At 53.7% G+C, this 57,656-nt stretch carries 35 protein-coding genes and 8 pseudogenes (1 of these 43 cut by a window edge); 32 read left to right on the top strand and 11 right to left on the bottom strand.

Annotation, left to right across the window (positions count from 1 at the left end):
* The 6 genes and pseudogenes from C7534_RS03070 to C7534_RS03040 all read left to right on the top strand — a co-directional run.
* The coding region (locus C7534_RS03070; protein WP_177412212.1) for a DUF637 domain-containing protein at nucleotides 1-4,971 on the top strand (4,971 nt) is incomplete at its 5' end.
* 11 nt (nucleotides 4,972-4,982) lie between these two features.
* Nucleotides 4,983-5,276, top strand: a complete 294-nt coding sequence (locus tag C7534_RS03065) for a hypothetical protein (protein WP_109784958.1) — start codon at nucleotides 4,983-4,985, stop codon at nucleotides 5,274-5,276.
* Nucleotides 5,277-5,342: 66 nt separating this feature from the next.
* A pseudogene (locus C7534_RS32280) lies at nucleotides 5,343-6,665 on the top strand (DUF637 domain-containing protein); the annotation flags it as partial.
* Nucleotides 6,666-7,166: 501 nt separating this feature from the next.
* Nucleotides 7,167-7,532, top strand: coding sequence for an immunity 8 family protein (locus tag C7534_RS03050; protein WP_109784957.1), 366 nt, complete (start codon nucleotides 7,167-7,169; stop codon nucleotides 7,530-7,532).
* Between the two features lie 238 nt (nucleotides 7,533-7,770).
* A pseudogene (locus C7534_RS33200) lies at nucleotides 7,771-7,929 on the top strand (hypothetical protein); the annotation flags it as partial.
* Nucleotides 7,930-8,196: 267 nt separating this feature from the next.
* Complete coding sequence (locus tag C7534_RS03040) at nucleotides 8,197-8,547, top strand: DUF805 domain-containing protein (RefSeq protein ID WP_109784955.1); 351 nt, start codon at nucleotides 8,197-8,199, stop codon at nucleotides 8,545-8,547.
* Nucleotides 8,548-8,581: 34 nt separating this feature from the next.
* Here C7534_RS03040 and C7534_RS03035 read toward each other — a convergent pair.
* A pseudogene (locus tag C7534_RS03035) lies at nucleotides 8,582-8,988 on the bottom strand (Tn3 family transposase); the annotation flags it as partial.
* Here C7534_RS03035 and C7534_RS03030 point away from each other — a divergent pair.
* Nucleotides 8,979-9,377: pseudogene (locus C7534_RS03030) on the top strand (glycerate kinase); the annotation flags it as partial. The pseudogenes C7534_RS03035 and C7534_RS03030 sit on opposite strands and share 10 nt — an antisense overlap.
* A gap of 245 nt (nucleotides 9,378-9,622) precedes the next feature.
* On the opposite strand, the gene C7534_RS03025 reads toward C7534_RS03030, so the two are convergent.
* From C7534_RS03025 to C7534_RS03005, 5 genes and pseudogenes are all read right to left on the bottom strand, one after another.
* Nucleotides 9,623-11,131 (bottom strand): Fic family protein, encoded by a 1,509-nt coding sequence (locus tag C7534_RS03025; protein ID WP_109784953.1) that lies wholly within the window; start codon nucleotides 11,129-11,131, stop codon nucleotides 9,623-9,625.
* A gap of 238 nt (nucleotides 11,132-11,369) precedes the next feature.
* A pseudogene (locus tag C7534_RS03020) lies at nucleotides 11,370-11,817 on the bottom strand (IS30 family transposase); the annotation flags it as partial.
* 348 nt (nucleotides 11,818-12,165) lie between these two features.
* Entirely contained in the window at nucleotides 12,166-14,334 is a 2,169-nt protein-coding gene (locus C7534_RS03015) for a WG repeat-containing protein (RefSeq protein WP_109784952.1), read from the bottom strand.
* Nucleotides 14,335-14,344: 10 nt separating this feature from the next.
* Nucleotides 14,345-15,256 carry a tetratricopeptide repeat protein gene (locus C7534_RS03010; protein WP_158283917.1) on the bottom strand — a complete coding sequence of 304 codons (912 nt, stop codon included), beginning with the start codon at nucleotides 15,254-15,256 and terminating at the stop codon, nucleotides 14,345-14,347.
* Between the two features lie 221 nt (nucleotides 15,257-15,477).
* Nucleotides 15,478-15,729 carry a hypothetical protein gene (locus tag C7534_RS03005; RefSeq protein ID WP_146206156.1) on the bottom strand — a complete coding sequence of 84 codons (252 nt, stop codon included), beginning with the start codon at nucleotides 15,727-15,729 and terminating at the stop codon, nucleotides 15,478-15,480.
* A 618-nt stretch (nucleotides 15,730-16,347) separates the two neighbouring features.
* On the opposite strand from C7534_RS03005, the gene C7534_RS03000 reads away from it, so the two are divergent.
* The 4 genes from C7534_RS03000 to C7534_RS02990 all read left to right on the top strand — a co-directional run bounded on the left by C7534_RS03000 (nucleotide 16,348) and on the right by C7534_RS02990 (nucleotide 19,076).
* Nucleotides 16,348-17,403 (top strand): hypothetical protein, encoded by a 1,056-nt coding sequence (locus tag C7534_RS03000; protein WP_146206155.1) that lies wholly within the window; start codon nucleotides 16,348-16,350, stop codon nucleotides 17,401-17,403.
* Nucleotides 17,404-17,505: 102 nt separating this feature from the next.
* Entirely contained in the window at nucleotides 17,506-17,757 is a 252-nt protein-coding gene (locus tag C7534_RS02995; protein ID WP_109784948.1) for an antirestriction protein ArdR, read from the top strand.
* Between the two features lie 106 nt (nucleotides 17,758-17,863).
* On the top strand, nucleotides 17,864-18,346 hold the full coding sequence (locus C7534_RS32275; RefSeq protein WP_146206154.1) for a hypothetical protein: 483 nt from the start codon (nucleotides 17,864-17,866) through the stop codon (nucleotides 18,344-18,346).
* Nucleotides 18,306-19,076, top strand: a complete 771-nt coding sequence (locus C7534_RS02990) for an ATP-binding protein (protein ID WP_146206153.1) — start codon at nucleotides 18,306-18,308, stop codon at nucleotides 19,074-19,076. The genes C7534_RS32275 and C7534_RS02990 overlap by 41 nt, the downstream gene beginning before the upstream one ends.
* Before the next feature lie 463 nt (nucleotides 19,077-19,539).
* On the opposite strand, the pseudogene C7534_RS02985 reads toward C7534_RS02990, so the two are convergent.
* Nucleotides 19,540-19,854: pseudogene (locus tag C7534_RS02985) on the bottom strand (sodium:solute symporter family transporter); the annotation flags it as partial.
* Here C7534_RS02985 and C7534_RS02980 point away from each other — a divergent pair.
* From C7534_RS02980 to C7534_RS02950, 7 genes and pseudogenes are all read left to right on the top strand, one after another.
* Nucleotides 19,830-20,141, top strand: a pseudogene (locus C7534_RS02980) (POTRA domain-containing protein); the annotation flags it as partial. The pseudogenes C7534_RS02985 and C7534_RS02980 sit on opposite strands and share 25 nt — an antisense overlap.
* A 244-nt stretch (nucleotides 20,142-20,385) precedes the next feature.
* Nucleotides 20,386-23,217, top strand: a complete 2,832-nt coding sequence (locus C7534_RS02975) for a xanthine dehydrogenase family protein molybdopterin-binding subunit (protein WP_109784944.1) — start codon at nucleotides 20,386-20,388, stop codon at nucleotides 23,215-23,217.
* Complete coding sequence (locus C7534_RS02970) at nucleotides 23,210-23,749, top strand: (2Fe-2S)-binding protein (protein ID WP_109784943.1); 540 nt, start codon at nucleotides 23,210-23,212, stop codon at nucleotides 23,747-23,749. Before C7534_RS02975 ends, C7534_RS02970 begins: the two co-directional genes overlap by 8 nt.
* A 2-nt stretch (nucleotides 23,750-23,751) precedes the next feature.
* Nucleotides 23,752-24,990, top strand: coding sequence for a cytochrome c (locus C7534_RS02965; RefSeq protein ID WP_109784942.1), 1,239 nt, complete (start codon nucleotides 23,752-23,754; stop codon nucleotides 24,988-24,990).
* A 2-nt stretch (nucleotides 24,991-24,992) separates the two neighbouring features.
* Nucleotides 24,993-25,964, top strand: coding sequence for an XdhC family protein (locus C7534_RS02960; RefSeq protein ID WP_109784941.1), 972 nt, complete (start codon nucleotides 24,993-24,995; stop codon nucleotides 25,962-25,964).
* Between the two features lie 434 nt (nucleotides 25,965-26,398).
* Nucleotides 26,399-26,968 carry a GNAT family N-acetyltransferase gene (locus tag C7534_RS02955; protein ID WP_109784940.1) on the top strand — a complete coding sequence of 190 codons (570 nt, stop codon included), beginning with the start codon at nucleotides 26,399-26,401 and terminating at the stop codon, nucleotides 26,966-26,968.
* Nucleotides 26,937-27,741: pseudogene (locus tag C7534_RS02950) on the top strand (tyrosine-type recombinase/integrase). Before C7534_RS02955 ends, C7534_RS02950 begins: the two are co-directional and overlap by 32 nt.
* A gap of 505 nt (nucleotides 27,742-28,246) precedes the next feature.
* On the opposite strand, the gene C7534_RS02945 reads toward C7534_RS02950, so the two are convergent.
* A complete protein-coding gene (locus C7534_RS02945; protein ID WP_109784939.1) occupies nucleotides 28,247-28,708 on the bottom strand; it encodes a hypothetical protein in 462 nt (153 codons plus the stop codon).
* Nucleotides 28,709-29,984: 1,276 nt separating this feature from the next.
* Between C7534_RS02945 and C7534_RS02940 the strand changes: the two genes are divergently transcribed.
* From C7534_RS02940 to C7534_RS02925, 4 genes are all read left to right on the top strand, one after another.
* On the top strand, nucleotides 29,985-33,485 hold the full coding sequence (locus tag C7534_RS02940; protein ID WP_158283916.1) for an autotransporter outer membrane beta-barrel domain-containing protein: 3,501 nt from the start codon (nucleotides 29,985-29,987) through the stop codon (nucleotides 33,483-33,485).
* Between the two features lie 39 nt (nucleotides 33,486-33,524).
* Nucleotides 33,525-34,103 carry an OmpA family protein gene (locus tag C7534_RS02935; protein WP_109784937.1) on the top strand — a complete coding sequence of 193 codons (579 nt, stop codon included), beginning with the start codon at nucleotides 33,525-33,527 and terminating at the stop codon, nucleotides 34,101-34,103.
* 1,178 nt (nucleotides 34,104-35,281) lie between these two features.
* Nucleotides 35,282-35,734, top strand: a complete 453-nt coding sequence (locus C7534_RS02930; protein WP_256594744.1) for a hypothetical protein — start codon at nucleotides 35,282-35,284, stop codon at nucleotides 35,732-35,734.
* A 33-nt stretch (nucleotides 35,735-35,767) separates the two neighbouring features.
* Nucleotides 35,768-35,980, top strand: a complete 213-nt coding sequence (locus tag C7534_RS02925) for a hypothetical protein (RefSeq protein WP_109784936.1) — start codon at nucleotides 35,768-35,770, stop codon at nucleotides 35,978-35,980.
* Between the two features lie 236 nt (nucleotides 35,981-36,216).
* On the opposite strand, the gene C7534_RS02920 is transcribed toward C7534_RS02925, so the two are convergent.
* Nucleotides 36,217-36,549: a hypothetical protein gene (locus C7534_RS02920; protein ID WP_109784973.1), complete on the bottom strand. Its 333-nt coding sequence runs from the start codon at nucleotides 36,547-36,549 to the stop codon at nucleotides 36,217-36,219.
* A 294-nt stretch (nucleotides 36,550-36,843) separates the two neighbouring features.
* On the opposite strand from C7534_RS02920, the gene C7534_RS02915 reads away from it, so the two are divergent.
* Both C7534_RS02915 and C7534_RS02910 read left to right on the top strand, forming a co-directional pair.
* Nucleotides 36,844-37,722: an ATP-binding protein gene (locus C7534_RS02915; protein ID WP_109784935.1), complete on the top strand. Its 879-nt coding sequence runs from the start codon at nucleotides 36,844-36,846 to the stop codon at nucleotides 37,720-37,722.
* A 486-nt stretch (nucleotides 37,723-38,208) separates the two neighbouring features.
* A complete protein-coding gene (locus C7534_RS02910) occupies nucleotides 38,209-38,532 on the top strand; it encodes a hypothetical protein (protein ID WP_109784934.1) in 324 nt (107 codons plus the stop codon).
* Nucleotides 38,533-39,787: 1,255 nt separating this feature from the next.
* Here the strand turns inward: C7534_RS02910 and C7534_RS02905 are convergent.
* Both C7534_RS02905 and C7534_RS02900 read right to left on the bottom strand, forming a co-directional pair.
* Nucleotides 39,788-41,086, bottom strand: coding sequence for a tyrosine-type recombinase/integrase (locus C7534_RS02905; RefSeq protein WP_109784933.1), 1,299 nt, complete (start codon nucleotides 41,084-41,086; stop codon nucleotides 39,788-39,790).
* Between the two features lie 118 nt (nucleotides 41,087-41,204).
* A complete protein-coding gene (locus C7534_RS02900) occupies nucleotides 41,205-41,585 on the bottom strand; it encodes a hypothetical protein (RefSeq protein ID WP_109784932.1) in 381 nt (126 codons plus the stop codon).
* A gap of 753 nt (nucleotides 41,586-42,338) precedes the next feature.
* Here C7534_RS02900 and C7534_RS02895 point away from each other — a divergent pair.
* From C7534_RS02895 to C7534_RS02850, 8 genes are all read left to right on the top strand, one after another.
* Nucleotides 42,339-44,219 (top strand): Mu transposase C-terminal domain-containing protein, encoded by a 1,881-nt coding sequence (locus tag C7534_RS02895; RefSeq protein WP_109784931.1) that lies wholly within the window; start codon nucleotides 42,339-42,341, stop codon nucleotides 44,217-44,219.
* Nucleotides 44,220-44,222: 3 nt separating this feature from the next.
* The gene (locus tag C7534_RS02890) at nucleotides 44,223-45,128 is read left to right on the top strand and encodes an ATP-binding protein (protein ID WP_109784930.1); all 906 of its coding nucleotides are present in this window, start codon (nucleotides 44,223-44,225) and stop codon (nucleotides 45,126-45,128) included.
* Complete coding sequence (locus C7534_RS02885) at nucleotides 45,125-45,793, top strand: hypothetical protein (protein WP_146206152.1); 669 nt, start codon at nucleotides 45,125-45,127, stop codon at nucleotides 45,791-45,793. Before C7534_RS02890 ends, C7534_RS02885 begins: the two co-directional genes overlap by 4 nt.
* 2,244 nt (nucleotides 45,794-48,037) lie before the next feature.
* Nucleotides 48,038-48,316 carry a hypothetical protein gene (locus tag C7534_RS02870; RefSeq protein ID WP_256594742.1) on the top strand — a complete coding sequence of 93 codons (279 nt, stop codon included), beginning with the start codon at nucleotides 48,038-48,040 and terminating at the stop codon, nucleotides 48,314-48,316.
* A gap of 408 nt (nucleotides 48,317-48,724) precedes the next feature.
* Nucleotides 48,725-52,585 carry a GTPase gene (locus C7534_RS02865; protein WP_109784926.1) on the top strand — a complete coding sequence of 1,287 codons (3,861 nt, stop codon included), beginning with the start codon at nucleotides 48,725-48,727 and terminating at the stop codon, nucleotides 52,583-52,585.
* Nucleotides 52,578-54,314: a GTPase gene (locus tag C7534_RS02860; RefSeq protein ID WP_158283915.1), complete on the top strand. Its 1,737-nt coding sequence runs from the start codon at nucleotides 52,578-52,580 to the stop codon at nucleotides 54,312-54,314. The genes C7534_RS02865 and C7534_RS02860 overlap by 8 nt, the downstream gene beginning before the upstream one ends.
* A 670-nt stretch (nucleotides 54,315-54,984) precedes the next feature.
* Nucleotides 54,985-57,246: an McrB family protein gene (locus C7534_RS02855; RefSeq protein ID WP_177412211.1), complete on the top strand. Its 2,262-nt coding sequence runs from the start codon at nucleotides 54,985-54,987 to the stop codon at nucleotides 57,244-57,246.
* Nucleotides 57,247-57,249: 3 nt separating this feature from the next.
* Nucleotides 57,250-57,656 carry the 5' portion of a nuclease domain-containing protein gene (locus C7534_RS02850; RefSeq protein WP_109784923.1) on the top strand. It continues 1,198 nt past the right edge of the window, so only the first 407 of its 1,605 coding nucleotides appear in the window; it begins with the start codon at nucleotides 57,250-57,252; the stop codon falls past the right edge of the window.

Genomic DNA, 57,656 nt, shown 5'->3' with positions numbered 1-57,656 from the left:
TTCAACAACCAGAACGGCACCCTGGAAAGCGCCAACACCGACCTGGTGCTCGCCACCGGCAATCTGCTCAACGCCAATGGCACGCTGCTGCACGTCGGTACCGGCACCTTGAGCATCGACAGTCGCCAAGCCATGGCGGCGGGCGGCAGTCTGGTCACGCGCGGGGCGCTGAGCCTCAGCGGTAACGGTTTGACCAACAGCAGCGTGATTCAGGCCGGGCGCCTGAGCCTCAACCTCACCAATTTCAGCCAAACTGCCGACGGTCAGTTGCTCGCCTCGGACAGCCTCGTCGGCACCGGGTCCAACTGGAACAACGACGGGTTGATCGCCAGTGACGGCAGTATCCACCTGGCCCTGGGCGGTGCTTACGCCGGCAACGGGCGCCTGAGTGCGGCGGGTGATCTGACCCTGAGCAGCGATCAGGTGTCGCTGAGCAGCGGTGCCAGCATCGTCGGCGGCGGTACAACCCGTCTCAATGTCGGCGGCGCGCTGACCAACTACGGTCGCCTGACCTCCAGTGGCGACCTGATCGTCAATGCCGGCAGCATCAGTAACTACGGCACCCTGGGCAGTACGCAGAACCTGAGTCTAAACACCCCGACGCTGCTCAATGAGCATGGGCTGATCTTCGCCGGCGGCGACTTGGTGTTGGGGGTCAACACCTTCACCAACCATCTGGCCGATGTCTATGGCCTGGGTAACGTGCGCATTGGCGGGTACGGCGGCACGGCGCGAGCGACCAGCGTGTACAACATCGCCGGCAGCCTGGAAAGCGTGGGGGATTTCAGCCTCAAGGCGGCGGTGTTCGAGAATCGTACCGACGGGGCCACGAACTCGGCGGGGCGCAAGCTGACCTCCGGATTTATCGCCAACATCTGCAATGACTGCCAAGGGGATGACTGGATCGTCACGCTGGCAGCGCATGAACAGTTCGAGAGCGACGACAGCGATGCCAGTGCGGCGGCCAGGTTGGCGGCGGGCAGGAACTTTGATTTCGAGGGCGGGACTTTCCTCAACAGCAAGAGCACGGTAAGTGCCGGCGGTGACATCACCATTGTGGCCGACAGCCTGCAAAACATTGGTTCGGTGGCCGGCACAATCGAGCGCGTGCGCACGTACGAAATCAGTTTGAAAGACAACGCGATGAATGACTTCCTCGCCAACGTCATGACCCCGTACAACCAGCGTAACAACCCCGACTTTCCGCTGGTGTACTACATCGACGGCACTGGCGCGATTCGCAAGGCCATCGCTTCGTCGTACTTAGGGCGCGAACCTGGGCATGACGGTGGCAGCTACGAGTTCGTCAAACTGACCGACACCGAAACCGGCCTGGTGATCAATGATCGTTATGGCTGGGGTTTCCCGCTGCCGGGCTTGAGCTACGGTTTCGAAGGAAATATCACATCTAAATACGACCCCAACAATTTGGTCGCTCTGCCCAGCCAGTTAGCCGGGCTCGCGCCGATCACCGACATCGAAATCGCCAAGGACAGCACGGGCGGTGCCAGCACCGGCACCGTGCGCAACGCGGTGATTCAAGCGGGGGGCAAGGTCAACATCACGGCGACGCAGGACCTGATCAACAGCGTGATTCATGAGGATTACGCGCTCAGTGGCAGTGCCAGCAAGGTCGAGGACACCCAGATCGGTGCAGGCCCGCGCGTGCAGGTGCGGATCAATGCCCAACTGCCACCGGACTTGGCGCAGCAGCAGGTCAACCCCACGACGCTGCCTGGTTTCAGTTTACCCACCGGGCAAAACGGCTTGTTCCGCCTGAGCGGGCAAGACAGCTCAACCGGGAGCACTGCCCCCCTGAGCTGGACTCTGGGCGGGGCCAGTTTGCTGACCGGGCAGCACCAGAACGCCGGCGCCAGTGTGGCCCGTGTCCAAGGCGTGCCCATTACCAGTGGCGGCTCCCACCCGCAGAAGTACCTGATAGAGACCAACCCGGTCCTGACCGACCTCAAACAGTTTATGAGCTCGGATTATTTGCTGGGCAAACTCGGTTATGACCCCGATGACAGCGCCCGACGCCTGGGCGACGGGCTCTATGAGCAACGACTGATTCAACAGGCCATCGTCGCCAGAACCGGCCAGCGCTTTATGGACGGCATGACGTCCGATGAGGCCCAGTTCCGCTACCTGATGGACAACGCCATCGCTAGCAAGGATGCCCTGAGCCTGTCGGTCGGTATCAGCCTTACCGCCGAACAGGTCGCTGCGTTGACCCACGACATCGTCTGGCTGGAAAGCGAAGTGATTGATGGCCAGACCGTGCTGGTGCCAGTGCTGTACCTGGCCAACGCCAATAACCGGTTGGCGCCCAACGGCGCGCTGATTCAGGGCAGCGACGTCACCCTAATCGCTGGTAACGACCTGAACAACAGCGGCACCCTCAAAGCCACCGGCAACCTGTCGGCCGCTGCTGGCAACAACCTGGTCAACAGCGGCTTGGTGAATGCCGGTGGGCGACTTGACCTGTTGGCTGGCAACGACCTGACCAACAAGGCCGGCGGCATCATCGCCGGGCGTGACGTCAGCCTCGGTGCGATTGGCGGCGACATCATCAATGAACGCACCGTCACGTCCTATCAGAACAGCGGCAACGGTTTCAGCCTGCAACGTGACTTCGTTGACAACGCCGCACGCATTGAAGCGGCGAACGACCTGACTGTCAGCGCCGGGCGCGATGTCAACAACGTCGGCGGTGTTTTGCAAAGCGGGCGCGATCTCAGCATTGGGGCCGGACGCGACGTCAACATCACCACGGCCGTGCAGATCGCCAGCAATGACCGTGGTGCCAATCTTAACGAATCCAGCATCAAGCACTACGGTGCAGAGGTGACGGCAGGACAGGACCTGAGCATACAGGCCGGGCGTGACCTGACAGTGATCGGCAGTCAACTGAATGCCGGCGGCAATGCTGCTCTCGACGCGGGCAATGACCTGACAATCGCCTCTTCTGCGGACGAGGAACACAGCTACAGCAAGACCAAGTCGGTCACGGAACAGGAAGATCACGTTCACCAGAACGGCAGCGGCGTGAAAGTCGGGGGCAACGTGACCCTTAATGCCGGTAACGACCTGACGCTGATCTCCAGCGATGTGGAGGCCGGTGACGAAGCCTATTTGTCCGCTGGTAATGAATTGGCGCTGTTGGCCGCACAGGACAGCGACTACACGCTTTACGACATGAAGAAAAAGGGCGGGTTCGGCAGCGAAAAAACCCAGCACGACGAAGTCACCGACATCAAAAACATCGGCAGCCAGATCAAGGCCGGTGGTGACCTGAGTCTGGTCAGTGGCGGCGATCAGCATTACCAGAACGCCCACCTGGAAAGCGGAAAGGACATCACCCTCGACAGCGGCGGCAGCATCACCTTTGAAGCCGTCAAAGACGTGCATCAGGAGAGCCATACCAAAAGCGATAACGATGCGTTCTGGGTGTCCTCCGAGGGCAAGGGCAACACCGACGAGACCTTGCGGCAAACTCAGATGGTGGCAGGTGGCAACATCGCGATCAAAGCGGTTGAGGGCCTGCACGTTGATCTGAACCAGATCAATCAGAACACCGTTAGCCAATCTATCGACGCTATGGTCAGGGCCGATCCTCAATTGGCCTGGCTGAAAGACGCCGAAGCTCGGGGTGATGTGGACTGGCAACTGGTCCAGGAAATCCACCAGTCGTTCAAGTATGAGAACTCCGGCCTTGGCCCGGCCTCACAGCTGATCATTGCCATCGTCATGGCTGCCATTGTCGGTCCGGCGGCGTTAGGAGCATTGGGCACTGCAGGCGCGACTGCCGGGTGGGCAGCGGCTGGTGCCGCTGTTGCTACGGGGGCCGCCACTAATGCCACGGTCAGCTTTATCAATAACGGCGGTGATCTCGGCGCGGTATTCAAGGACGTGACGTCCCGGAATGCGCTCAAGGGTTATGTCATTGCCGGTGTAACCGCAGGATTGACCGCCGAATACTTTAACGAGTTGACCGGCACCACCACCAACCCAACCACAGGCAAGATAAACGTCAATCTGGGCAGCCTTAAAGGTATCGGTCAGTTCGCTGCTAGCCAGGGCCTTCAAAACGCCAGTGCTACGGCGCTGAGCAAAATTCTCGGCCAAGGTGGTGACTTGGGCGATGCGCTGCGTACTACGTTGTTGAATACCTTGGCGGCAGCCAGCTTCAATGCTGTTGGTGATTACACCAATGGTGTGTTTGACGATGGTTCGTTGGGCAAAATTGCAATCCACGCGATGGTCGGCGGCCTGCTGACCCAGATCGCTGGTGGGGACTTCAAGGATGGCGCGCTGGCCGCTGGGGCCAATGAGGCATTGATCAACCAACTGGCGGGCTTGGTTAATAAAAATCCCGACTTGTTAGTAATGTCATCGCAGATTGTCGGGCTACTGGCGGTCGCTGCGATTGGCGGGGATGTGCAACAAGGGGCGGATGTTGCTCGAAACGCCACGGAGTACAACCACGACAACAACCACAACTACACTAAGGAGGTTAACGAGGATCTGGTGGATACACTAGGAGAGCGTGAATCTCTCCAGCAACGATCAGAGCACGGCAACGAAAGTATACCCATCGATCTTCTGCCGCCAGTGCTAGGCCCAATGCTGGGAGGTGCAAAAAATAATCCTACTGGTGGGGGAAGGTACTCAAATTTGACCGACTCACCGAGCGTTGGGACAGGCAAAAACTTCACGCAAACCCAAAAAGCGAAAATTTACCAGCAAAATATGGACAAAAACGGAGGAGTATTGCGTTCGGATCTTGATGGTCAGGAGTTAGTCTTACCGAAGAAGAGCGCGTCCGGTGTAACACCTCCTTCCAATGAAGCTCAAATTGATCACATTGTGCCACGCAGGCCCGCAGACTTGAATGCTCCAGCAGGAACCAACAGTTATAGTAATAGCCAGATTCTCTCCAGAGAGCAAAATAGACAGAAATCTAACAAATAGGGCTTTTAATTATGGTTGCCATAAATTGGAAATTTACCGATCCTCCGAACGTTGCGGTCATAGCGAACCAAAAAATATTTTCATCCGGTGATTGGATTGGATACGTTTCGCACGATAGCGATGATGGTGCTTGGCAATTTCATACTAGTCAGGTGGAACCTGTCAGCGAAGATGATGCTGTAATGGTGAGTTTACAAAGTATCGTGACACTAGATCCAACTGTTATGGATCTGGCTGACCTTCCTCTTGGATGGCATGCGTGGAGAGACTCAAAAGTTGGTGTCTGGCAGCGAAGTGCGATGTAAATAAAAGGAGTCCTGGGAGGATTTTGGAGGCGTAGGAAGTCCTCGCTCCCATGGTTACGGATTCACTTGAAGAAAAAGGGCAGCTTCGGCAGCGAAAAAACCCAGCACGATGAAGTCACCGACATCAAAAATATCGGCAGCCAGATCAAGGCTGGTGGTGACCTGAGTCTGGTTAGTGGCGGCAATCAGCATTACCAGAACGCTCACTTGGAAAGTGGCAAGGACATCACCCTCGACAGCGGTGGCAGCATCACCTTCGAAGCGGTCAAGGACCTGCACCAGGAGAACCACGAGAAAAGCGACAGTGACTTGGCGTGGCAGTCGAGCAAGGGTAAGGGCAACACCGATGAGACCTTGCGCCAAACTCAGATGGTGGCTGGCGGCAACATTACGATCAAAGCGGTCGAGGGGTTGCACATCGACCTCAAGCAGATTGACCAGCAGACCGTGAGTCAGGCTATCGACGCCATGGCGCAGGCTGATCCTAGCCTGGCGTGGCTGAAAGAGGCTGAGCAACGTGGGGACGTCAACTGGCAGATCGTGAAAGAACTGCATGACAGTTGGGACTATGAAAGCTCGGGATTGGGCGCTGCGCCGTCTCTGATTATTGCGATTGTCGCCAGCTACTTCCTTGGCCCGCTGTACGGCGCGATGGCCAGTAACTTTGCGATCGGCACGATCAATGGCGGTGGTGATTTAGGCGCAGGCTTTAAGGTCGCTACAAGCCGCGATGCGCTCAAGGGTTATGTCATCACCGCCATCACGATGAATCTTACGCAGAACTATTTCAACGAGTGGACCGGTACTACTACTGACCCTCTCACCGGCAAGATCACTACCGATCTAAGCACCTGGAAAGGTATTGGTCAGTTTGCGGCGACTCAGGGATTGCAAAACAGCACCTCGGCTGCATTGCGCAAGATCATGGGCCAAGGGGGCGACCTGGGTGATGCACTTCAAAGCACGCTGTTTAACACCTTGGCAGCAGCCAGCTTTAATGCCGTGGGGGATTACGCACCGGGTGCCGACGGTAATCTGCAAAAGATCATGATCCACGCCATGGTCGGTGGTTTGTTGGCCCAAGTCAGCGGCGGTGATTTCCGGACCGGCGCCTTGGCGGCGGGCGCCAACGAGGCCTTGGTGGCAGACCTCAATAAGCTGGTGCAAGGCAATCCGAATCTGCTGAGCATGAGCTCACAGTTGGTCGGATTGCTTGCTGCCGCCACGCAGCGCGGAGCCGATGGTGACAGCCTGGAAACCGGTGCGTGGGTGGCGCAGAACGGTACTCAGTACAATTTTTTGGGTGATCACTCGTCACCAGGTTTGACCGAATATGCGCAAGCGGCCACTACCGCCATGGAGTACATGCAAAGCCAGGGAGCTTCCGCCGAAGAGGTTGATCAGGTCGCACGAGCACTGGCGCGAGGTGAAGGATCTGAGCTCGCCCTTCCCGCGAATGAGTTTGTCAAGGCATGGGGCCTGTTCATGGCTGGAGAGCTTTCTGGCTTAGGGTTAGCAGCCGTATGAGGAAAAGCTGGTTCTTGGTTTGCAAAAGGTGCAGGAACCCTCGCTAATGATGCAAAAGGCGGAGGCGATTGGGCAAAGTTGAGTGGTCAACTCAGTGACGCCACGAAAGGGAAAGGTAATTTTGGCATTGGTCCCGGTACAAGGGAACAAGCTGATGTTATGGGAAAAGCTTGGGTTGGTGATGGGTATAAAGTAGCTAGCGACGGAAAAACGTTAGTTAGTCAAGATGGTTTGAGGCAGTATAGGCCGCCTACTTACAAACCATACCAGCAGGGAACTCAGGCCAATTTTGAGCAAAGGTTTCCAGGCCAAGAGACTAAGAAGTGGCAGTCAAATGCTCACTTGGATATCACGGACTAAAGTATGAACGCAGAATTAAAGGGGGTTCATAGCCCCGATATTTATGATCTTGAAAATTACCATCCTGAATGCTCGGATAATTTTGGCTTCCTGCTGCAAGCGATGATTGGCCCTGCGGGTGAGGATGGAGAAGAGTCATTTGATATTGAGGTTTGCACCCCGAAATGGATTGAAAAGAACCTTGGAGCAGATGAGGTTCTTATAGGTATGCATTACCTTATTGTTCGTGAGTACAATTATCAAAAAATTGTTCACTCCATTGAAACGTTCTTACTGAATTGTTCCGGTGCGAATTGGAGCGAGGTTTCAAGAAAAGTATCAAGATTAGGCTTGTGGGAGTTTGAAGGATACGACAATGGAGGCCTATGAGTAAGGCAGACCATTCCCTTTTACCCAGCCACCGGCCTCGTGCCGGTGTTGTTTTATTCGTCTATTTTTTTACTTTCTATTCTGCTACTGAACTTCTATCTATTTGCTTTTCAAAGCTACTTTTTCGCTATTTTCCAGATGTTTTTCCACTGGCAAGCCGCTAGATTCGCTTGTTGTGACAGGTCGCTACAGCTTCGTCTGGAAGCCGCGACATTCCAGCGATTTGAACCACTACAGCCTTAAGGACATCAACCAAAATTCGGTAAGCCAGGTGATTGATGCGATGGTCAAGGCTGATCCGGGCCTGGCTTGGATCAAGGAAGCTGAGCAGCGGGGGGATGTGGATTGGCGGCAGGTTAAGGAGGTTCATGACTCCTTTAAGTACAGCCAGTCGGGTACCCACTTCACCGCCCCTTTGATTGGCGCTACTGGTTTAGTTTTTGGCGCAAATTGTCGCGCGCTCAATGAGATAATTTTTTATTCTGGAGATTGTAGATTTCGAAACTTACAACTCACTTAATTGGTGTTGAGTTTCGTAAAGCATGGCGGCTATGCAGATCGAAGAGGATCACGGTCTGAATATTGCTGGAGGGGAGGCATGCTGAATATTTTTGCAACTCTGAAATGCCCCGCGACCCAGGCAACAAAACCATAAAGGCACGTAATGAAAAATTATTTAAACATCATCAGAAACCATTATTTTGACTTCGCTGGTCGTGCTCGACGCAGAGAATATTGGATGTTTTGTTTGGTGAATGCAATTGTATGTATTCTGCTTGCTGTGATTGGCGCATGGCTTGAAACGCCTTTATTGTCATCAATCTACTCTCTTGCGGTGATGCTTCCTGGTCTTGGTGCGTTAGTGCGTCGCCTCCATGATACTGGCAGGAGTGGCTGGTTTTGCTTGCTGATGTTCATTCCGCTGGTCAATCTTTACTTGATTTATCTTTTGGTTCAGGATAGCCAGCCAAGCACGAACGCTTACGGGGTTAGCCCCAAGGAAACCCTCTCGTAAGTGCGGTCGGTTCCGGCAGGGGCGGAATGACACCCTAAGCAATCTTCGCCTCAGGCCACAGGTATTCGCCACTCAGCAATATATGAGCCCAGCCCAGTGATGATATGCGTGCCACCAGTTCTGGTGGCACATCAAGGCCTTCATTCGTTCGTTCGGCGACCGCTCGGCCAAGAGACACGGTATTTCAGTAGATGATCACTGTCCGTAGGTGTAATCCTGCGATCTAGTAATGCGGCCCCTCAGTGGTACGGTCACGAATCTCTTCCTCCGACCTATGCGTAACGCATTCTTAAGGGGGTACTAGGCTTCTCCTTTGTTGAGGCCAATCTGGATACGACTCTGCATGTCTGTCTCGAGTATCCACTCTATGGCAAAGAGTGTCCGCTCGACGCGGCCAACCTCGCGTAGCGCAACCGCGAGATCGTTTTGACGCAGACTGCTGCGCCAACGTGATCGATCGGGATTGCAGGAACGTTGCTGGCTCCGGTGCCGCGGGCGCAATGGGCTTCGCGGCCCTGGCATTCCTTAGGGCCGAGTTCCGCCCAGGCGTCGACGTGGTCGCCGAGCTGGTCGGTCTCTCGGAAAAGGTCAAAGGCGCAGACCTGGTGATTACCGGGGAAGGGCGTTGTGATGCCCAGACCCTGAGAGGTGAAACCCCAATTAGTGTGGCACGCATCGCGAGAGAACATGGCGCTCCAGCAGTGATCCCTCCCGGCACCCTGGGCGAAGGGTATGAAGGTTTGTACGAGCACGGCATCGATGCGGCCTTTGCTCTGGCTTCTGGGCCAATGAGCCTGGCTGACGCCTGTTCACAAGCACCACGGCTATAGCTGGAGCGGGCGCGCGATATCGCCAGGCTCTGTCTTATATCTGCAGATTACAAGCCTATGACAGTTAGCCAATAAGACCGACTTGTGGATTTCGCCCTGTACGCGGCTGCGTGTGGCCCAAGCAAACCTCTACGTTCAACCAAGCACAACGCCTTAGCTGCCAGTTGAAGTCACGTCTCAGCGATCCGGGACGGCAGGGCTCTTGCCCTGTCGACTCAATATTTTTTTGCAATAGCTGCTTTCAGCTACACATCGTCCTCGCCTTGCGGTTGTTCCAACTCATGCTGTCGAAGCAGTGACTGTGTGACCTGCTCAATGTAATCAAAGACCTCAGCCTGAACTGAATATTGGTACTGCTTACGACGGCTCTTGGATACCGTCCCATTATTTGTCAGGCACATCATCACGAGGTTGGCCAAGTCACTACCGCGCACGTCATAGTTCTCGTTGACTGTCCGCACGACCTTGTCATAGTTCTCAAGGAATATCGTCTCCTCACGAAGCTCAACCTCAAGTGCCCGCTTTGCCATTTCCAAGGTGAAACGAACCCCGGGAGTCGCATCCCAAAAGCGATAGATCGCGGGATCACCGGTAAAGTCAAACGTGTACTGGCCCTGATCGATCCATCGAACATTCCAAAACTCTCGCGCCGGACGGGAGAATTGCTGCAGTGTCTCCAGATACAGACGTTCCTCGCGCTTCATGGCGACAGAGACTGGTAGGAGCAAACCGTTCTCTAGGGCGCCGGCGCGGCACAACGTCTGGTGTATCAGAAAACGGGAAAGGCGGCCGTTCCCGTCCATGAACGGATGAAGAAAGACGAAACCGAAGGAGATAATACCCGCAGCTATCAGAGGATCGATGCGCGCTGGTGCGTCATTCCCCAGAGCCATTAATTCGTCCATCAGCTCACGGCAGAGATCTGGTCCAGGCGGAACGTATGTGACCCCCGCGGCTCCTTGCAGGCCGCTCGCAAGATGGTTCTGCTCATGGCGAAATGCCGCGGCCATGTCGTAGGGATTCGATATCGTCGCATTCTGGAGGTGGACCAAGTAGTCCTCACTCAGTGGAATACGTTCGTGAGCCTGCCGAAGCAATTGGATGAACTTGCGCGCTTTGTCCTCGCTGGGTGACTCTTTCTCTATCGCAAACGAATCCTGGGTTTCGTGGAGGTATGCCCAGTTGATGGCGCGATCCATCATTCCCGACGGAAGGCTCTGAATGAAATGCTGAGCGCGTGCAAGGATATCGTGCGCTAGCAGCGCGACAATCTCGGGTGTGCGGTCAACGGTGGCGCAATATGCGATCGTCCCAATGCCGTTGAATTCCACCCGCCAGCGAGAATTACGCTCTCCGGGCATCGTCACATACAAATCAGGGTCGAACAGGGGGACGAAAGCACCTCGAACGGGAGAATGCTGGCGCAGTTCCTCTCCGGTGAAGGCTTCGCGTAGAAAGCAGGCTTTGCGGATGTAGATACCGTTTGGCGCTCTTTCAAGTTCCGCTTCCAGACTCGCTGCTGGAATTTGGGGTAGAGCCTGGGCCAGAATGGCTAGGTTGATGCCCTCATGCTTAAGCGCGAAGAGAAGATGTCCCAGCAGATCATCTGGCGCGGGCGCAATATTTGGTGGTACGGCCAAGGTTTGCCCAATCTGTTCGATCCGAGTTACTGGCTGAACCTTTGCCGGCCGGCGCAAAGGGAAAGCTGAAAGCTGCAGAGATTCCTGCAGCCAGGCGTATCCAGCTGAGTTCATGGCGCAAATCCTTGATTTCTAGCTCTTGCCACGACTTTTTTCTTCAGCGCGCCAAGATAATCTTAATTTTAAGCAATTATCCTGATTTTTTCTTAACTGGCTAGCGATATTGCTGATGCCTTTGTAGGGCTGCCAATATGTTCCTTCAAGGGCAGTTCGGTGCTCGTTTCTCGGGCCTCTCAGTGAACCTGCTCGGCAATCTCAAGAAGGGCGGATGCTGGAGCTGAGTGCAACACGGTTATTGGATTGAAGGTGGGGCCTCATAGCGCTTAGCGATGGCCTCTTGCATCACTTGCCCCATCATTTGGATGGGGCATTTGAAGTCGAACCGTTTGCGTGGGCGCATGTTTAAATTGCAGGGCGATGGCATCCAGTTCTTCCTGGCTGTGTTTCGACAAGTCGGTGCCTTTGGGCTGGTACTGGCGAATCAAGCCATTGATGTCTCGTTTCTGGCGCGCTGCCAAGGGCTATGCGGGTCGCAAAAGTGGATGGCAACCCCAGTATTTTGAGTGATGTCAGCATGCCCTGGCCATCTCCCGTCCCTTGCCGTAGGTCATGGTTTTACGCATTGCCAGCGGCATACGATTGAGCGCTGCATTGAACCCCTCCATCACAGAGGTCGCCGTCGCATCGTTCATCTTTACCAGCATTAAGTAACCACTGGTACGCTCCACCAAGGTGCCTACATGTAGCGGCTCGATAACATCGGCGGCCCGACCCGATTACATCGCGCATTCCGCGACCACATTAGCTGAGAATATCTGGCAGCTCCGGCTCACAATAAGTGAGAATGAGCCCATATTGCGTGAGAACAACCCGATTACATCAGTCTCGGCCCACATTAGTTGAAAATGAACATCGCATCATAGCGGTACGCCGGCATCCAATAGCCGATCATGCAGTTCTTGTGTCCGTTCTGCTGCGAGCTGACGCATAGGGTGCCATTTCGCCCCCAGCCGGAACCGGCCCCACAACTGCCATTGGCTTAGAGTACTTTGAAATCCCTTTTCTGAGGCGACCCTAGCAGACGCGATTTAGTCTGGAATCACCGCGCCGTGTTGATCATAGTCGGTATAGACCTCATCGTCCTCTCCTCCATTGGAGGTCACAAAGGTATAGCGCGCCGTTTTGCCATCTTTTGCGATTGACCCGCTTCGCAGGTCACCGGGAAGTATTGCGACGGACGTGCTGTCAGGCGAAATCAGTCGATAAACGTCAGCCTCGGCAGTCAACGCTGTTCCTCCTGAGAAAACCTCTGCTCTGTCGTACAGGAACGGGATGACCAGTTTTCCTTGAGTGTCGATATAGCCAAATTTGTTATTGTTATCCTGGACGGCTGCGAAGCCGTTGGAAAACGGTTTGATCTGTTGAAAACTGCTTAAGTCAAATTTGGACTTTTGCGCCTCGCGATTAATATAAAAGGTGTTGTCTTTTATATCGGTGACGAGCAGCAGACCATCTTGGCCAAAGTGATCACTAATGTCTGAGTAGGGCTCGACGTTGAGTCGTTTACCTTCAGCGTTGTAAAGATCATAGTTGCTATAGATATAATTCCCGTCTCGATCCATGGCTTGGGTTTGCCTGGCTTTTAGTTGCTTTGGTGTGCGAATTTCGCTGTGGGTAATAATGATTCCGTCGTTAATCTCGAGGCCATAAAACTGGCCATCAAGAATCATTTTTCCGTTGCTTTGTAGATAAACTTCGCGCAGAAAGACGTCTCTGCTTTTTTGCCTGAGGTGCTTGCTTGTGGTAATGAACTGGCCTTCAATGTCAATACTGTCGTATTTCAACGGCAGAATGACTTTATGGGTGTTCGTGTCGACGAGTCCTTTTACCTGGTTGTTATCGGAGTCTTTGTTGATCACCACGTAGCGGTTTTGATACAGCGTGTCATCCATGATGTAAAATGGCTGCGGGGTCAATGTTTTTACCGCGCGATCCAACAAATAGATTTGGTCATCGTCTTTGGCATCGGTGATTCTATAGTAATCATCAACCACGTGATCGAGGCGATGATAGGCTGGCTTGATCAGCCATTGCCCTTGCTCATCGATTAGGCCGTAAAAGTCGAACTGGCCGTCTAAGTCGTAGTGGTCGTCGACAGCAGCAGTCAACCCGTTCACGTAGTTGTCTCGTGTCTCCGTGACGGTGAAGCTGTACGTGCGCTGATGTGACGTGGGCTTGAGAAAAACCACGACTGAGGTGGGCGTGCCGCTGAATTGATAATCGGCGAGGGTTTCAGGAGGGTGTTCTTTGGCGATCTCTTCTTTTGAAGGCTGGTGGTCAATGTAGTAGCTGGCCAGTTGCTTTGTATCGCTAATGTTGCCGTTGTCTATGCGTTTAATGGTTTCCTTCAGGAAGGCATTGTATTTTTCAATGTAGTAAGCATCGTTGGTGTACGACGAGTGGCCATTCAGCTTCAGGGCTTTGCCTTGTATATTAAACGCTTGCACGCTCAATAACTTGTCGTGTTCACCGGCCGGCATCGTCAGTCTTACCTCGCCGTCTTTTATCGATTGCAGCGCGATGCCTTCCTGGCGAGCTTTGGATTTCTCGTCAAAGGTCAGTTGCTTGACGGCGCCGGGTAAGGTGTAAGTGGCCGATAGGTCGACGGCGACAATACGCTTGTTATCATTGACGATAGTGACGTCGTCACTGTCCCTGGTTGTTGGGTTTAACGAACTGCCATCTTTAAAATGGACTAATGTGGTCTTGAGTTGTACGGGAGGATACTGGTACTCATCATAGCCAGGGACTAAGAGATCGAAACTGTACTCGTAAAAGTCAGTCTGCACATAAGAAAAACCACCGACAATTTTCTGCCCAAACTCCAACGAGTTTAAATGCTGATCAAATTTGGCCTGGATATCTGCTGCGCTGGGCGGGCTGAAGGGCTTGATCTCTTCGGTGTCGCTGTCATCCGAGGAGGCCGCTGATATTCGAAGGCTGGCGAGGCTGGACAGGTCATCCAGTGATTCAATCTGCTCGCTGAGCTTCTCTTTTAACTCGGTCAGGGTTTTATCCCCGAATTCGCTCTCCAGTTCTTCTTTCATCGCCAGGTTGGCGGCCTGCTGGGTCTCGCGCTGAACCTTCGCGGCCTGGGTCTGAAGGTAAAGGACTAACATGCCAATCGAGCAGAGTGCGCCCAGTAGCAGCCATAAATACGTCGACTTGAGGGGGTTTCTAAAGGTGTTGGTGATCATGGGCTGTCTCTTACCGGTCTAATACGGCGGCGTCGTGGGGGCAGTCAACTGCCGTTTCAGATGGAGTGAGTAAGTTGTCTACGTATTCTTTCGCTTTGGTCAGGGCTGAGCGTTGGCTGAGCCAAGTGAGTTCGGCCTGGGCCTTCTGCGAGCCGTTGGCTGCCGCTTTACGGAGCCAGAGGCTTTCTTTTTGTTGATTCATCGGTAAGTCGCCGCGACCGGTGTCATAGACCTGGCTGAGTTCATACTGGGCTTGAGGCAGGTTGCTAAGGGCCGCCCTGCATAACCAATAATTGGCCTTGGCCTGGGTGCCGGCATAGCGTCTCTCCATGTCGTTGTCGGCGGAAGACTGGACCTGTTCCGAGCCGGCCAAGTAGAGAGCACTCAGGGCATATTGCGCCTGCGCGTGACCTTGATTGGCGGCCTGCTCATACCAATACATGCCTTGGGGAACATTGCTCTCAACGCCGGTGCCGTTGGCGTATTGATCGGCCAGTTCAACTTGCGCCAGGTCCAGCCCCTGCTCGGCAGCGCGCACCAACCATAAGTGAGCTTGTTGATCATCCCGGCCACTTGTATCCAGCAATCCGTTCCGATACATCGCAGAGATTATGAACGCGATACGGCTGTTACCTCGGCTAGCCACTTTTTCATACCACTGAAAAGCCTTGCGATAGTCCTGTCTGGAATAGTAGTAATTTCCGAGATTTTCGGCGGCACACGTATCACCTTGGGACGCGTCGGTGAGCAGGTTATGTTCCTGCTCCGTGCTCAGTGCATATTCAAGCGTACAGGTGTCAGTATTGTTGGCCTGGGCGGGGAGGGTGGCCAGTACGGCGGGGATTGCCATCATGCAGGGGATTACGACGCGTGTTCTGACGGTTAACTGGAGAACCGCTTTTTTGAGGACTTTATAATTCATATAGGTCTGTCTGATGAAGGTGGAATAACTAGGGGAGCCCACAGAATTCGGAAAACATCGTACGGGTGCTTTCCGAATTCTGCGTCCACCCCAATCTGCCCCTTCCAAGGGAGAAAACCAGTCGTGTAGACGATGCAGCCGGAAACCTAGCTTCATACATTTACCAACGGAATTTTCAGGGGGCCGGCTTACGACCCCAAAGTGACTCGGACTACCGGGGGTTACGACATACCTTCTGGACATTTAGGCCCATGATGCCGAACCCATTCCCATAGCTCATCCAACGACAGCTTGTTGTCCCGGTCGCTATCCAATGTGAAGAAGGCGTTTTCAGTCGTGACAGGATCGGTGAGAGTGCCGCCGTAATCTCCTTGCTTCTCAGTAGCCGTCAGCAACTCCGATTTCTGCATAAAACCGTCCTTATTACTGTCGTGATCGCGAAAGAAGCGTTGGAAGTCGAACGACGTTCGCATGCCTGAGTGACGATGGGCATGCCCAGGAACAGTAGAAGGGGAAACCGGAATAGGGGCATAGATTATTCGTTTTCCTTTGTACCTAAGGTTGTTGCTAGAAAATGGGCCCACTAGGCCGAGTCAGGATAAAAAATTACTCCCTGAAAAGCTTGACCGCTTGCGCCATTTGTAGCTGCGCATGTACGTGGACGCTGCTGCCCTTATGGCTCTTAACCTGCTCGTTTGGTAGCTTCGCCAACTGCTTACTCTGCTCGCAGCAGAACGGACACAAAAACTGCATGATCGGCTATTGGCTGCAGGAGCACCGTTGTGATGCGATTTTCATTCTCACTTATTGTGGGCCGGGGTTGCCCGATATTCTCAGCTAATGTGGTCCCGAATCGAGCGATGTAATCGGGTCGGGCCGCCGATGTTATCGAGCCGCTACACCTATCTAAATCGTCAAAATTTTCGAGGGTTCTGGCGTACTACCCCGTTTAGGTACTGACGGCAATGAAAGCGCACGAAAAATACGGCGACAGGCGGGATCTGTCTCCCAGTTGGCGCACACGGTAGCGCATCCTCGTGGAGTGATCTTTTACCCTGACCACCCAGGGCTGGAATTTGATGGTTCTACCGATGAAAAAAAGCGGTCTTTCGTGTTCTCTGGCTCTGCTCGTGGCAGGAGGTGCTACCTCTGTTTTTGCTGGGTCAGTAAAATCTCCGTTCAATGCTCTGAATACGCAAGTCAATACGACGATTGCTGGTGAGCACGGTTCGGCCGATGTGACCCAGCTTCGTGACGGCGGCTGGCTGGTAACGTGGCATAAGGGTTCTGAGCATTGGGATGTCTATCAGCAGCGCTACCCGGCGTCGGGTGCAAAGGTGGACGCTGAGGCGCGGGTCAATACCACCGAGAACTGCAATCAGGACACCCCCGTCGCGACCGCGCTGGCGGACGTCGGCTGGCTAGTGACATGGCAAAGCGATCGCCAAGATCGTTCTGAGCATTGGGACATCTACCAGCAGCGCTACGCGGCGTCGGGTGTCAAAGTGGGTATAGATACCCAAATCAATACCACCGAGAACGGCGATCAAACCAACCCCGCCACGACCGCGCTGGCGGATGGCGGCTGGCTAGTGACATGGGAAAGCAATCTGCAGGACGACTCGGGCGTTGACGTCTATCAGCAGCGCTACGCGGCGTCAGGTGCCAAGGAGGGCATCGAAACACGGGTTAACACCACCACTAGTAGGAATCAATACAAGGCTGCCGTTGCCACTCTGGCGGACAGCGGCTGGCTGGTGACATGGGAAAGTAATCGCCAGGACGATTCGGGTGTTGACATCTATCAGCAACGCTACGCTGCGTCGGGCGGCAAAGAGGGCAAAGAGGGCAAAGAGACACGGGTCAATACCACCGAGAACTGCTATCAAACCACTCCCGCCGCGACCGCGCTGGCGGATGGCGGCTGGCTGGTGACATGGCATTGTGGCTGGAGTGTCTATCAGCAGCGCTATGCTGTATCGGGGGGCAACGTGGGAGACGAGGCGCAGGTCAATTCCACCACGTACTCTGAAGACAACACAGCTGTTACCTCGTTGGCGGACGGCGGCTGGGTTGTGACGTGGAGTAGCGGCTCTAACATTTATCAGCAGCGCTACGACGCTGTTGGCAACCCGGTGGGTGGCTAGATGTATTGGAACTACTGCTGCACTTTTAGCCTGCAAATTGCGCGGGCCAAGCCCGTAGGGGAGGGGGCATTTTAGCCCCCCGAGATTAAGAGAAAAACAACCATGAGCGAACTTATCGAAACGCTACGCGCAACCGCCATTCGGTGGCGAGCAGGCAACCAAGAACACCGTGGCGGCGTCGTGCTGGTGTGGCAAGGCTCTGTTTACGGGTGGAAGAACTCATTGCGCGATGCCGGCCACGAACGTCCTGGCGTGTACGCCGTGGATGAGGCCGGTCAAGTCTTTATTGCCGAAGGTGACGACGACGACAACGGCGCTAAATGCTGGGTCGCGGCTGATTCGGCCAGTACGTAGGAAAATATGTCTACCAAACTTCAACAGCACCACAGAGACCGAGCGCTACGTGTTGCCCATCATGAGATGGCTCACTATGTGATTGCCAGAGCTATGGGGTTTAGGCTTGGAAAAGGATGTCAGTACCGTCGAGAAAGCCCTAGAAAGTCTCACTCCTGTAAAAGGCTCCTTAGTCGCGGTTACTGAGGCCTGGCCGCATTCTGATTGGTTCACCGAGCAGACGGCGAAAGTGGCTTTACACCGAGCGACCTATCAGAAAAAACTGGATGCACTGCTCACCGAGATGCGGAACGATTTCTCCACCCTATTCTCTGAAAACCAGCAATGGCGCGAGATAACAATGGATTTGGACGCTGCTCACTCCAACTTCATCACCGCATGCGCGGCAAAGGGTGTTCAGCCTAGTGATGTCAGCCGGCTTCAGGAACTGGATCGAACCAGGCAGCGTGGAAGACAAAGAGCTGCAGTGGAAGTTGCTGGAGAAGACGCCCGACGAGTTGGGGCAATCTCTAAATCGGCTTTTCGGGATCTGGGTGGAGCAATGCAGGTTGCGCACGCAGGCCGCATTGGAAATCACGGAAAAAACTAAAAATACCATTCGCGTCACCATCACCCCTATGGCCAACAGATTGGCGTTCATGTTGCTTTGGGGGACTTTGGAGCCCGACCGCCGATCGAGGATTGGTAGAGAGTGGGACGAGATCGGCGAGTGTTTGCTCAGCAGCTTCCTGGCCTCTTCGTCTCATCAGAAGCCCAGTCCTTGGGAGTACATCGATTGGCTGATGGAGGACACCTTCAGGTTGCCGAGCATCTTGCAGCAATTCAAAACAGAACTGCCTCCCTACCTGACAACTGTTCAAGAAAAATGGCGCATGCTGCGTGTATCACGAGTACCAGACTTAATTGACATTGAGCTCTACCGACAGGATCACACTCTCATTGGCAGCGTTGAGGGCAATCAGCTATCCGAGGGGCAGCGTAACACCGCGATTCTCAATCTGTTACTAGTCCGAGGGGACGGCCCGATAGTCATCGACCAACCGGAAGACGAGGTCGACACCAGCTTCATCTACAAGGATCTGGTACCGTTGTTGAGGCAGTCCAAAACCCAGCGTCAGCTCATTCTGGCAACGCATAACGCCAACCTACCAGTCAATGCGGATAGCGAATTTGTCTACGCGCTGATGTCCGAAGGTGGAAAGGGGAGCGTAATGGCGCAAGGCGGCACGGATTTAAAGCAAACCGCAGCGGCCATCCTAGACATCATGGAAGGATCGGAGGAAGCGTTTAAGAGGCGATTTGAGAAGTACCATTTCTAGGAGGATCTCGAAGCAAAACGGCGGCTGAGGTATGGACCGGAACCGCCTAATAGCGCTTCCCGCTGGTTGCGTTAGACTGGCTCTAGCGGGGATACACGCGGGAAGTTTATAGAATGGGTTTTGCGTTACGAAACGGCATCAGAGTCATTAGTTAAGCTCGCAGGTGTAGTCGGCCGTTGGGGCTCATACCACGAGTACCAACTGATGATAGAGGCAATCCAAACACTCCTATCGAAGGCGAACGCAAGGCGTGTTGGTGACCAAAACTAGGTTGAGCTGAAGAGGTATCCGGCCGCTCTCATCTTCTACGGGTATGTGTAACGGCTTGCAACCGAAAACAGCCATGCTCGCAATTTTCTATCACGTCATCAACTTCATCCAAATCGTTTGTACCCAGGTCCGCAGGTTTCAAAATAATTATGTCAATGCTCATGTGGATCTCTGATCTCCGGGTTTTGGCGGTAAGCACCATGAACGCAATGTAACTGGTGCCGCATAACAGCATCACCGCCTTGATGATCTGTGCCCAAGTGGTGGCGGGCATTTCGCTAAAAGTCACGTAGAACACCATCAATACGCCGACCAACAGCACCGCGTAGAGGTAGTCGATGCCGAACAGCGAGTCGACCAATTTGCCGGCGCCGACCATTTGCGCCACCAGGTACATCAGGGCAACAGGCTAGGAGCCAAAGGCTGAGGCCAGGCGTACCTAGGTTTGCTCCAGGCGATAGGACGACCACGTCGGCAACGGTGTACGCCCCAGGTTGCGAGGGCGATCAGGAGCTGGTTCGCCAGCACCAGGAACGCTTACTGGAGCAGCAGCGCCGCCTCGAAAAGCTCAAAGCCTTGCCGGGTAAGGCGGCTCAACCTGCCCAGCCAGTGGCGCCTGCTTATACGCGCGGCTTCCCAATCCAAGGGGCGGAGAGTCTCTCCGTCAGCGAGCGCGGCCGCCTGCTCAAACCCTACCTCGGCCAGTGCCTGGGCGTTCGCCAGCTCAATGAGCTGTTGAAAGTCATCACAGATCATTACATCGACAAGGGGCTGGTCAACCGACCAGCGATCCTATTCAAGCGTAATGCCTGAGCGAGCGAATGCACTCATCGTTCAAAAAATACTGCGTTTGACACAATGGGGGGGGGCGATTGGCGTAAGCAGTCGCGTGTCTTGAGGGGCTATCTTTTATCATTAGCCAGTTTTATGCGTTGAAAAATAGCGCCCTTTGCACCGCTGGGAAGGGCCCCCGCATGATCTGAAGTTTCCAAGCACACAACGAAATGGGCGGGTTTCTACACCGTCCTGAGGGTAATACATGTCCAACCGAGATATATCCCGTCGGTCCTTTCTCCAAGGCGGACTGGTAGCCGGTGTCAGCGTGACGCTGGCCCCTCTGAGCAGCCAGGCAATGGCTGCTCTGATGGAAAGCAGCGTGACCGTCCCCTCGGAGCAGTGGCTGTCCAACAATGGCCAGACTCGCTTTCGCAACGATGCCCTATCCAAAGTGTGCGGCAGCAAAGTCTTTGCCCGCGATATCCGCGCCAAGGACATGCCGGGCTGGCCGCAGCAGCAAGGCCACGCCATGCTGCTGAAAACCATCAAGGCCGACCGCATCTACGCAGGCATGGACCTGTCTTGGCTTGGTGCTGAGCTGCAGCCTGATCGTATCGTCACTGCCGCCGACCTGGAGAAAGACGGTATTGCCTTCCCGGAAGATCACGCGCCGGATCCACTGCTGCCGGAAGGCAAGGTGCCGATGTTCATCGGTCACCCGGTGGCGATCCTGATCTGGAACGATTTCGAGTGTTTCCGTCAGGCCAAGGCCAAGCTCAAATTCAATGACAAAGCGATTCGTTACGGTGCTCAAGTGCCGTACTACGAAGGCGATCCCTACGGCAGCTTCCGCTATGTGCGTGTGGGCGGGGCAACCTCGGCGGACGAAGATGAATTCGCCAGCCTCAAGGACTCGATCCTGTTCCCGATGCTGAAAAACCGTCGCCCTGTGTGGAATTCCCAGCCGAACCTGCACGGTAATCTGACCGAGCGCGGTTTGTTCTACGCTGACCGCATGAAACAGCAGATCGACACACCGCCAGACAACTGGCTGGTATTCGACGAACGCTACAAAACCCCCTCGATTGAACCGGCCGCGATGGAGCCGGACAACGGAAATGGCTGGTACGACCCGGTGAGCAAGACCCTGCACTTTGTCGTCGCCACCCAATGCCCAATGGAAGTGGCTACGGAAACCGCGAAGATGATCGCGCCGTCGCGTTTCGGCCTGGCCAAGCTCAACATGCACCCCGGCTACACCGTCGGCTACGGCACCAAAGACCACAATATTTTCGTCTACTACGCAGCCCTGGCCGCGTTGTATGGCGCAGGTGTGCCTATCCGCCTCGCCAACGACCGCTACGAGCAGTTCCAGAGCGGCATCAAGCGTCACGGCTTCGACATCCGCTATCAGCTCGCTGTGGACAAGAACGACAACAGCTTCAAGGTATTCCGCGCTGAAATGGCACTCGATGGCGGCGGGCGAATCAACTACAGCGCTTCGGTGGCTGCGGTCGGCGCCAGCGCCGCACAGTCGATTTATTACATGCCGCAAAGTGATCTGCAGGCGACCGCCTACCCATCGCGCGGGGTCGAAGCCGGCTCCGTGCGCGGCTATGGCACCCTGCAAACCATGGCCTCCACCGAGATGATGGTGGATGAAATCGCCAACCGCCTGGGCGTCGACGCCATCGAGCTGCGCAAGAAAAACGTCTTGCTGTCGGGCATGAAAAACACCCAGGGTGCGGTGCCCGCCGGCGGCTTGCGCATGCACGAAATTCTCGACAAGGCCAGTACCAACGAGATCTGGAAAAACCGCGACACCCGCAAACGGCAGTTCGACGCCCAGGATCCGGACAACTGGTACGGCGTGGGCTTTGCCATCTGCCATAAAGACTTCGGTACCGGCTCCGAGGCGCCAATGGCCAGCGTTGAATTCAACGCCGAGGGGCACATCACCCTGCGCCATGTCGGCATTGAGCTCGGTACCGGCATGTCCACCTCCCAGGCCTTGGTCGTGGCCGACTTCCTCGGCACCGCTGCCAACGAAGTGGAAACTGGCGTAACCGAGTGGGCCGAGCTGCAACTGATCACCAGCGGTAACCCCTACCTCATGAGCCAGGCCGAGCAGGACACGGTGCTGCGCAATCCGCGCTGGGTCGGCAAGCTCGCGTCGGCCTCTTCGGCCTCCAACTCGTCCTTCTACTTCAGTCATGCCACTCGTGAAGCCGCGCGCGTGCTGTTCAACCACGGCCTGTGGCCGGTAGCCCTGGAAATCTGGCGGCAAGGCCCGTACGGCGGCCAGGCCAACCCGTATGTAGTGCGCCGTGAAGACGCCCACTGGGTCGATGGCAAGCTCACCGCCAACGGCATGGAACCCCTGCCGCTCGCCATGCTCGCCAAACGTGCCCATGAGCGCGGTCTGGTGACCGGCGCCACCGTGCACAGCTTCAACCGCTGGAGCTGGGCTGAATCGGAGTTCACCATTGAAGGCGTGCGCGAGCGCCTGCCCCTCGATGGACTGGCCGTGAAGTACGGCGATGGCGCACCAAAGGTGAAGTTGGCGCAAATGACCAGCGCGGGCTTTCACCTGCTCGACCGCCAGAACGTGGCCTATCCACCCACGAAATTGAACAATGCAGCGGTGACGAACTACACCGCGCTGGCAACCTTGGTCGAACTGAAAGTGAACAAAGGGTCGGGCGAAGTCAAAGTGCTCAACCACCACACTTGGGCCGAATGTGGTCGGGTGCTGGTGCCTGAACTGGTCAACGGTCAGATCGAAGGCGGCGTGGCCATGGGCATCGGCCATGCATTGCTCGAAGAAATGCCGCTATATGAAGGAGGCCCAGGCGAAGGTGACTGGAACTTCAACCGCTACCGTTTACCCCTCGCCCGGGATGTCGCGGTCTGGAAGCAGACCTCGGAAATCCTCCCACCACTGTCGCCGAGCGACCCCTCCAAGGGAATCGCCGAAGTGGTGATGATCCCGGTGGCCGCCGCGATTGGCAACGCGGTGGCGCATGCCATCGGCAAGCGAGTTCGCGACCTGCCCATCACGTCTGCACGCATCAAGGAGGCCCTCAATGGCTAATCGTCCGCTGCAACTGACCCTCAACGGTCAATCCGTCGGTCCAGTGGAGGTCCCCGATGACCTGCCGATGATCGATTACCTCCACGAGTACCGCAACCTGACTGGCTCTCGCCTGGGTTGCGGCCAGGGCATCTGCCACGCCTGCGTGGTAATCGTCGACAACCCCGACGGCACCAGCGAAGAAGTGCGTACCTGCATCACTGGCGCGCACTTCTTCGAGGGCAAGAAAGTCCGCACCATTGAAGGCCATGCCCATTGTGACGAAAGCGGCAAGGTCACCGAGCTGACGCCTATCCAGCAGAAGTTCGTCGACAAGTTCGCCTTCCAGTGCAGCTACTGCGCCCCCGGTTTCGTCAACGCGGCCACTGTTTTGGTGGAAAAACTGCAGCGTCAGCCGATCGTTAAGAGTCAGCTGGAAGCGGTGATCGAAGACAGCCTAGGGCACCATATCTGCCGCTGCACCGGTTATGTGCGCTACTACAGCGCCACACGCGATGTGCTGCTCGATCTCGATCTGGTCAAGGAGGGTTGAGCATGAAGTCACTCGTATCCCGCCTGGCCCTAGCGGCCAGCGTTGCCGTGCCGACACTTCTGGCCCAAGCTGCCGACTCGCAGCAAATCGAACGCGGTGCATACCTCGCCCGCGCCGCCGACTGCATGGCCTGCCATACCGCACCGGGTGGCGCGCCCTTCGCTGGTGGCCTGCCGATTTTATCGCCGTTCGGCACCATTTATGGCACCAACATCACTCCGGACAAGGAACACGGCATCGGCCTGTACAGCGATGACGCGTTCTTCGCCGCGCTAACCGAAGGCAAGCGCCGTGATGGTGCCAACCTGTACCCGGCAATGCCTTACACCTCCTACCACCTGATGCCGCGCGAAGACGTCGACGCCATTCATGCGTACCTGCAGACCGTCGAACCGATCAACCGCGCAGTACCGGTTACCACTCTGAGCTTCCCGTTTAACGTGCGCCTGGGCCTCACAGGCTGGAATCTGCTCTATGCCAAGGACGTGCAGTTGACACCGGCCGACGGCAAGAGCGACGGCTGGAAGCGCGGCCAATACATGGTCGATGTACTCGGCCACTGCGGTGAATGCCACACCCCGCGCAACGTGGCCGGGGCAATGCAGAAGGACAAACGACTGACCGGCGGCTTGCTCAACGGCTACCAGGCGCCAAGCCTGCTGGCCAACGACCTGGCCGCGCGCGGTTGGACTCACCAAGACCTGAGCGCCTTCCTCAAGCACGGCATGAGTGCCCAAGGCACCATGTTCAACGAGATGTTCCCGGTGTTTCACAACAGCACCGTGGGCCTGAACGACCAGGACCTGGCAGCGATGGCGACCTACCTGCTGGGCGATCAACCGCCAGCGGCGAGAGTGCTGACTGACGTGCCATTCGAGAAGCTCACTGCAAGCGCCCAGCGTGGCCGTCAGGAATACTTGAACGTCTGCGCCGGTTGCCACGAGGTCGGTGGTGACGGCAAGCCGCACATCGCCGTGGCAATGCGCGGCAACACCACGCTGCGCCTAGAGGATCCGCGCAACCTGGTGCGGGTGATTGAAGATGGCATTGGCGAACAGAAATTCGCCGGCTTCGAACGCATGCAACCGATGCCGGGCTTCGCCGACAAACTAAATGCCGAACAGCTGACTGATCTGCTCAACTACTTGCACCAAGCCTGGGGTGGTCAACCAGGTGAGCTTCCTATCAGCCTGGTACAGCAGTTACAGGCGGAGGTCACGACCGAGCACAAGGCACACTGACCATGCAGCATCTGGATCTGCAAGTAATACGCCGCGCGCTGGCCTGGGTCGGTGCCGGCCAGCGCGTGTGGCTCTGCACGGTGTTGTACACCTACGGCTCAGCGCCACGTGCGCCGGGCTCACTGCTGGCGGTGAACGCCGCCGGGCAGTGGATCGGCTCCCTCTCCGGGGGATGCGTGGAGGACGACTTCCTTGCCCGGGTGGCCGAGGGTGCCTTCTCCGATGCCGTCGTCGTGGTGCGCTATGGCGAAGGCGATGACCCGCGTAGCCAAGTGCGCTTGCCCTGCGGTGGCATCCTGGATGTGCTCGTAGAAAAGCTCGACCCGGACTGCGAGGTACAGGCGCACCTGCGCGAGCTGGAGTCTGCCTTGCTGGGTCAGCGTCGGTTGATCCGCCAGGTTGACCTAGCCAACGGTACTCGCCATCTGATCGCTGATCGGGAGCACGGCCCTCGGGTCGAACGTAGTGCCAGCCAAGTTCGACTGCGCATCGGTGCCGCCCAGCGGCTGGTGCTCGCCGGCTATTCGAGCGTGGCCCAGGTGTGCGCTGAGTTCGCGGTGGGCCTGGGCTTCGAAGTGATTCTCTGTGACCCACGTGAAGAGGCGCTGGACGGCGTGGTGCTGGAAAACGTGGAGATTCGCCGCGAGCTGCCATCACTGTTCATCGCCGAAGGCGGTTGCCACAGCGATACAGCGGTGGTGGCGCTGACCCACGACCCGCGCATCGATGATCTGGCCATGATGGAGGCCGTGCGCACCGATGCCTTCTATATTGGTGTGATGGGTTCGATGCTGACCTCACAGAAACGCTTCGAACGGTTGCGTCGCGTCGGTGGTTTGAGCGAGTCGGAACTGTCGCGCATCCACGCCCCGATCGGCCTCAACCTGGGCAGCAAGACCCCTGCCGAAATCGCCCTGGCGGTACTGGCGGATATCTTGCGCATCCGGAGCGGCATTATCCGCGAGCACCTTTGAACGCCGCGCAAGTGGCGGCCGGTCGGGTTGGATTGCGACATTACTACTTGGCCCTAACATAAAACCAACGTAAGCCCTGATTAAAGTACGATTTACTCATCCAAAACTGTGAATTGGCTTAGTGAACGAGTTTTAGACACCTCTTTTCGGGTGTTTTCGGCTATTCAAAATCACTCCTACAGCGGTCTGGTAAAGCGGCGGTTTATCGAACTATTCAGATAGCACGCTGCTTGTGCGCAGGCATTTGGCTTAAGTGCGCTTTCTGCTCACCAAACCCCAAAATCCGCAGCTTTGACTTTTACTGAAAAAGTAGTCAATACGAGGCGACCAATTAACTTAACGGTCATTAAATGGCCATTTCCATGGATAATGGTTATGCCCTCAATAAGTGGTGATAAAATACGTAATCACCACTTTTCAGCAGGGCAGGGCACATGGACGTTTTTAAACCACTGCGCGATTTTTTTCAGCGGCGCGCAGCAAACAGCCTGGCAACCAGTCTGTCGTCACTGTCGATCCGTATCGACCATTCCAACGACACCCAGCGGCTCCAGTTTCCGTTTCCAGGGAGGGGATCACTTCTCGTCGCTGAGCGGGACGGTGTCCGCATCGGCCATGTTGACTACAGCCTCAACGTGCTCAAGGACCGGGTGTATATCAACAAGATCGAGATAGCACCCGAGTATCTTCGTCAGGGCAACGGACTGGCACTGCTGTGGCACCTCTGGCAAACACATCAGTTGCCGATCGTTCCCCTTTACGAATACGAGCTGTCGTACGGGTTCTGGGAGACTGCCCGAGCTAAGTTCAAGGCTGCGGGTGCCGAAATCGGCCCTCAGTTGGGTTCCCAAGCTGAGATGGACGAAGAATCCGAGCGTTGGCGGCATTTGGTACCGGAGTCAGAGGCAGACCGTTCGATCCGGGAGTACTGGGAATGGGTGGCCAGTGAACACGCAGCGCGCCGGACATCCGATGAGCGAGCTGATGACCGGCGGCGCCGGTGAACGTCGCCTGAGCGCCGCCGAGTTCCAGCAACTGGCCCGCGTGCCGGCCGCGGCGGAATGGTTCGCCAACCTCGACAACCCGAGCGCCCGCCGCGCCTATCAAAATGACCTGGCGGACTTTTGTGGGTTTGTCGGCCTCAGCGCTGCCGAGGAATGTCGCGCGGTGATCCGCGCCCATGTGCAGGCGTGAAAACGGCCCAGGATTGAAAGCAACGAAAGCAAGACCCGGGCCAAGCTGTTATTGAGCGCACCGGATGGCTGGACCCTCTAGGGCCTGCGGGATCGAGCGATTTTAGCGGTGCTGCTGTACCACGGATTACGCCGGGAAGAGGCCGCGCAGCTGATGACCGCCGACCTCCAGGAGCGTCGCGGCATCAAGCACCTGCAAGTGAAAGGGCGGCAAGACCCGCTATTTACCGCTGCACCCGGTGGCCGCCGAACGCCTGCATGCCTACCTGGAGCGGGACGGCCAACGCGAGCCGGGCAATGATCCACTGTTCCGCTCGCTGCGGGGCCGCACCACCGGCAGCGGCACCTCCGCGAACGGCATCTATAAGGTGGTCGCGCAATGGACCCACGCCGCGGGCATCCAGGTCGACGGGCTCGGGGTGCACGGCTTGCGCGCCACGGCGACGACCAATGTCCTGGAGTATGACGCCGATATTGCCAAGGTCCAGGTCTGGCTGGGGCATGCCAATATCAGCACTACCCGCCTGTACGACCGACGCGGTCAACGATCGGAGGACTCGCCGACCTTCAAGGTGAAATATTGACCCCACCCCGCGTACAATTTTGTCCGAACTCTGTAGCCTTCCCAGTTTTGTTCAGTGCATTTCGTGGCGTTGATCGGGTCACAGTCGTTCGGGCTCGGCTTGGATAACGTCTGTTTTAGTCCACCGCTGCAAGGTCCGCAGCGATAGGCCGATTTCCGGGGGGGGGGGGCAGCGGCAGCGGAGCAGAAACTGCACTTTAGCCAAATGCCTGCCCGCAAAGCCGCTGGCTATATGAAAACCACCGTTTTTTGAAAACCTTTTCAGCTAGCACCAGGAACGGTCAAACTATCCAAAAAGTGGTGCGATAAATTCGTTTCGCTAATCAAAGTCTGCCAATCCAAAACTTTTGATGAGTAAATCTAACTTTAATCAGCACTTACGTTGGTTTTCCGTGCTTTTAAATCCGTTTTCTAGGCGTCCCCTATTGGTCTCTAAAATCGCTTAGCGTACGTTTCCGCTCCATTGGACTTCAAACCACTTTTCGGGTCAATTGCTCCCTGGACCCCTATTCTACGTCCACCCCCACATAGTCGGAATTGGTCAAAATGGTGAGCCCTGTTGTCAGGCTGACCACGTAATATTCCGACTCATCCTCATCCTGGGCCAAATAAAATCCGTTGCTTCCGCCACACAGATGATTCAATGGCCAGCCATGAACAGTGCTCATGTCGTCATTTTCAACAACGCTTGGATCTGGGTAAGCAGCAGGTGACTTCGTCTTGCTTGTGAAAAGCTCCTGCAGTTCAAGGACAGTTGGTAGTCGCGTTTTGTCATTCATTTTTTTGCAATATTCTTCTGCCTCGGGGCCCGCCTTTAATACCGTGTCAGGCGCTCGAAAGTTATCGAACGACTCAGCTACTAACGCTTTTGGGATCGGCTTCTCGGCAAAGCACAATGTGCTGCTGGCGGTCAACAAAACGAAAACACAGGGTGTTACTAGGCGTATAAAAACCTTGATCAAACGCATTTACCCCTTGATCAAATTGAAAATTTTCTGGCGGCATTACTTGATTATGCAAAACAAAATAACGACTGTAAATAATACAAAATATTATCAATATGCATTATTGTAAATACCTCCGTCACTGGGAGTTCTGGAATGCTTTTGCTGAGGAAGTTAAGATATAAAGCATGTCCCTTTGATATTTTTTTGACTCCTATCCAGGATATTTTATCAAACCTTACATAGATTACTTGCTTAGAAATCGCCACGCGCCATCAAAATCGGCACGGCCGTTATTTGTCGCTATGTCGACGTAAAAAGTAAACTGAATGAAAGCTTTGTCGTTGTAGCTTAGTGTTTCAGGAGTGGAAGTTACCTCACCAAAAAAAAATAGCACTTCATAACCGCGTCGTGGCAAGGCGAAAGCCTGTCAAACTCTTTACAGTTTTCGGTTATTTCATTAGCAGAAGACATTCCATATTTCGCCGCCAACTAACATGCAGAGTAATCATCACTGAAGGCCGCAGCCGCAGGTTGCATCAGCTTCAATTCGTTCGCCGTAGCGTGACTAAATTCCTGCGTCTCCGCCCTTTTTTGGCACATTGGGTATGAATTTGGCGGAGTTTGTAGATACCTATGAAGGCGAGACGGGCGATAATTAAAACCCATAACATCTTTAACGCTTAGCATGTGTGTTGAGTATTTATATTGCCAGGAGGTTAATTCGTCCAGATTAATAAATGGCGTCCCATTATGCCTGCAAGGACTGAATATAGCCCCTATGTCTGCACGATTGCAGCCTTGATTTTTTCGATAGTTGGGAAGCAAATTCGTGCTCAAAAACATGACAGCATTAGAATTAATAATTACAAATTTATAGCCGTCTATGTGTCTGGTTATAGGTGAATTGTAGGATGTTTACGTGCATTCATCGGGGCGGGGCGGGGCGGGCTTCGTCGCGCGCATCAAACACCAACTTTTCCAGCCGCATAAAAATTTCTATATTGACAATTTAAGAGGTATCAACGTGATGGTTAAGTATGTAGTTGTATATGGCATATTATTTATGTCGCGGCAGGCGAAGGAAGGTTGGTCCCTTGGCGACAAAATTATTAGGCCTTGCGCAAACACAGTTGCTCTGTTGGGGACGGTTACCCTCGGGTGCATTCCCTCTGCTTGGGCAAGTAACGAATGTGGTATAGCCGCAGGAGGCACTACGGTCAACTGCACACCGGCATCCTATTCCGCGGGCATTTCCTACAACGCTGACAACCTTAAATTGAATGTAAGCGATGGGAGTGTGATTGGAACATTCGCAACCCCAGTGGCAGGCAAGGGCATTTCGAACACTGGTGCCGGATCGGGCTTAAGTACATCTGAGTCACACGGTGTGGTCGGTATTTACACTAGCGGTGATTACGGTTACGGAATTTCTGCCATCGCGACAGGTACCGGCAATGCAGTCGCTACCTCCTCGGGGGACACTTACATTAAGACCAATGGTTCGGCGGGCGCCCACGGGATCTTAGCCAATGCTCAGGGGATTGGTGATGCGTCGGGAGTAAATAACGGCACGATTTTAACGACCGGCTCCCATGCTGCCAATGAAGGCAACATGGGTGTCCGTGCGCTTGCAAATGGTGGGAAAGCTAATGCGCACAATACCGGAACTATTTCAACTAATGGAGCATTTGGCTATGGTGTCTCTGCGGAAACTACAAAGAATGGCACTGCAACAGCCACTACTAGTGGCGCTATCACAACAAATGGTAGTTATTCTACAGGAGTTTATGCCCACCTTTCACCCGGTAGTGCAGGTAACCATGGCGAGACGATAGCCACTGTCGAAACTGGCGGGAGTGTTACAACAAACGGTGGGCCCTATGGCGTCGGTGTTTTTGCGGACTCGATGGGTTGGGGAGATGCGCGGGCCAACAACGACGGAACAGTCTCTACCAATGGACAATTCGCTGGGGGCACAGTAGCTCGCGTGCTTTATGGCGCTGGCGATGCCACCGCTGTGAACCGAGGGGAGGTCTTGACGAAAGGCATTGCAGCGCAGGGCGTCTTTGCAGCTGTTGATCAGAGTGCAGCGGGGAACGCAGTCGCGCTAAATATGGGAACCGTGACAACAAGTGGCAGTAGTTCGAATGGGGTCGAGGCATTTATAGGGACGCCGCTTAGTACGTCAACATCGACGGTGACGATGAGTGATGGAGAGATCACAGTCCGTGGTAATAACTCAGAAGGGTTGCACAGCGGTAGTGCTGGACTCGGCACCGTTAATGCTTCGCTGACTGGCGGCAACATCATCACGCAAGGTGTAAACGGCGTCGCGATCCATGCCGTTATCTCCAACTTAAACAGTAGCGCCGCTGCAATCGCGAGCATGGACGGTGTCGATTCGGCAGTCACCACACAACAGGCGTCGGGTCATGGCATTTATGCAACAACCACGGGATCGGGCAGCGCTAATGCCATACTGTTAAGTGGTCATGTTAGCACCTTGGGGAGCGGCGCTCACGGCGTGTACAGCTTGAATTCTGGCTCCGGTCTGGCGCAAGTAACAATGGCTGGGGGCAATATTGCCACTGCCGGCCTTGACGCTGATGGCTTACGCGCCTCATCTGCTCTAGGAAACTACGGCGTTGATGTCATTGGGGGTACCTTAGCCGGCGGCGGCGGTGCCGGTGCTGCCATCCATACCCTGGCAGCGGCAGGCGGAACCGTCAACATCGGCGCCACAGCCACGGTGAATGGCGCGATGTCCGGTATTGCGATTCGGGACGGTGATGCTACTAACAGTGGCACAGATACACTCGGCGGCGGCACTATCGTCACCTCAGCCGGTATCATAACTGGCGATGCGATCCTCGGCTTGGGCAACGATAGTGTTACCCTCAGCGGCGGCTATTTTACCGGTAACCTCTACGGTGATGATCGAGTCGCTAGCGATGCAGATGGAAATGATAGCTTCAATTGGTCGGGTGGTTACCTGTCCGGCGGATTTTATGGACAAAACGGCTCTGATGTGGCGCTGGTGACCACCGTCAATTATGACGGTAGCACCGTTCTAGACGGTGGTGATGATGTATCGGCGGCCGACGGATGGGTCGACAAGCTGACCCTCCAGGGCGTGACTGCGACAGTGGACGGAACGCGACTGGTGAACTGGGAAAACATCTCACTTGACCATACCGCACTCACTCTTAGTGGCGCCCCGCTGTTCGTTGGGGGGGGCGTGGACAGCAGCGCAAATTCTATGGGGCTGTTCATCAATTCGACCAGTAGCGTACTGATGGGGGCGAGCACGTTCGGTATCACCGGCGACGTGTACAACGCGGGTTCAGTAGATCTGCGAAATGTATCGGGTACGGCTGGCAATGTGCTCACGATAAATGGCGACTATGCCGGCTCTAACGGTTTGGTGAAAATCAATACGACACTGGCAGACGATAGTAGCAATACCGATAAACTGGTCGTCAACGGCAATACCAGTGGTACAACCCGGCTGCTCGTGGCGAATGACGGAGGCTTAGGCGCCGCCACCGTCAACGGAATCCAGGTAGTCCAGGTCACTGGAACCTCGTCAGAACGCAATTTTGCACTGAGTGCACCAGTGGAAGTCGGCGCCTATGAATACAACCTGTTTCGCGGTGGCAGCACCGACGGGGATACCAACAGCTTTTACCTGAAAAGTGCCTACTCGGTTACGCCCGTACCGACACCCGTACCGACACCCGTACCGACACCCGTACCGACACCGACACCGACACGAGCACCGCGTACGGCAGTCCCTGCTGTATTGCGTCCAGCCGTTCCCGGCTACGCTCTCGGCCAGGTAGCGATCAATGAGTTAGGGATGGGTTTGCTTGGCACATTGCATCAGCGAGTGGGTGAACAGCAGACGCTTAAATGGGATGGCTGCGACTGCGACGCCGAAAAGCCTGACAACCGGGTATGGGTACGCATGCACGTGCAACGTCTGGATTTGGATGGCAAGCGCCAATTTGGCTTTGAACAAGAAATGCAGTACCTCCAGATTGGGAAGGATCTAGTAGTTAGTTTCGGTGAGGGCAAAGACAAGTCTCACATCCACACAGGCATCAGTGCAGGTTATGGCCAGACCAGTACCAGCTTTAATGATGCGCGTCGTGGAGAGGCTGGTATGGGCTACGACACGGGAAAAATGGAAGGCCAAATGGCTACGCTTGGTATATATCACACACGTTATGCCGACAACGGAAGCTACCTCGATTTGGTCGGTCAGATTCATGCTGTTCGAAATAAATACACCGACAAGTACAATGATAATGGCACTCAAAAGGGCTCCGGGTTAGGGCTTAGCGCGGAAGTAGGTCGTCCTTGGCAAATCGGCGACAGCCAATGGCTGATCGAGCCACAGGCGCAGTTGTCCACCCAAGTGACACGCTATCGCGGCTTTTCGGACAACGTGTCTTCGGTGGACAGCTTTACCAATCAAAGTCTGCGTGGCCGTGCAGGCGGGCGGTTGGCCTGGAACGCCAAGGCGGAGCGTGAAGACAAACTTACACGTACTGACACCTTCTACATGACGGCTAATATGCTTCACGATTTCAAAGATCCAGAAGCCGTAAACATTGGTAACACCACGGTCATGGAGGAGTTGTCCAAGAAGACTTGGGCTGAGTTAGGTATTGGCGCGCAGCTGCCATTGAGCAAGACAACCTATCTCTATGGCGGGGTGCAGTACCAGCACTCGCTGGGCGGGACTGATCGCGAAGGCACCACCGGGCAATTAGGTGTACGGGTGGCGTGGTAAGCAAGTCGGTAGTAACGACAATGACAAGGAGCAAAACAAATGAAGGGTGCACCAAAACGGCTGGCACTTGCCGCCACGACTCTCGCCACCATCGCCGTTGCTGGATGCAGCAATCTACAGGATGAGCACTACAACTGGGGTCAGGAGCAAAGCTGTGAAGTTGCCCCACACTTAGCGCCGGCTCCGGTTCGCGGGCCTGAGGTACAACCAATGAGGCGTATGAATCTTAGCGCGGATGCTCTTTTCCTCTTTGATCGCTCAGGCTTTGGGGACATACTGCCGCAGGGACGCAGTGAACTCGACGCACTGGCACAGGCACTACTCAGTAAAGGACCGTGGGTGCAAAGCTTGGAAATCACGGGTTATGCGGATCGACTCGGCGACGAGAGCTATAATAGTCGTTTAGCTCTGAAACGCGCTCAAACGGTGGGTGACTACTTAAAGAACGCTGGTGTCCGCGCACCCATTAAGGCGCTGTCAATGGGGGAGAAACAGCCTGTTACAAATAATTGCCGAGGGACGGCCCGTACTCGATACCTAATTGGTTGTCTACAACCGAACCGTCGCGTGGTTGTGGAGGTCCAAGCACAAGCACAAGCACAAGCACAACAAGATTGATTCGACCTTTTTTGATCGTGAATCTGTGTGGCTAGTCAAAAATTTTTTGACTAGCCACATAAGGTAGTGCCTGAGAAAGCCGGCCACCTTTATTGTCATTACATGTAGAGAAAAACTCAGGTTACTGGTTAATGCCTGCCCGCAAAGCCGCGTGCTATCTGGGTAGTTCTATAAAACCACCGCTTTATCAGACCGTTGTAGAAATGATCTTGAATAGACGAAAACATTCGAAAAGAGGTGTCGAAAACTCGTTTTGCTAAACATAGTCCGCCAATTCACAGCTTTGGATGAGTAATTCGTACTTTAACCAGGGCTTACGTTGGTTTTCGGGTCCATTGCTCCCGGAACCCCAACTTCTGCAAACGACCTCGGGTCGCACTTTTCCAAATTCTATGGGCTTCCCTTAAGGCAGGGCATGCAGGTTTTTAACGAGCTTAGGTAACCTTCCCGACTTCCAGAAAGGAGTAGGTACTGTTGGCCTGGCTCAATGAACCCATTGCATTTTGTACATATGATCCGTTTCTGGGCGGTAAGCATGGTTGGTGTTTTTAAATCGAGCATATCCTTCCTCGGGTCAATTCCGGCTGGGGGCGAAATGACACCCTAAGTGCACTGGCTGTTCCATTGAGCCCCAACCCCATTGATGACGTTCGGCATCGCCTGCCAAGTCTAAAGAATGATCGTTTAGAAGACTGGACACTTTGCGCCATCAACGTGGGCGATCAGCGACGCATGCTACCTCCAGCCCCTCCCTAAATCTCAAAATCGATGCCTTCACCGAAGGCACATAGCGGACTGACTCGTTCAGATGTTTAATGAGCCAGCGCGCGCACGCGCCCGGTTGAGTCCTCGGGTGGCTTGCCGTCCGGGGGGGATTTATCCGGGTGTTAGCGCCCGTAGGGCAGGGCAGCTTTATCGCCCTGGGCCGCTTAGACAGGCTTCACCCCGATGGGACATGCGCTTGGTTTGAGAGTTGCGGGTGCAGGGGCCGCAGGCCCATGCCTGGGGTAGGGGGCGAGTAGGCCCCGATGCCCGCGCCGTGCCGTAGGCATGACTTGCGCGGTGCATATCTGCTCTCCGAGGGGTTTACACCGCGATAGTCTTTTTTTACCCGTAGGGGTAAGCTGAAGGACGAGCAGATTCGCTCTCTGGAAGAAAAGCACCTGCATTCACGGGATGTGCTGGAACATTACCGTAACGCGGTCAAGGAACAGCGGGAGCAGGAACAACAGCGACACGAAGGGCAAGTGCAGCAAGTTCGAGTTGAGCTACGACAGCTCCAGCACACTTTGATGCTTAAGCAGGATGAACTGACTCGACTCAACAGAGATAACGAGCGCTTGTTGAGTGAGGCGCGACAGCAAGCAAAGGCGGTGGCAACCCATGAAGACGCGGCGCTCTTGTTGAGCAGTGAGATTACTGCAATGAAGACCGCAGTTTCCAAGGCAGACGGGACGAAGGAAGCGTTTCAAGAGCAGCTCGGTGTGTCGCGCGCCGAAGCTAAGCGACTGGAGGAGGGCCTGGCGCAGGCAAGCACGCCATTGGCTGAAGCCCGAAGATTGTCGGAACAATATTCTGCGGAGCTCACTCAACTACGGCAAACCGCGAATCATCCACACGCAGACAATTAAAGCTCCACAAGACAAGGCTAGAGGAGAGTTAGATTGATCAAATTTGACGCGGTGTATAGCGGTTCTGTTGCAAGCACTTCTGACCTGAAATATGCGCATGAGCGCCTGAATCAGATGGTTTCCTCGGACGATTGTTCGGGGCCACTGAAGCGCGCCGGGCGACTCAAGTCTCAAACCAAGAAGGTGGCGCCCAAAATGAGCAGGGGGAGCCTTGATGCGTATAAGGATAAAGAAACGCCGCTGTGAATTTCTAGGGATTGTATTGAGTTGCATACTAAGCACATATTCTGCGTTCGCATGCACAGCCCTGTCACTGTAGCGACCAACTTATATCAGCGGTGGCAACTGGGCATAAATTTGGGACGCCGACAGACCGTACTGGGTCGATTTCCGCCAGTGACGTCAGTCCCGGACCCTTCCTAGAGTGATCGTTCCAAATGAAAGGCGTTTCACGTCCGGCCGCAAGTCTTGTGAGGATTCTCTTACATCGACTTGATCGAAACCACTTTCACAAATCGGAATTTTTTCTTGGCCGCCCTAATAGCCTCTTGCTCGGCTAGGAGGGTACTTAGCGTATCGGCCTTATGGACCATCTCGTGCGTCTCACCTTCAAATTCATTGCCCACTCGAAGCGTGACTCTCAACCGGGGCGTAAACGTTTTCGCGACTTTATTTTTCTCGGCCACTTTTGCTGGTTGCCTGATCACGATATCCGAGACGGGCTTCTGCGCTGGAGATTCACTGCATTGCGGAGCTTGCTCGCTACCACCGAACAGCGCCCGGCGCATTTCTTCTTCAGTTAAATCTGGGTTCATGTCAATTCTCAGAGGAGTGTTATGGGTAGCTAGTGCTGATTCTATCAGCATGGCGATTTTATCCCGTCGAGAGTCCCGTCTGTTCAGGTCTAACTCCTTGCAACCACGCTGGAGGAATTAGGCTCGCTATTTATCGATACGGCTACGCATCTTTCGCGAGACCGGGTCCACTCATCTCGCCAGTGTTACCTAGTGTGACTCTCAGATGTTGCCTTTTGCATACAAATCGAAACATCTTATTCCGGTCCTGTACTGGCTGAAATAAAAACCTAAGGATCAATTAGAACTCCTAAAATGGCAGACATCGGGACAATGCGCCGGGCTCAACCGGCCTGTGAGCGACGCAATCACAAGGAGGTAGACGCTGTAAGTCTTGAAGTGTCGGTAGATGACCAAAAACTCGGCCCTGCGGAGTCTATCGCGAAGCTAATGTATCAGCGAATCTCGAACTATCTGTCCGCTCGCAACGATCCCAGCCTTTATCAGAGCGTTCGGAATATGTCGCAGTTCGTCTCCGATGACTACGGCAACCGTTTTTTGGTAGAACTCATCCAAAATGCCCATGACGCACATGACCCATCACGCACGGATGGCGAGATCGCTGTAGTGTTGGACGTTACTGAGGGCCAGGGATGTTTTTATGTGGCGAACCGCGGTCCTGGCTTTGCCGGTGAAAACCTGCAAGCCATCACCAACATCGCGCTGAGTAGCAAACCCGTGCATGCCGGTATTCGGAATAAGGGGCTGGGATTTCGAAGTGTGCTGCAGGTGTGCAGTTGGCCCGAAATTTACTCGGTTAATAGCGAAGGTAGGGGGAGCACTTTCGACGGATTTTGTTTTCGCTTCGCAACAATTGATGACCTGCGCGCTCACCAAGATGTCCATCCGGCCGATGTCGCTCAAGAGATGGCCAACAACCTGCCTTGCTGGCATATACCTGTTCCCGCAGAGCCGGGTGATAAGGTCACACGATTTGCCGAGGCAGGTTTCGCCACCGTTGTCCGCTTACCTCTGAAATCGCCTGAGGCGCTTCAGGCCGTGCAGACACAAATGGAAGTCCTAAAAAGTCTGACGACACCGCCCCAGATGTTCTTGGAACGGGTCGGACGCATTTCTCTCGACGCTGGGGTGGGCGAGCCATTCGTACTGGAGCGATCATTAGCGGAGGCCTGACCCTAGTACCCAAGGGTTTCAAGGTGGACTCACCAATTACTGTGACCCAGCTCCGCTTAGGCAACGCGGAGTTTGTCGCGGCTCATTGGGACATCGATGACCAACTGTTCAAGCAGGCATTGCAGGCAAGCCTTGATAAGAAGAGATACCCGAAAGTTGGAGGAATTGGGACGGTACCGCTCGCATCAGTATCGCCGTCCCGCTAAGTACGCCCTTGGAGACGGGAAGACTGTATTGCTTCTTACCGCTTGGATCGGAAGGCAAAGCGCCGTTCTGCGGCTACATCAACGCCAATTTCTACACGAAGATGGACCGAAGAACGGTCGATGTATCTATTGCACTCAACGACCTTTTTATGAGGACAGCCACTTGGCTAAGCTGCCAACTGATTGACTTCATGGTCAGTAGTGGGTGGCCTCAGGCGCCAGTGCGGTCGTCAGCCTTCTTTGCTGGGACGAAGCGTATGAACCCGTGTTGAAGGTTGGCATGGGCGACGACGGCCAAGGCATTTTGAACAAGGCGTTTATCCCCGTACGTGGAAAAAATGACACGATTTCCTGGGCATCACCTAAGGAAACGTATTTATGGTTAACGCCGAAGGCCGCCTGCCTGTCGCCTGAAGCTATTTGCGAGATTGGTGGCGGGAAAGTCTTGGTCGATTCGCTCACGTTGGCCCAAAGGAAAGCATTGGATGGGCTTTATAAACGGCTCAGACATGCAGACTTTAAACCAGCTGCCAGTGTCGTCGCCGACTGGGTTGAAGCAATTGCTGTAAGGATGCACGAGCAGACTGCTACTCCAGAGCGTTGATGAGGGCGGCAGGGGGCACACCTGTGCTAGGCCATTGTGATCCGGCCCTCGAAGATGGCACATGGTGATCAAACGTAGCACGTAAGTCTAGCGGTGTGGGCAACTGGCGGTAGATCCTCACCATCGTCAAAGACCAAGCCGGGGCGAGCAAAGCGAAGCCTGCCAAAAAGGCATCCGTGCGCCGAACGACTGCATAAGGCACCTCCAACCCCGGGGAGTAAGAAGTCTCAAATTCATGGTTTGGCTAAAGGTTAATTTCAATAAAAAATGGCTTTGCAATCCGCATGATCTGCCGATCTGCCTTAGATTTTGTGAGCCCGCGCCATCGAGCGAAACCTCCAAATTAGCCTAGAGTAAAACCACGCAAACAATTGTGTGTCTGACCAACTAGAACAATCGATTGTCATTGATGCGCCTGATGGCGTCACATCATGCAGGGTAGTTGGATTGAGCAGTGCTACTGGCCCTTCGATCATCGGCAAGGCGGCGCGTAGACGCGTGCTTCCAGATTGCCAATGGCCGGGTCAAAGAAGTCGTATCGGGCGGTGTCAGTTGCTTCACGAGAGATACCGGCGTCCGTATTGCATTCGCCACCTGCAACATAAAGTAGCGGTACGTCGATCAAGGCATTGATGGCAAATAAGGAAGCGGGCGATGGGGTGAGTGGATGTACACTTGGAGTCGAGTTCGAGGACCTCCCATCCATGATGGTGAAGGGTCACGAATTAATAGCAGAGAGTAGGGTGGGCGCTGCTTAACCAGCGGGAATGCATCTATTACGAAATCCTCGTTGATGAGGTGCAGACCTCAGCAGTTACGACTGGGAAATCCTCGACGTTCTGCTTCATTCATCGATCGACGTTCGAATGGTGGCGATATTCGCCAATCAGTATTGGCCACAAACCCACGTGGTTCGAAGAACCGAAAGTACGCATATACCGAGGCCGTTTGCTGGTTCATGGAGCGTGAGAAAAAACGCCTCTTGGAAATTACTAAACGGGTTACCACGTGGCGCTGTCATCCAGGAGTCTCCGCATTCTCCGACACCATTTTTGAAGCCAGCTGGTTTTTCCCTGCGACAAAGTTACTGAATGAAACTAGGACTGAACACGATGCGGTGCCGCGTGCACAGCAGAGCGTAGCGATCGGTGTGGAGAAAGCGGGGGTATCAAAATTGCCGTATTGAAGCCCTTGAACCTTGATGTCCCAACCGACCTCGTCGAGCCGAGCCTGGTTTGGCGTTTTTAGGTAAATTCTAACCTCTGTCCTTGATCCCGAGCCCTTTAACTGACTTGGCACGACTCTGATCCAAAGAGTTGTAATAAGTGTTCTGAGTTGTCGACATACTCTCGTGGCGTAAGTCAGCTTGGAGATCTTTGATATCGCGAAATGGCGCGTCAAATGTAGCCGCCGTGTGACGCAACCAATGTAGGGACGCGGACCGAAGCTTGTCCATCTCTAAGTCGGTTTGACCCTCATCCTTCATACGCTGAAGTGTTTTATCGAACACCACCTGAATGAGGGAGCGAATGTAACGATCTGACAGGCCAGCCCGACCTCTGACCGTTGTGACCAGTGGAGTACTTTCCTTGTAAGACGGCAGCGGCGGAAGGGAGAGGGTGGTCCGATATCGCTTCAAGTAGTCTTCAATGTATTCGTCTCGTACGCTAACTTTCGCGGACTTATTACCTTTACCCACGACGTTGAACCACCAATTCTCACCGTCGAATTCGAACGAACCCATTGTAGGTTTCCAATTGTCCCGACCGACGAGATCAGAAATTCGGAGATAGAGAGAGAAGAGGGTGGCCACAATAAATAGCGTCCGCTCGTGCCTAGGATCCTCTGCGGCCATGACTTCTGCGGTTTCAATAACATAATTCCACTGGAGCGGAGTCAGCGCCTTTCCGGAACTCATCACCGTGTTGCGCTGTTTATAGTTGGATTTTTGTTTGACTGACCGAATTGGATTGGCTTCTGAGGTAAGACCTTCGTCAATGGTGTACTGGAAAAAACTGCCACACACGGCAAACACCTGGCCCATCGAGCCAGCGGACATTTTATACGCTGTGTCATCTATGTCTTTACTGTTCTCAGCAGCAACCTTGCGGATCTGTTTATCGATCTTGACGTTAAAAGGGCGCCATTTTTCGTTGATGATGTAGGTGTCAGTTTCAGCCGCCTTACGACCTCCAACCCGGGTAAATCTCGATTTGACGACCGGACCGATCCACTCAAGACGAGGTTGTAAGCAAAACTCCAGGAAACTCTCACAATCATGGCGCTTGAGTTCTAGAAGCGGCTTCTTGGCTATCAGGAGAGACCACAGCAGAAGACGCTCAACATGGGTACGGTATGAATTGAACGTGGCTTCGTTGTTTGAATAGGACTTTAGGAATCCGCGAACCGCCAGGTAACCATCTTGAGCCTTTAGCTCTGACGGAAAGGAGAAAAGGTACTGAGTGACAACAGGCTGCTCATCAGACACACGACTGAAATTCAGGTCTCTAAAACGATGGTAGGTGTCAAACAAAGGAATCGGAGACGCAGGCATGGGGTTACCAAATTAGCGATAGAGATGACTTGATGCGATGTTAAGCAGCGCCCTAGCAATCTGCAACATCCGGGTCTGTGCGTTATCGGTTATTACACATGTGTAGAACCCTTCTTGGCTATCCGTGGGTGATACCTGCCACCTCATCTTGGGCCGCAAGCAACACTTCATCTCCATCGGAAAAAAGTACATCTTGGGGTCGACTGCCTCCGAGGTAACTGCTGGGAGAAGCAAACCAAAATGCGATTCCCCATCCTCCTTTTTTCGTTCTCAAAACATCGAGTATCACCTTCAGTCCAGGCACCGGCCCGTGACCATCGTCGGCCAGGAAGGCATACATCGGAAACAGTGAGCAGCCGCCATGCTGAATTGAAAAAATCTTTCCCTCCGTTTCCCAATCATCCAGATTCAAAGGGGGCAGACCGAGCCGATGAGCCGTTTGGTCCAGAGAGAGAAAGTCACCACTATCAAGGATGGCTTTCTTCGCGACCTCGAGCATTTGCTGCTCCCGAAAGGCGGTGTTCCGATGCGCTGCCATAGTAGGTGTGAACATTGAAAGCTAAACGGAAAACCATTTCCCCTTTTATTACAGTTATTTATCTGCGATGTCGCCCCATCGCCGGAAAACAGAAATCTTTTTTCCGGTAATGGAACGCCATCTATTCGTTTTTCCGCCAATGAAACGTACGTGCCATCTATCTAGATCACCCTCCACCCATACGACGGAATCCCCGTCCAACCTCCCACCAGCGACTTCGATCAGATGCACAATTGAAACGTCAGGCTTGTAAATTTCTGTCCCCCTAGTGACTAACTCCTTCGCACGAATTGAATCTCCCAGAGTTGCGGATTTCCCGTAACCACATGCTACAGACGTGCCGTAAGGCCTTCGACCAGCCAATCCCCGGCGACTACACAGCACGAACAAAATTTTTTTCATAACCACTATTGGTCAGATTCGGTTTTTTTTGGTTATAAAAAAAACGATATTTTTTAATATATTTTTTAATTCATAAAGCATCACAATTAGTGAGGCTGGATAGTAAATTATTGAAAGGACTGAGAAATTAAATAGTAAACTAAGTGTATTTATTTCGGTGGCTCAAAGTTCAATATATACATAAGTCGGTGTTTGCGTTTCGAGCTACTCAGTTGCTGGGTTTTTATACATGGTTGCGCATTGTGGATGAGTGACTATGATGAGCCAAGTGTCATGTACCTCAGTTAGAAATCATAAACATCAGAGTTGGTCATGGATAAGAGTGATCTGTATGAAGAAGCTCAACCGTGTGAAAAAACTACGGGATTGGTTCCAGTCAAAAGACCCCACGAAGGTGTCCCCAGAGATTGGAAAGAGTCTGGTGTTCCACCCAGCAATGAAGTCATTCCATATCAGGTAAGGACGATTGACCACCGGGAGGAACAGCTCGCAGATGAACGTAGATCTGTATTCGAACAGATCGATCAAGGAATGTCTGCCAGTAGAGGCATGGAACTGCTTGGGTTAAAAAAATCCCATTTCTACAAGTTGCTCGACGATCATCGCAATGGAAAGGACATCATTCGTAATCACAGGGGAACGCCTAAAGGAGGCAGTCGAACAACATCGGGACAGGTGGCCGCGCTCAGCAACGCGTTCGAAAACCATTACGAGGGCCCGAAGGCCTCTATCAGTGAGTTGTTGAAGTGGGCTAACCGTCATTGTGAACGTGCTGGTGAAAAACCGATAAGTCGCCATACGGCGAGAAGGTATCTCTATGCAATACCAGAAAAAGACCGTGACCGAAAAATACTTACTGTTGAGCAGTTCAATCAAAAATATGGATATAAGCCAAACAAACTAATCATCGATTGTTTGCTGCGTCGCGTGTCAATGGATCATACCCGCGTGGACATATTGCTCGTTGATGAGTTTAATAGAGATGTGATTATCGGTCGTCCCTGGATAACCCTGATCATTTGCGACAAGTCTAGGGTTATCCTAGGTTTTTATCTAAGTATGGAAGCTCCGAGCCTAAACACGGTTGCTGCTGCCTTAGCGTTTGCGATTATGAATAAAGAGAGCAGCCTGCTCAGTTTCTTTACTCACCCTGGTGAATTTCCGTTCTTTGGCATTCCGTTCGTCATTTTTACAGATAATGCTGCTGAGTTTACAAGTGAAGCATTTATCCAGCAATGTAAAGAATGGGGGATGGAATGGGAACATCGGCCCATCGGCAAAAAGTGGTATGGCGGGATCATAGAACGCGTTATTGGCTCATTCATGACAACTGGAGTGCACTTTCTTCCCGGCTCAACTGGGAGCAACGTTGTAGAGCGGCAGAGTTTTGAAAGCGAGCTAAATGCCCAGTTAGACTTCAAACAATGTGCGGAGTGGATAGTGAAAGAAATAACAGTTTACCACGGAAAAATTCACAGATCTCTAGGTTGCACCCCTAGACAAGCTTTCACCCATTATAAAAGCGAGGGAAAGTATGACTCATCTAGGGTTATCAGTAAAAAAGATGAAGCTAGATTCCTCATCGATTTCTGCCCTACTTCATTCAAGCACAAAGTTCACTCTTACGGGATCAATTTCGCCGGCCGCAGGTATGAAAGCGATGCCCTGAAGGACTATGTAGGGGAAGAACTCGATGTCAAGTATTTACAGTATGACCTTAGCTATATTTGGGTAAAGGCGCCTAATGAATTCTTAAAAATTCGTTGTTCTTACAACCGTGAAGGGCTATCAATACATTGGGAATCCTACTCGAACCACAAGCAGTTATCTAAACGTGTACCAAGTTTGATCAATAAGGCTAGCGGTACCATCGATGATGAGTTCGCGCCCGCCGCTATGGATCGTCAGGAAGAAATTCTTCAAGAATCTGCAGCTATGAAAACGGCTTTCATGAATGCGCCGAAACAGCCAGCTCTACCTCCACCACCTCCACCTCCACCTCTACCTTCAGCCGAGAGGGTGGATCTGGATGAAGTGGAGGCTTACCACATTGATGATAGCAAATTCTATGTCCAATCCGATGACGTTATCTGGGAGGAAGATGACGATATCTTCAAGCCACGAATAATTTCAGACACCAATGAAATCGATCTGCTTGTTCCAGTTTTGATCATTGATCCTAAGGAGAGTTGAGTTATGAATAATCAGTGCGAAGTTCCAAAATACGGTCACGTCAAAGCAGACTTAAGGCATCTTGTCGACTTGCCCCCAGAACAAAGGATTCAGATATGCCGCCATGATATCTGGATCGATACCCCGCGCTTGAAGCCCTTGCTGAACTGCCTAAAGCACATGGTATACACAGACCACCAGATCCAGGCGTCTAGCATATTCATCCATGGGGAGGGCGGTGATGGCAAGTCCGCATTATTTCATCGTCTGCAGGCGTTGGGCGAGCTTTCGGGGAAGAAAATGGTATTTATCACCCTGACCGAGAATTTGAACCGATACAAACTACATGACGCCATCTGCGAGCAATTTAGCGTGCAGATCGGCAAGAGAACCACTGCAGCTAACAGACTTGACATCATTGAGAAAAAAATTAAATCGGGGGATATCGGTGCCATTGTCATCGATGAGTTGTCCGATGCGATGCTTGAGGGGAGCACCAACAAACGAATAATCTTGTCACTGTTGCGCAGCCTAGCAGAAGGCAAGCTCAAGCTTTGCGTTATTGCTTTTGGCAACTCAGTTGCGAATGAAGCAATGATACTTGATCGTGTGCTAGATCGGCGATTTGTGCAATGGGAACTGCAGTCCTGGAAATTAGATCAGCACTTTGTGGACTTCATTGCAACCTACGAAACCCATTTGCCCCTGAAGCTTGTGTCGAACGTTGCATCCCCAAAGCTGCGGACGCTCATATATTCAAACTCACATGGCATTCTGGATAATATCGTAAAGATTCTCAAATGCGCCGCTATGGACGCTATCGAGCAAGGCACTGAACGGATTACGCAAGATCAAATCCCTAACATCGATGCCTTGGCGATGAAGTACGGTTTCAAAATCCACCATCCTGCAAAGCCCAAAAAAACATGATCAAGCTCTCGCCCTCACAGTTTGCTACCGCTAACAGTGTCTTAGCTGCTTTGACACGTGGGGGCGTACTTTGCGTTGTCTCATCCCAGCCTGGTTTTGGTTTGACGACCTGCATGGAGAATATCAGGTCGCGCGTGAGTAATCCGTTTTTCACTATAGCAGACCATCCTGAACTTGCCGGACTGGATCTTCTTGGTCAGTTGTATAATCACCTAAATATTGATGCTGAGTTTCAAGCTAAAAGTGAATTGCCCAGCTTTGCAATTGAAATTATTACCTTGAGAGAGATTTCCACAATTTTTGTCGACGATATAGATATTTTCCTTTGTGGTGAGCGTGCTAGGCGTCGTACTGTACATCAGCTGAAACTGATTCTAACTGCGCTCCCATCAGTGAACATTGTAATCTCTGGGCTTCATGCAGAAACAACGGACATGCTTGAACTGCAGGTGGGCTCATCACACAGTGGTGAAGCTTTCAGCCTGGATGGCTTTCAATGTTTATATGAATACAAGGTTTTTTTCGAATCGATCCTCGCTGAAAACTCACAAACCGAGTTCGCGGACGTATCGCTGGAAGCGCTTTATCTCATTACCAAAGGAAACCTTGGTAATACATTTCTGCGATTGTTCCATCCCGCCTACCTCTACTATGGTCAGAAGTAAATGACTGTTTGCATCGATTGCTTACCGATCGAGGGAGAACTTTTGTCGTGCTGGTTGTATAGGCAAAGCATGGTTTCCAAATACACGCCGCTCGGCCGGGAAGCACTCAGCCAGCTATGGGTTGCCTCGGGCCCGGCGGTAGACTTCGATCCAGATTTCTCGCGAAGCTCCAGCTTTACAAACGCGGCTTGTGACGCCGTAGGCATGAGTAGTGATCTTAGGGCTGCCCTCATTCAACCACCTAGCACCTGGCTGATACCACGCTTTTACAGGCGCACGTTTTGCTATCAGTGTTTGGCTGAAAATTTTCGAACCCATGCATTTCCTACTTCACTGAACAAATGGTGTGCCGTGGGCGTCGTAGTCTGCGAAATTCATAATTTGCCGTTAATCGATGCTGCGGAGGTATTCGGGCCTAAGCTGAGCATGGCCATGAAATTTTTCCAGATGCATCATTTACACAAGGACAGGTACCTCTCAGCATCACGCTTGCAGGACGCGAGGCGGTCTATCAAGTCCTTGCGACTCGTACAGGATATGCTTAACCGTTTCGAGGTTAATGCCGTCCCACATAATCTGAGCAACGATGTTCACCAAAATAGTGAGTGGGCATTCTCGAAATTTCTGATCTGCTTGATGCTCTATCCTAGATTCGGTCTCATCAACCGCTACATGCGTAACGATGCTGCTTACCTCCAGCTCCCGGTATTCCAACAGACCTTCTCTCACGGGCCCTTGATAGCCAGTATCGCTCACCGAAGGGCCGCGCTGCTTATCCTCGGTTGGCTCTACGAGGTCGTACCACCAGACGAGTCAAGCGTGATTGAGGCACTACTGAATGCAGTAGGGGGCGTGATGGGATTTTCGAATGCTCATGGTTTGGGATCATCCTGCAATGGTTTTACGGCAGAGCACGCTGCCGTCATCGCACGCCGACTTGCCCAATGGCAACCTCCAATAGTCTCTAGCAGGACTCAACAGTTTATTGAGGGATTCGCTGCTTCCACTGGAAAGTGAAGGGTAATTGACTTGCTGGCAGAATATACAGGCGAGGGAATGGGGAGTATCGAATGGATACTAAGTTTTCTTTAATCACCGAGATTTCGCTTCCTTTAGGTGCAGTTTGCCTAGACGGCTCATTTGGCGCTTCCGGTGTATGGATTGACTTCTTAGTGGCCATGCCACGCGTACGCGTACTCCGGTACTTAATACGTCGGAGCGCAGAACGCAGCGGTTTTGCATCCGCACTTCGCACGGGCTCGTGGGTAAAGGTCGCCCCAGTCGTTAAGCACCGTCGCATTAGTTTTACTTACACAACGTTGTACTCACCGTGGCCGGTGGGGAAGGAGTTTGATCACGCTCGTGATTTTTGCGACTTATTTTTATCCAGGTTTTTTCAGTGGCCGGCGGAGATGTACGGCAACCGATCTGATATCTTCATGAGCTCCCTCGTTTTAATTTCTGAACAAGCAGAAACCACCATTGCATCCCTGCAGGGTTGTTCTTGTTTCCCCCGGCCATCTCCAGGAGTGAGTCGCCAAAGCGCTCTGAGTGATCTCCACCGAAGCCCAGGGCAGGTCTCAATGAGTCCAACCCAAGAGGCCGGAAAGGCCGCGTCACACAAGACCCGCTTCACCTAGTTCCTACGGTGTTCCTGTAACCCTGATCTGGTACTTAGTCCTCATGGAAGGGCTTCAGCTTTGACAACGCGTGGCTTCGTGCTTCGATAATACGATCTCGATCAAACCGGCATAATCGCTGCGCAGCTGAAGATTCCTACCCAGTGCCGCGCTTGGGTACCAGACCCAGGCTACGACCTGGTTCCCGCTTCCCTTACCGCTTACTGAGCGGGCGGGGTAGAGGGCATGGTCGCTGATCTTCTGTTGGGTAGTTTTTTAGGTGGTGAACTCGCTGGTCTCCTCATTAACCGGGCTCACCACCTGTTTTTCTCAGGCAGAGTGCTGATCAGGGCGTCCGCCGAATGGCATATCGAGCTACATACGCAGCGAGCAGAACTCAGGCCATCCCCCTCAGTCGTTAATGAACTCTTCAAATTTCCGGTGAAGTGTATGACCCGGATAACTGGAGATGCGCTCACTTCCGACAAGATATGAGGCAATGCTTTTGGGCTTTCGTCCCAGTTCGCGAGCGGCCAAAGCGGAAACGGCACCAATCAACAGCCCCGTGCAAATCCTCCAAGGCTCATAAGGGTCGCCCGAACCGAAGGTTGGAAGGGCGATCATCGTGGCGGCAACAGGAATTCCGACCGAGAAAATGCTGCAGATGATCCCGCAAAGCTACCTAGAGTTCAGCCAGCCATTCGTTCCTAATGGGATAAACCATGTTTTCCAAATCGGCCACAAGGTCTGGACGGTGGCAGATGTTGCTGAGCGTTGGAAGACTGCGTGCATCCCGCAAATGGAAAACGACACATCGCTACGCCATCCTGCAACGAGAATCGGCGCGCTTTGCGCGTCGCTAATCTTTCCGGATCGGGTGCCCTGGTTCCTCCTCAGCGATTGAGGCAGCAACCGGTGGCCGTAGCCACCACTCGATTTTGTATTTTGGCCAGCTTCAGTGAATAAACTAGCAATCCCACATCAGCCCCTGAGCGGGTCATCCCTGAAGATCAGAAACCTGGGCTAACGGTAGGGATTCATTGCGCCGAACGCGAAGGTTTGAGTGCTCGCTGACTCGCGAATGAGACTATCTCCGGCTATCCCGCAGCGTAGGGTAGACGCTATCATTCTGCTAATTACCTCGTTAGCCTCTTGGGCTTAAGCGCATTCGACAAGGAAGTGAGTGTATGGCTTGTACTGCCCGGTGTATTTCCGCCCGCGTTCAATTTCCGCACCGAATAAATTATTCCCAGCTTAACCCTATCAAATCCGCACTCAGTTCTTTCTGCGCATTGAAGGCGGAGGTATTGCCATGAGCAAACCAAATGAGGCCCCGGAAGACGCATTATCCAAGGCGACCGCAGATGCGGTCGCGAAAAGCCAGGACGAGGTGAGCAAGCTCAGCAGGCGTGTTGCTTCTGTATTGGCCCAGATGAGTAAGACGGCAGACTTTGCGCTCTCCCAGCGAGTACCGGACGCTGAAGGCGACGTAGCCCAGACGTTAGCTGACATTCTCAACGAAAAGCGTGGATTGATCCTGGATCTCGTTGAGCGCCAACGAAATGCACTGAGCACGTTCAATATCGTGCTTTTTGGTCGTACGGGAGCGGGAAAGAGCTCGCTGATCACAGCATTCACGCGAGGTAACGGATCAATTGTTTCCCAAGGTGAAAGTGACTGGACAACGGACGTTCAACCACTCGCCTGGAATGCATGCTTGATCTACGACACGCCGGGCATCAACGGGTGGGGACGGAATAACTCGCGCAAAGATCTTGAAGCGCGGGCCCGTAAGGCAGTCGAGGTCGCCGATTTTGTTCTGGTCTGCTTTGACAGCCAAAGCCAGCAGGCAGATGAGTTTGCCAAGTTTGCCGCGTGGGTCAGCGAGTATCGCAAACCAGTAATCGCGGTACTCAACCCGCGAAACGCTATGTGGAGAATGCCGGGCCGCGTGTCCGCACCAATGGCCCGCGGTAATCTTTCACGAGCAGTCAGCGAGCATGCGACCAATATCCGAGATGAATTGTCGCGCCTCGGCGTGAATGACGTACCGGTTGTTGCGGTCAGCTCCAAGCGTGCTGTCTTCGCTCGGGCGTCAATGCCATTTGAAGGCCCTGATCTTGAAAGCCTGACCAAACAGAGGAATCTGTACAGCTGTGACAGTCTGGAGCAATGGTCTAATTATCCGCGTCTCGAAGACCTGTTGGTGTCGGTGATCACCGATGCGGCGGTTGATATTCGGCTTGGCTCCCTGAATGACCAGCTAAGGGGTGTTTTTAGCAGTTTGAGGCGTGCTATCGATGAAATCAGGCACGAGTCCATTCTGGGTGCCGAGTCACTAGAGAGGAACATGCTTGAACCGATGCTGGCGCTCGTGGGCTATCCAGCATTAGATGATTCGGTTAGAAGAAAAACTCTGGCAGTTGATGACGTGGACTTGTTGACTGAACTTGAACAGATCAGAGGCGGAAGGTTCCAGGCGTCGCAGGAGGGGGAATACGCTCAGCAAATCTCACTAATGCTCGGCACCACGTTGGGCAACCTATGTCACGCTTCGCTCAGTAAAGCCGATCGCATTGTCCGCGTTGCATTCGAACGTCGTAAAAAGCTGTCTTCGGAAGACGTCAGGGCAGAGTGTTTCGATGAAAAAGAAATTATCGAGCAAGCGCAGTCCGTGCTGGTGCGCGGCTTGCGGTTTCTTCAAGCTAAAGCGCGACTGACACTCAGTGATGCCAAGCTGGAAATGGATATTCGGCTTCAAGGATGCAAGATCGATGGTGATGCGGGCAGTGGTTGGAAGTACAGCGCCTGGGCGATAAAGGGGGGCGGTGTACTGGCCGGTGTAATTGGCGCATTAGGAAGCTTTGCTGCCATCAACGCCTGGAATCCTTTCGGGTGGGCAGCTGGTGCAGCGGCGGCCATAGGTCTTGCTGGCGCTGTCGCCGCTAGCTTCTTCGGTTGGGGAGGGCAGAAGGCGCGAGATCAGGCAGAGCGTGAGCATCTGGAAGGAAGGCGACGGGCCACGGCCGAGCTGCATCAGCTCATATACAAGGCATATAGTGGTGTAAGGGAAGAGGTGCTGGCACAATCGGAGCTCGTCCTACTGAGTGCTACACGCGATCTGTTGTTTCCAGCTGTTCGTAACGCGCTTTCGTTGCGCCTGGTCACGCAGAGATGCGCGACAGTCATAGAGACCATTAACGAGCATTCTGGCTCTCTTGATGTCTCACGCAACGCACAGCTGCTGGTATGGGAGATCGCCCAAAATCGCGAGCGGGAGATGTTCAGCCAACGTCCTAATGCTGGCGCGCTTTACTGGTTAGGTGAGGATTGGATTGAGGATCCGCACGGCCTGACGCTGACTCAGGGAGGCTCAATAGCTGGAAGAGCCAGAACTTACGAACTCAACGTATTCGAGAAGCTGTTTCTGGGCATGCGCGGCTTCCTTAGTCGATTTACCCGCGATCTCACACTTCCGGACTCCCTGGCGTGGCTCAATGATGTGCAGCAAGCTTGTGCGCGTTACCCAGGAGACGAAGACGTTCTGAAAACCCTCGTGGATTACTCGCGGTCAGGCAGGCCGCGCATTCATGTTATAGGCGACTACAACACCGGCAAATCCAGCTTCATCAAGCGGCTGCTGCTAGATGCAGGCCTACCAGTGCCGGATACGCTCAAGGTGGCCGGCAAGCCATTGACGGATGTTTCGCACACGTACGACATTGACGGTGTCGACCTTATTGACAGTCCTGGCTTCCAAAGCAGCCACCACGTGCATACTCAAGAAGCTTGGGCCGCGTTGGCTGACGCCAGCATCGTCATTTTCCTCCTGCAACCCAACCTGATAGTGGGAGATGATTCACCGTTGCGTACGGTCATTTCTGGCGACTACGGCAAGGGAATCGTTGATAAACGAGACAGCACGTACTTCATCGTCAACCGCTCAGACGAACTGGGGGTCGACCCGGAGCTTTCTCCTGACGTCTATCTGAAATTGGTAGAACGCAAAGGTGTAGAACTGCGACAGGCGCTGGCGTCGCGTTCTATCAATGTTGATGAAAGGCAGATATTTTTTATGTCGAGCGATCCCTATGGGCTCGTCGGCGACCGCAGTGACGCAGACGCGTCAGCTTTTGATTCCTATCGAAACTGGGATGGTTTCACGCCTTTTATGGTGGAGCTTCGTGCATTGCGACAAGGTTTGTCGGTGTCGGGCATAGCCCATTCGATCCTGCACGGAGGCATCCATCGGCTGTGGCAACAAATACTGGTGTTGCGATCTGAGCTGGAACAGATGCGCAGGCAAACTACAGAGCTCGAACAACTCAAGCTGCTCATCCTAGAATGCATCGACCAAGGCGATCGGCTTGGTGAGAATTATCGGTTCAGGCTCCGATCTCTTGTGCACAACAAGGCGAACGCGCTTAAGCAATCGATGCTTTCGGAGCGTGATCCAGTCAAGCTGAAAGCAAAAGCGGAACACCTGCATAACTGGTGGAGCGACCCGGAGCTTGAAGCGGATATTATCGACTGGCAGACAACGTTCAGTAAGGATCTGGAGCGATGGCAGCATTTATCGAATGAACGTATTTCTCGTCGGATAGAATCTGTCACTTTTCGGCATGCCTTCAAACGCGAACAGCCTAGAGGCGAAAAAATTAACGATGCCAAAGGTAAGGGGTGGGCGTTTGAGATCTTCGATAAAGTCGGACGTTCATTTGGCGGCGCTACCCGGGATGTCGTTTACAGCATTGGCAAATCGCTTGGTTTCAAGTTCCGACCATGGGGCGCAGTAAAGCTGGCCAAAACCTTCGCCAAAGCGGGGGCGGTGATTGCAGTGATCGGAGTTGTGGTGGACTTCGCCTTCATTTTTGTGGACGAGAAGCGAGTCGCAGAGCGCGAAGCCGCCCGGAAAGCACTGGCCGATTCGCTGGATAAATCCTCGGATCAGTTGATTGAAATCTTGACCGAGGGCACAGACGACGCTCCAGGGCTCATAAGAGGAAAGGATGAGCTTGTCGGCAGGTTCCGAGAGTGCGACGAGGCGTTGGGGCGCGATATTCTGATACTCAGCCAGCAGTATGAAACGACTTCAGAACGTGTTGATGTGTATCGAAGCCTATGCAGCAGGGGCTTGATACTTTTAGGTAAGAATGGAGACGAACTTGAGTAACTCGACAGCACACCTGATCGACCGAATCTGGCAACACCTACTGAGTTACGTCCCGTCCACGGATGTGGTGGCGAAGTACCGCGACCAGTGGCTGACGATTGCCGAGATACCTACCGCCCGATTCGTCATCTTCGGTGCTTACGATGCTGGCAAAAGTAGCTTGTTGAAACGGTTGTTGGTCGATTCCGGTAGCCCGGTGCCTGATTGGGTTGTGATCAGTGCTCGACGTGAAACGTTCGAAAGTGCAGAAACCCGCGCGGGTTCCATCACCTTTATCGATACGCCTGGCTTGGGAAGCGGTAACGCTGAGCATGACACGATAACCCGCAAGGCACTGCAGCTTGCTGACGCCTACATCTGGGTAATGCCACCGCAACTCGTTACTTCTGGCCAGTCTGATTATGTCTCACTGATCAGTGGTAGGTTCTTTCACCCGAAACTGCCAGCTACCGCGCTGAAAGGCGTGACCGTTGCTGTCATCTCCCGCATGGATGAAGCAGGGGTGGATCCCGGCGACAGTCCGGATGGCTATGCAGGCCAGGTTGAGAAAAAGCTGCAAGAGCTTGCCAGTATGCTCTCCAAGGATGACTTGGCAAAAAACGTTGCGGTGGTTCATTGCGTCGTGGCCGACCCGTATCAAATGGTTGGCAACATGTCTGATCCAGATAGAAGCATGTATGACATTGGCCGGGACTGGGACGGAATTGCCGCTCTTGAAACAACGCTCCATAGCTTGGAAAAAGACAAGCCACGCTTACGCGAGCTTTCGGGACTGCGTTTTGTGTATTCGATAGCCGCAGAGCTGGAAGAGGCGGTGCGGGCCCAGTCGGGTGTTCTGAAGTTGCAAGCAGAGCGGTTTGACAATGACTCGCAACGGTACGCGTTGTTTAGCCAAAGGCTACAAAACCAAGCGGCCCACGCTGAGATGGACTTGAGAGGTCGGATCGAAGAGGCGCTTCGCCCCACCGCACAGGTAGATCTGGAGGACATACACAGGGTGCTGGAGCAATTGGAGGCTACGCTTGCTGAAACTATCGGGCTGTGGGCGACGGACAGCACCTCAACACTGCAGAGACTGGCGCAGGAAATAGAACTTGAAATCCGTGAGTCCAATAGCCGGTTGGACATCGGCAGCCTGTTAAATAAGGAGGGGTTTGCGGCCCAGGCTTCCAATAAAGACGGGGCTGTGTCGGGGTCTTTCTCCCAGCACAGCAAGCGCGTGTTCGGTTTCCTTCCTGTGCTCGGCCAGTCTGTAAAAAAGTTAGCTGAGTCTGACATTGGAATGTCGATCGAGGAGGCGCGTGTCAAGCTCGGGGAGCTTGTCGGTTTGACCGGGGACGAATTGAAGGACGCAATCGCCAAAATCTTTAAGTCAAAGGAGGCAATGGAAAAGGCAAGCAGCTACGTGCGCTGGACTTCGGCGATTACTGCATTGGCTCCGCTTGTCACAGAACTGGCATCTGTAGGCACTGACCTGCTGCAGCAGCATTTAAGTCAACAGCAGATTGAAGCGGGAATCCAAAAGCGCGAGTCGCTCCAAAGACAGCTTGATAAGAATATAGGTGTTATTCGGGAGCAGGCTTTGCGCTTGTACACGGATTCAAGCCGCGCCTTGGATCAACAATTGCTGGCACGTCAGCAGGAGTGCGTCGAAGCTAAGCAGGAAGTGCTGGATCAGCGCCTACAGGCTGAAACCTTTCTGACAGGGCTAACAGCTTTGCTCGACTGACCCCAACATCGTCGTATGCACAACGCACCAGCCGATCCGGGCCTAAACCCCTGATCGTTCGTGCTCAGATTGTGTGCCGCTGGATGGTAACGCGGCATAGCGTTGAGAATGCCCCTGCACTTCTGTAGTTTTGGTGAGCTAGCGCACTATCCTGCAGAGGGCAGAGACACAAGATGAGTCGGCCTCGATGAGGCGTACAGTCCTTTATTCTTCTTCGCTTACCCAGCTTCGTTAAGTGGGTGGCGACCGTCACTTTGGTAATAGGAGCCTAGCTGCTGCGTGCCCCTGGTCGAAACATCTCCATTCGCGACGTCGAAAAAGTCTCGCTACAACTTGGATCCCTGCTGCTTCACTCCAACCAAATAGAGCACTTGATCCGACCGGGTAGATTTCAACGGCGGTATGTGGCGACGTTCGACCTTCAACCCACCTTGCTCATTCGCTGACAAAGCAAATCAGCAGATTTGGTCGGGGAACGCCATTTTCTGAAAGGTCATTACGTTTAGCTGCAACTGCTGGTGATCTCCCCCCCAGCGACGACTTACTCAGTGCAGGGGCCTGCGAAAATTCTGTTTTGTGCCTTTTCTTGATGCAGAGGCCGAATCTGGCATCCGCCTCTCAGTGATGACATTATCTCGCCATCTATAAATATCGCTGGTGGAGAATGGACTTGCTGGATCTTAAGGATGACGAACAGCTCAGGGCTGCATGTATTAGCCTCCAGGAGCAGGTGATGTCCTTGGCGGGCAATCAAAGCTGGATCACCGAATTCCAGAAATGGTTGGTGCGTGTCAGGGATGTGTCTCATGAAGAGTTCCTAAGCAAGGACTTCCAACTGGCGCTCTGGGACACCGAGGCTGTTTCGGCAACAGGCATGGGGCGCATCAACATTTCTGCGGTCGCCGAAAATTCCGCAATCGCAGAAAGCCTCTGGCAACTGAAGCAAAAGTACGCGCAGACCCGGGATCCTATTGAGAATGAGATGCTCATCGCTGACGCTTGGTCTCAAATTGCATCCGCGGTTGCTGGGCTGACCAAAAGAAACCCTCGACTCAAGATGTACCGCGTCTTCGCGTTGCTTTGTCCAGGCGCTTTCACGTCGATAGCGCATCATCGGAAACTGCGCGAGCTGGCTCATTCCTTGGGGCTTCCACTAAGCGGTCAGAGGCGTCATCTGCACCGACTCGTATTGAACCGGTTAAATGAAGTGCTGGGGGAAGTGGCTGACGTTTATTCCAGGGAGGGTGTCTCACGTTTGACGTTGCCTTGGCTAATGTTCGTTAACTATGTTCAGAACCCAGAAGGCGAAGCCACCGAAATATCCGATCTAGAGACAGGTTACGAAGTACTCAAGCCCTTGCCTCCTGAGAGGAGGAGGCGCGGTCTGCTGGCGATTGGCGGAGGCACGGCCACCATTCAAAGCATGATCGACTTTGCAACAGATGGATGCACTCGTGAAGACTTCATCCAACACTTGCAATCGATCAGCCCTCAATCAAAAACGTCGACTTGCAACACTCAGCTGAACGCTCTAATCGCCGAATGGGGCGTGCTGCGTGCCAACGCAAATAACTTGCAATTAACACCCCGCGGTGAGGCATTCCTGGAGTCGGGTGATCCAGATGAGATCATTGACTGGATGATCACCCGCATCTTGGGGTTTGACTATTTGCTAGCGGCATTGCGTGACACACCGTTATCCAACCGTGATGCCATCCTCACACTCAGAAAGGCAAACCCTGGATGGACAACTGATTTCGCCCCATCAGCGATTATTGGTTGGTTCAGATACCTTGATCTGGTCACGATCTCCGAGAAAGTGCTCAGCCTTACCGAAAGGGGTAAGCAGTGGGTTAATCGCATTCACTGGGAGCCTAAGGGCCTCGCGAGCATTCCAGGTATCAGTTCGTCCTTGGTTCAAGTAGCCCCAGTACAGCTCGATATCGAAATTGAGAGGCCGAAGCTAGGTGCCGTGATTGCCCGATTTGATCAAGAGTTTCGCTTCCCAGAAGAGCTGATCGGACAACTTGATGCTGGATTGTGGGGGCATCCGAGGCGTCATTTCGCGGTGCTGACAGGCTTGAGCGGTGCGGGAAAGACGCAACTTGCCCGTAACTATGCGCTGAGTCTGTGGCAGGACGATCCCGAGCCAAGTGAAGGGTTGCTGATCGTTCCTGTCCAGCCAGGCTGGCACGACTACACGAGTCTGCTGGGTTACGTTAATCCGCTGGAGTCAGACGCGTATGTGCGTACCGGCGTTCTGGATTTCCTCCTGCAGGCAAGCGCCAACCCGACGAAGCCCTACACACTGGTTCTTGATGAAATGAACCTCTCTCATCCGGAACAATATCTGGCGCCTCTGCTTTCAGCGATGGAAACCGGCGAAACGATCGTCTTTCACGGTCAAGTCGACGAGATCGATGGTGTTCCTCCAGGTATTCCATATCCGAGCAACCTCGTGATCATCGGCACCGTGAACATGGACGAGACCACTCATGGATTGAGCGACAAGGTGCTGGATCGAGCCTCAGTGATCGAATTTTGGGACATTGAGGTCAAAGCATTTCCTGGCTGGCAGAAGAGCTCGCTTGAGGATGAACAGATTTCAATCGTCAGAAATCTCATGTCCTCACTCATGGATGTGCTTCGTCCAGCTCGACTGCATTTCGGGTGGCGCACGCTCAACGACGTGATTGGCTATCTGCAGCAAACGCAGGCGGGTGGTGTCATCGAGTTCTCACGTGCACTCGACCATGCCATTTATTCGAAGATACTCCCCAAGTTGCGCGGTGAAGACAGCCCTCGACTGCAGGAGGTCTTCACATTGCTCCATACCACGCTCAAACATGCGGGGATGGGAATGTCGCTGCGCAAGGTCAAAGAAATGGCCGACGACCTGGCTCACTCCGGCTCGACCAGATTCTGGCGGTAGACCATGTCGATCATCTTGCAGGTAGAGCAGGGGGATGCTCGATTTGACGTGCACCCAGGTCAGTTGAACCCAGGTTTCATGGAGAAGAAGGCTTATCGTTTTACCGCGCTTGAAGGCTTCTCCTTCTACATTGATGACGTCTTGATCGAGACGGTCGACGAAAACGGGGCGTGTGCGTGGTTATGGTCGCCAGGCTTTTATGCAGGAGAGGTCGCGGCAGAGCTTCTGGATGACCAGGGGCGGACTGCCGCCATTTACCGGCTGGACGTCTCAGCAGCTGATAATAAGCTCGGAGGCCAGGCATTCGCTGCCATGGTTGAGGCGATTCTGGATTTCGACCCGGCTCTCGTTATGGGCACAGAAGAGGCTCAGTTTGGAATTGGCCATGATGGAGCACTAACCAACCCGCA

The organism is Pseudomonas sp. OV226 (assembly GCF_003148705.1).
Classification (GTDB): domain Bacteria; phylum Pseudomonadota; class Gammaproteobacteria; order Pseudomonadales; family Pseudomonadaceae; genus Aquipseudomonas.
Note: the sequence above shows the minus strand (reverse complement) of the source record. Positions and strands in the feature narration are given on the sequence as shown.

Coding starts and splice junctions, on each gene's coding strand:
- C7534_RS03065 (WP_109784958.1), top strand. CDS start 4,983: ATGGTTGCCATAAATTGGAAATTTACCGATCCTCCGAACGTTGCGGTC.
- C7534_RS03050 (WP_109784957.1), top strand. CDS start 7,167: ATGAACGCAGAATTAAAGGGGGTTCATAGCCCCGATATTTATGATCTT.
- C7534_RS03040 (WP_109784955.1), top strand. CDS start 8,197: ATGAAAAATTATTTAAACATCATCAGAAACCATTATTTTGACTTCGCT.
- C7534_RS03025 (WP_109784953.1), bottom strand. CDS start 11,131: ATGAACTCAGCTGGATACGCCTGGCTGCAGGAATCTCTGCAGCTTTCA.
- C7534_RS03015 (WP_109784952.1), bottom strand. CDS start 14,334: ATGATCACCAACACCTTTAGAAACCCCCTCAAGTCGACGTATTTATGG.
- C7534_RS03010 (WP_158283917.1), bottom strand. CDS start 15,256: ATGAATTATAAAGTCCTCAAAAAAGCGGTTCTCCAGTTAACCGTCAGA.
- C7534_RS03005 (WP_146206156.1), bottom strand. CDS start 15,729: ATGCGAACGTCGTTCGACTTCCAACGCTTCTTTCGCGATCACGACAGT.
- C7534_RS03000 (WP_146206155.1), top strand. CDS start 16,348: ATGAAAAAAAGCGGTCTTTCGTGTTCTCTGGCTCTGCTCGTGGCAGGA.
- C7534_RS02995 (WP_109784948.1), top strand. CDS start 17,506: ATGAGCGAACTTATCGAAACGCTACGCGCAACCGCCATTCGGTGGCGA.
- C7534_RS02975 (WP_109784944.1), top strand. CDS start 20,386: ATGTCCAACCGAGATATATCCCGTCGGTCCTTTCTCCAAGGCGGACTG.
- C7534_RS02970 (WP_109784943.1), top strand. CDS start 23,210: ATGGCTAATCGTCCGCTGCAACTGACCCTCAACGGTCAATCCGTCGGT.
- C7534_RS02965 (WP_109784942.1), top strand. CDS start 23,752: ATGAAGTCACTCGTATCCCGCCTGGCCCTAGCGGCCAGCGTTGCCGTG.
- C7534_RS02960 (WP_109784941.1), top strand. CDS start 24,993: ATGCAGCATCTGGATCTGCAAGTAATACGCCGCGCGCTGGCCTGGGTC.
- C7534_RS02955 (WP_109784940.1), top strand. CDS start 26,399: ATGGACGTTTTTAAACCACTGCGCGATTTTTTTCAGCGGCGCGCAGCA.
- C7534_RS02945 (WP_109784939.1), bottom strand. CDS start 28,708: ATGCGTTTGATCAAGGTTTTTATACGCCTAGTAACACCCTGTGTTTTC.
- C7534_RS02935 (WP_109784937.1), top strand. CDS start 33,525: ATGAAGGGTGCACCAAAACGGCTGGCACTTGCCGCCACGACTCTCGCC.
- C7534_RS02920 (WP_109784973.1), bottom strand. CDS start 36,549: ATGAACCCAGATTTAACTGAAGAAGAAATGCGCCGGGCGCTGTTCGGT.
- C7534_RS02915 (WP_109784935.1), top strand. CDS start 36,844: ATGGCAGACATCGGGACAATGCGCCGGGCTCAACCGGCCTGTGAGCGA.
- C7534_RS02910 (WP_109784934.1), top strand. CDS start 38,209: ATGGGCGACGACGGCCAAGGCATTTTGAACAAGGCGTTTATCCCCGTA.
- C7534_RS02905 (WP_109784933.1), bottom strand. CDS start 41,086: ATGCCTGCGTCTCCGATTCCTTTGTTTGACACCTACCATCGTTTTAGA.
- C7534_RS02900 (WP_109784932.1), bottom strand. CDS start 41,585: ATGCTCGAGGTCGCGAAGAAAGCCATCCTTGATAGTGGTGACTTTCTC.
- C7534_RS02895 (WP_109784931.1), top strand. CDS start 42,339: ATGGATAAGAGTGATCTGTATGAAGAAGCTCAACCGTGTGAAAAAACT.
- C7534_RS02890 (WP_109784930.1), top strand. CDS start 44,223: ATGAATAATCAGTGCGAAGTTCCAAAATACGGTCACGTCAAAGCAGAC.
- C7534_RS02885 (WP_146206152.1), top strand. CDS start 45,125: ATGATCAAGCTCTCGCCCTCACAGTTTGCTACCGCTAACAGTGTCTTA.
- C7534_RS02865 (WP_109784926.1), top strand. CDS start 48,725: ATGAGCAAACCAAATGAGGCCCCGGAAGACGCATTATCCAAGGCGACC.